Source organism: Ochrobactrum teleogrylli, assembly GCF_006376685.1.
In the GTDB taxonomy this organism is placed as follows: Bacteria; Pseudomonadota; Alphaproteobacteria; order Rhizobiales; family Rhizobiaceae; genus Brucella; species Brucella teleogrylli.
On the sequence record NZ_VEWL01000004.1, the window covers coordinates 55766 to 113436 of the forward strand.

The window sequence follows — 57671 nt, forward strand, 5'->3', positions numbered from 1 at the left end:
GCTGGTCTGCCTGTCACTAGCGGCTTTCCTCATCCAGCGCTGGATTTTGACCCGCCGCTCCTATGTGACCACGGGTGGCAAGCCGCAATCGAAGGACAAGCGCCCGCTGGGCGCCATGACCGCGCCGGTGGTGGCGCTGTTTGCGCTGGTCGCTTTTGCGGCCACCGGCATTCCATTGCTGGCGATCCTCGCCACGGCTTTGTCCAAAACCGTCTCCGGCGGAATGACGCCCGCCAATCTCGGCTTCGACAATTTCGCAGCCATCGCCGAAAACAGTGCTGGCGGCATGCGCGCACTGTTCAACAGCCTGTCGCTCGGCCTCGGCAGCGCGCTGTTGACCGGGTTCCTTGGTGCCGTCGCCGCCTATGCGGTGGTGAAAATGCGGTTTCGCGGGCGCTTCTGGCTTGATGTGCTGACCGTCCTGCCCAACGCCCTGCCCGGCGTCGTGGTGGCGGTTGGTCTCATTCTGGCATGGAACCAGCCATCGCTGCCGGTCTCGCCCTACAACACGCCGCTCATATTGCTACTCGCTTATTGTTGCATCCTGCTGCCGCAGCCGATCCGCTATGCCACCGCCGCCTTTCACCAGATCGGCGATAATCTGGAAGCCGCCGCCCGCGTTTGCGGTGCCAACAGTTTTATGGCTTTCCGCCGCATCATGCTGCCGCTGATCGCACCAAGCCTGATTACCGCCATGCTGCTGGTGTTTGCGGTCGCAACGCGTGAACTGGTCGCCTCGGTTCTGGTCGCGCCTGTCGGCATGCAGACCATATCGATCTTCATCTGGCGTCAGTTCGAACAGGGTTCGGTCGGCCTTGGCATGGCGATGGCCTTCATCGCCATCGTGATTACGACATTCGTGCCGTTGTTGCTGCTGGGTGTGCTTAAGCGCTTCGAGCGATAGCAGCAACGTCGCCAAGTCCGCCGCGCACGCGCTTGATCACTGTCACGGCCAGCAGCAGGCACAGCAGCGGTTGAACCCAGAACGCCCAGCCCGGCAATCCGCCGTCAACGGCGATCCACGCGCCAAGAACCCCGAAGACCACCGCGCGGTCGCTCTTGCCCATCGGGCCGTCATAACGGCGGCTTGCGCCCAACGATGCGCCGGTAACGCCGACGAACTCCGTCAGAACCGCAAGCAGGACGATGGCGAACATCCATGCGCCGGAAAAGGGTGCGACAATGGCGAATGGCGCATAAAGCGCGGCATCGGAAACGACGTCGCCAACCTCGTTCAGATAAGCGCCGAGTGTACTCTTCTGGTTGTGCTCCCGCGCCAGCATGCCGTCCACCGCATTGAGCGCCATGCGCAGGAAAAGCCAGACCGGCACCAGCGCGAACCAAAGCGCACCGCCGCTGCAGAAAAGCAGCGCACCAAGTATGACCGACCCGAGTGCTGCGCCTATTGTGACCTGATTGGCCGTTATGCCCGCACGGGCAAGTCGCACCACCAAAGGCCGCAGTAAATTCTGGAATTGTGACTTTAGCTGATAGACGGACATCGAGAATCTCTTGGGAAATGAACAATATCGGACAAACAGCTATTTGCGGTTCGCATTTGCTCGTTTATTCAAACATTCTACTGCACTCAATACTAATTGGGGTTAATTGATTGCGGGCAGCTTGAATTAAGCAATTGGGAGGGACCGGATGAGCCAGCATGCAGAAATGCCGACACACAAGACGGCGCATCGCGAAGCGACGGAAGCCCGGTTTACAACCCATGACGGTACATCGCTGTTCTACCGTGTCTGGCCCGCTGCCTCCGCCAAGCCAAAGGGTGTGATCGTCCTATTGCATCGCGGCCACGAACATAGCGGGCGCGTTGCGCATCTGGTCGATGAACTGGGCCTCGATGATTTCGCCTTCTATGCATGGGATGCACGCGGCCACGGAAAGTCCCCCGGCGAGCGCGGTTTCTCGCCGTCCTTCGGCGCATCGATCCGCGATCTCGACAGCTTTGTCGCGCATATACGTGAAGAAACCGGCGTGGCCATTGAAGACGTCGCCATCATCGCGCAGAGCGTGGGCGCAGTGCTTGCCGCAGCATGGGTGCACGACTATGCGCCGAATATCCGGGCGCTGGTGCTGGCGTCGCCCGCCTTCGACATCAAGCTCTATGTGCCTTTCGCCAAGGAAGGCATTGCACTGTGGCAGAAGCTGAAGGGCACGTTCTACGTCAATTCCTACGTCAAGCCGCAGTTTTTGACCCATGATCCCGAACGGATCGAATCCTATCGCACCGACCCGCTGATCACCCGCCCCATCGCCTCGCATATTCTGCTGCAACTTTATGAAGCGGCAAAGCGCGTGGTGGATGATGCACGCGCCATCACCGTGCCGACACAGCTTCTGATTTCCGGCAGCGATTTTGTGGTGCGCCCCACGCCCCAGCATCGCTTTTTCGAAAATCTCGGCAGCCGCATCAAGGAACGGCACGTGCTGAAGGGTTTCTATCACGATACGCTGGGCGAGAAGGATCGCAAGCAGGCTATCGACAAGATCAAGACCTTCATCGACCAGCGCTTTGCCGAAGCGCCGCAGCGCGCCGACCTGACCGAAGCACATATTGCGGGCTATACACGCGACGAAGCCGACAGGCTTTCCAGTCCGTTGCCGCAGTTGTCGCCGCGCGGGCTTTACTGGGCCTCGACCCGCTCGTCCATCGCCTTTGGCGCGCTTTTTTCCGAAGGGCTGAAAGTGGGGCGGCGCACCGGTTTCGATTCCGGCTCGACACTCGATTATGTCTATGAAAACGAAACGCGCGGGTTTGGCCCTGGCGGCAAGCTGATCGACCGGCAGTTTCTCGACGCCATTGGCTGGCGTGGCATCCGTCAGCGCAAGGTGCATCTGGAAGAGCTGATCGGCAAGGCGCTGGCCCGCCTGAAAAGCGAAGGCCGCCCCACCAATATCCTCGATATTGCCTGCGGCCATGGCCGCTATGTGATCGATGCGGTGGCGCGCGCGGGCATCATGCCCGACAGCATATATTTGCGCGATTATTCGCCGATCAATGTGGTTGCCGGGCGCAAGCTGATCGCCGATCGCGGGCTGGAAGCCATTGCCCGCATGGAAGAAGGCGACGCCTTCGATGCGGATAGCCTCGCCGCCATCGAACCACGGCCAAATCTGGCAATCGTATCCGGCCTCTATGAGCTTTTTACCGACAATGCGCTGATCGAGCGCTCGCTGTCGGGGCTGGCGCGGGCGCAAAAGCCTGGCTCGCTCCTGATTTATACCAACCAGCCATGGCATCCGCAGCTTGAAATGATCGCCCGCGCGCTGACCTCGCATCGCGGCGGCGAAGCCTGGGTCATGCGCCGCCGCACGCAAGCGGAAATGGATCAGTTGGTGGAAAAGGCCGGTTATCGCAAGCTGGAACAGCGCGTTGACCAATGGGGCATTTTCACCGTTTCCATCGCCGAGCGCATCGGAGAGCCGGAAGCGTGACAGCAGCATTGGGCGGGATCGACGGTTCACCACGGCGGCCGGTCACCCGGCGCGCCATTCTATGGCTGTTGTTTCTCGGTCCCTTTTTCTACCTGACCTATGGCACCGCCAATTGGCTCGCTTCGCTGCGCGTCGAAGTTCCCAATCTGGCGTTTGGCTGGGAAAGCCGCGTCCCGTTCATCGCGTGGAGCATCGTGCCCTACTGGTCGGTAAACCTGTTCTATGCCATTGCGCTTTTCGTCAATGAAAGCCCCGAACAGGTGGACCGTCTGGCAAAGCGCTATCTGACGGCGCAGATCATCGCCGTTATCTGCTTCGTCGCCTTTCCGCTGACCGCAACTTTTGTGAAGCCCGAGACCTCCGGCCTGCCGGGCTTCATGTTCGATGTGCTGGGCGGTTTCGACAAGCCGTTCAATCAGGCGCCTTCGCTGCATATCGCGCTGTTGATCGTCATCTGGGACCAGATGCGCCGCATCATGCGCGGCGGCACCCGCATCGTCTGGCATATCTGGTGCCTGCTGATCGGACTGTCCGTGCTAACAACCTATCAGCACCATGCAGTCGATATTCCGGCAGGGGCACTGCTTGGCTTTTTCGTGCTCTGGCTGTTTCCGCGTACCGGCCCATCGCCACTTGCCGGGTTTCGTCTGACGGATAATGCAAAAGCATGGCGTCTCGGCAGTTATTATCTGGCGGGTGCGCTATTGTTGCTGGCACTTGGCATTCATGGCCTGACGCTGACCGGCTATGCGATTTTCTGGTTCTGGCCAGCCCTTGCTCTCGCCATCGTGGCGGCGGGCTATTTCGGGGCCGGTCCCGACGTTTTCCAGAAACGGACAGACGGCACAGTCAGCCTTGCAAGCCGGTGGCTGCTCGCACCCTACCGGCTGTTTGCGCGCCTCAATATCCTTTTCTGGACACGGAAATTACCGCCTTACATTGCTCTGACCGACACTGTGTTTCTCGGTCGCTTCCCGTCGAAAAGCGAAGCCCGCACCTTCTCAACCGTCATCGACTTGACTGCCGAACTGGTCGCGCCGCGCGGTGCGGAAGACTGGAAAAGCTTCTGCTGCATGGACCTGCTGCCGCCATCGCCGGAGAAGGTTCGGCTCGCCGCCGATACGGTGGAAGCGGCCTGCCATGCAGGCCCGGTCCTGATCTGCTGTGCGCTTGGCTTCCAGCGAAGCGCAACCGTCGCTATCGACTGGCTGGTGCAAGCTGGACAGGCGACCAGCGCCCGCGAAGCCGAAAACCTCATCCGCGCCAAAGGCTGGCCGCTCCGGCTGCACGCCCATGAGGTGCCCGAATGATCTCTCCAGCCGCACATAGTGCCAAAGCCTTGCGCCGCCGCGCCTTTATCGGGCTTGGTATTGCGATTGTGCTGGTCGGTGTCGCGCCGTTTGCGCGCGCGCAGCACGACCTCGCCTTCTGGCTGATATGGCCGGTGCTACTGGCAAGCACCCTGATTGGGCTGGGCATTGCCGCGCATCTCCTGTTCGACGCCGCCTTGTTTCGGATGATCGCCGCTGGCGACGACGAAAAAGCAACCCTTGCCGAAGTCGATTCCGTTCTGGAACGGATGGGCCTGCGGGCAAAACAACCGGCCGTGCGTCCGCTCTCCGACCGTATTGCGGGAACGCGCCGCATTGCCCGCCGTCTTAATCTTTCTCTCGGACTGGCTATCATCTTGTTCAGCCTGCTGGCGCTTCTGCCACCGGGCGCGGAGTTCTGACATGCGCACCATCATTCGTCATCAGGTGCAATCTTTGTTCGGCTCGTTGCTCGCCATCCTGTCACGCGGCATTACCGGCGTGCGACCGATCTGGAGCGGCACGGGGCCATCGCGCAACCAGCGCATCTATTATGCCAACCACACCAGTCATGGCGATTTCATCCTGCTCGCCTCCTGTCTCAATCAGGAAGAACGGGCGCGCACCCGCGCCGTGGCGGGCGCAGACTACTGGCGCGCCAATCGCGTGCGACAATTCATGGCCGAAGTGCTGCTGCGCACCGTGCTGGTTGAACGCAACTGGGTGGAGCGAACGCAGGACCCGATGGAAGTGATGCTGACCGCGTTGGCCGATGGGCATTCGCTGATCATCTTCCCGGAAGGCACACGCAACATGACGGATGAGCCGCTGCTGCGTTTTCGCTCCGGTCTCTACAATCTCGCGCTGGCGCGGCCCGATGTCGAACTCGTCCCCTGCTGGATCGAGAACATGTCGCGCGTGCTGCCGAAAGGCGCTGCCCTGCCGGTGCCATTGCTGTGCCGCGTCGTGTTCGGTGCGCCGGTGCAACTTGGCGACGGCGAGGACCGCAAGGAATTTCTGACGCGAGCGCGCCAACAACTTCTCGATATTCAGCCCAGAAACGGGAACCGCCCATGAGCGAAACCACCCAATTATTCATCGGCCTCATGGGCGTTCTGGGGACAGCAAGCCTTGTCGCCGCCATACTGTCCTGGCGCGCGCCAAAACCGCTTTCATCCACACTGGTCAACCTCAATGCCCGCATCAAGGCATGGTGGATCATGGTCGCGGCCATGTGCATCGCCTTCCTGTTCGGCAAAGGCGGCGTGATCGTGCTGTTCGCGCTCGTATCCTTCGCATCGCTGCGCGAATATGTAACGCTGACCCAGACCCGCCGCAGCGATCACCGTATCCTGCTCGGCATGTTTCTGCTGGTCATTCCGGTGCAGTATTATCTGATCTGGATCGAATGGTATGGGCTCTATTCGATCTTCATTCCGGTCTATTGCTTCCTCGCAATGCCGGTGCTGACCGCCCTTTCCGGCGATACATCGCGCTTTCTCGAACGTATCAGCGAACAACAATGGGGCATCATGCTGTCGGTCTATTGCATCAGCCATGTTCCGGCGCTGATGACGCTGGACATCCCCGGCTATGACAGTGAAAAACTGCTGCTGATCGCCTTTCTGGTCGCGACCGTTCAGGGCAGCGACGTGCTGCAATATGTGTTCGGCAAACTGTTCGGCAAGCATCGCATCGCGCCGAATATCTCGCCTTCCAAGACCTGGGAAGGCTTTGTCGGCGGCGTGGCCAGCGCATCCTTGCTGGGTGCGGGACTTGCCTGGCTCACGCCTTTCTCACCGCTTCAGGCGGGCGCGCTGGCGGCGGTCTCTTGCGTCATGGGCTTTTTCGGCGGGCTAGTGGCTTCGGCCATCAAGCGCGACCGGGGCGTCAAGGATTGGGGCCACATGATCGAAGGCCATGGCGGCATGCTCGACCGCGCCGACAGCCTCGTCTTTTCAGCGCCGGTGTTCTTTCACTTCGTGCGTTATTTCTGGACGTAATCGGCGCTAAGCGGATTGCCGGCTCAACCATTCGTTGAGTTCGGCTTCTGCGCGCTCCAGTGCGCTGTAATTCAACAATTTGCGCAACAGCGCCACGGTCACGGCGCGGGCGCGAAAATTGAACCGTCCCTCGTCGCTATCGCTTTTTTCCTGATAGACGCCGAGCTTTTCATAAAGCTGCTGCAAGCGGTTTTGAACACTGCGCAGCGACAGATTGCGTCGGCGCGCAATCGTCTTGTCCGTCAGGCCGAGCGCGATATCAATCAGGATTTCATATTCGCTCTCGGTAAAGCCGCTGGCATGGCTGAGGCTCTTCTGCTGCAAGCCGCGCACTTCCCGGTCGACGACGCATTGCGCCTCGACGAAAATGCTGCGCAGCGCCAGCCGCAGTTTGTCGTCGGAGGCCGATTTCAGCACATAGCCATAGGCCGCACCTTCCGGCACAATGCGCGACACGCCGCGCACATAGGCCTCATCGGCATAGTTCGACCAGAACAGGATGCGGGTTTCGGGATTTTCCTTCCAGATGGTACGCGCCGCCTCGATGCCGTTGCGACCATTCATCTGCAAGTCCATCACGATATGCGCATCGCGATGCTGGCGCGCCAGTTTCTCGCCCGCCGACCCGTTTCCGGCCTCGAATATATCGCTGCATTCCGGCAGTGCTGCGCGCACCGCCTCGCTGAGATAAGTGCGATGCAGCGGGTCATCCTCAACGATCAGAACCTGCATCACTCTCTCCATTCATCGGTTTGCACATTTCCGGCGGCAAAAGCACAGTTACGCTTGTCCCCGGGCCTGTCGGATTTTTTCGGATGGCGAAACCTGCCGAAATCAGCCGCGCGCGCGTGCGCATATTGTCGATGCCATGGCCCAATGTGAGTTCGGGCGTTAATTCGGCAGCCGAACCGGGGCGCTGGACCGGGCGGTCGGTCCCGATACCATTATCGATCACTTCCACCAGAAGCCGCCCGCCCCGGTCGCTCAGCTTCACGCGCAATTCGCTGGCATGGGCATGGCGGATGACATTGTTGATCGCTTCCTGAACGATGCGAAACAGCGAGGTCGCGACCGTTTCTTCCAGCCTGTCGGCCATGCCGTCGCTCTGGTCATCCAGCGTCCACTCAATCGCCGCATCACCATCGCGCACCGACCGGTCGAGATGGTTTTCCGTTGCCTGCACGAAACCGAACAGCTGTAGAATGGAGGGCTTGGCCTCCTCTATGATCTGCCGCAGATCGCGCATGCAATGCTGGAGACCGCGAAACAGCGGCTCCAGCTGTTCACCGGAAAGATCGGGCGCACGGGTGAGCCGCTCGACGTGGCGGGCAAGCCGGGTGAGATCAGCCAGCGTCTGGTCATGCAAATCCATGCCGATGCGGTGCCGCTCGGTTTCCAGCGCCTCGGTCAGTTTCAGCGCGCCGGACCGCAAGCCCTCCTCGCGGGCACGGGCTTCCGTTTCCACGATGGCCGAACGCTTGGCCTGCTCGGCGGCGCGAATGGCAAAAAAGTAAGGCGCGAGAAGATCGGCAATCGATTGCCCGTTCTCTACGTCGCGCATGGAATAGCAGGCAGGCGTCAGGCTGGAACAGCTCAGCGCGCCGATGATATCGCCCTGCGCCTTGAGTGGAACATGGACCCGGCCCTTGAGATCGTGCTCGATGATGGGGCTGGAAAAAGAGCCTTCGAAATGAAAGCGCGGATCGGTGCGGGCATCGTCGGTCAGGAGATATCCCGCCTCGCCGGACAACAGGGTGCGGATTGGACTGCCAGACAGAAGCGCTGGCGGATTGCGGCTCCAGGCGGTCGCGATACCGGCCTCATAGGCAATGTGGAACTTGCCATCGAGCATCTTGATGCAGACGTCGAGATGGTCATAGGGCAGAATGCAGGCGATCTCCGCCGCCACCGCCTGTATGATGGAATCAAAATCGAGCTGCCCCGCCAGAAGCCGGGAAATATTCAGGTAGTGATCAAGGAGGCGCTCAGCCTGCCCGTGATCGTGCTTGCTATCCTGCCGTCCGGGCGCGAGTTCGGCCAAGCGTTTCTCCTCCAAACGCAAGTTACGCTCATAACCATGAGACTTATAATAAGCTGCGCCCTCCTCGGCGCGTCCTGCGGGAAACCGCAATTTTGCTGCGGGAACCCGCAGCTCAGTTGCTGCATTCGGCCTTCACAGACCGCGCCGCTTCTTTCATCTTCGCTTCACCAGAAAATTGCCCGCAAGACAAGAGTGGAAATCACGTCAATTGCGGTTGGTGCCGTTGAGGAGCGGCGGTGCGGGAGGCTTCGCACCAATTTTGAGTTTAAACGAACCGAAGCGCCGGGGCGCTGCGGTGCGGAATATTTGCAACCGGGAGGAAAAAATGAAGCTTGGGAAAATCCTTTTTGCGTCTGCGGCACTGGCAGGCGTTCTTGCGGCGGGCAGCGCGCTTGCCGACACGTCATCGAAGAAGATTGCATTCTCGAACAATTATGCAGGCAATTCCTGGCGTCAGGCCATGCTGCAAAGCTGGGACAAGATCACCAAGGAAGCCGTGAAGGCGGGTGTGGTGGCTGCCGCCGACCCGTTCACGACCGCTGAAAATCAGGCGACGGAACAGGCCGCCCAGATCCAGAACATGATCTTGCAGGGTTATGACGCCATCGTCATCAACGCCGCTTCGCCGACCGCCCTGAACGGCGCTGTGAAGGAAGCCTGCGATGCGGGCATCACCGTCGTTTCCTTCGACGGCATTGTCACCGAGCCTTGCGCCTGGCGCATCGCGGTTGATTTCAAGGCCATGGGCGAAGGCCAGATCGACTATCTGGCAAAGCGTTTCCCCGATGGCGGCAACCTGCTTGAAATCCGCGGCCTCGCTGGTGTTTCGGTCGATGACAACATCCATGCCGGTATCGAAGAAGGCGTGAAGAAACATCCGAAGTTCAAGATCGTCGGTTCCGTCAACGGTGACTGGGCTGCCGACGTTGCGCAGCGCGCCGTGGCGGGTATCCTGCCGAGCCTGCCGAAAATCGACGCTGTCGTGACGCAAGGCGGCGACGGTTATGGCGCCGCACAGGCCTTTGCGGCTGCCAAGCGCGAAACGCCGACCATCATCATGGGCAACCGTGAAGACGAACTGCAGTGGTGGAAGCAGCAGAAAGACGCCAATGGCTATGAAACCATGTCGGTTTCGATTGCACCGGGCGTGTCCACGCTGGCTTTCTGGGTCGCCCAGCAGATTCTCGACGGCAAGGACGTGAAGAAGGACCTCGTGGTTCCGTTCCTCAGCGTCAGCCAGGAATCACTCGACAAGGATCTGGCCAACACCCAGAAGGGTGGCGTCGCCAATGTCGAATATTCGCTGGAAGACGCGCAGAAGGTCATCGACGCCGCGAAATAAGCGGATCGTCCTGCAACGTGAGGGGCGAGTTCATCCTCGCCCCTTCTTTGTCCCTTTTCTTTGACACCTATCCGATAGCCCGCGCCCTTTGCTGGCTTCGCCGGAAAACGTCCAATCGTTAGTTGAGTGTATGACAGAAACAGCAGAGAAACAGGTGGTCGTCGCCGCGCGCAATATTCGCGTGCAGTTCGGTGCGGTAAAAGCACTGGATGGCGCCGAACTCGTGATCCGCGAAGGCGAATGCGTGGGGCTCGTCGGCCATAATGGCGCGGGCAAATCCACCATCGTCAATGTCATCAATGGCGGGCTCTCCCCGCATGAGGGCAGCATTTCCTATCACGGTGAAAGCGCGCACGGTGTGGCTACAGCGCGCAGGCACGGCGTGCGCTGCGTGTTTCAGGAATTGTCGCTGTTTCCAAACCTCACCATTGCGGAAAATGTCCGCATCATGCAGCGCGACCTGACCGGCGCGAACTGGCGCGGTAAGGCCGTTGAACTGATCACCAAGAAGCTCGACGAGATTTTCCCCGGCCACAAGATCGACTGCACTTCCACCATCGATGAGCTTTCCATCGCCGAGCGGCAGATGGTCGAAATCGCCATCAACTTCACCGCGCCCGGCACCGCACCGAAGCTCGTCATTCTGGACGAACCGACCTCCTCGCTCGACGCAGGCATTGCCGCGCAGCTGATGGCCTATGTGCGCCGTTTTGTCGGCACGGGCGGCTCCGTTATCCTGATTTCGCACATGCTGGGCGAAATTCTCTCCACCTCCGACCGCATCGTGGTGATGAAGGACGGCAAGGTGGTCGCCAACCGCGCGGCAAAAGATTTCACCAATCGCAGCCTCGTTGAAGCCATGGGCAGCGTCGAGCGCGAAAAGGCAGCGCGGCGCGTTGCGAAAGCGGATGCGAGCGGCACGCCCGTTCTGTCCTTTGCCAAGCGCGCCAGCGACATCAAGCCGTTTCAGGCTTTCAAGGGCGAAGTCATAGGCCTCGCCGGTCTGGCCGGACACGGGCAGACCAAGATGCTGCTCGACCTTTACTATGCGCGGCGACCGAACTGGGTTCCGGCCCGCACATGCGAAATCGCATTCGTGGCGGGCGACCGCAGCCTGAACGGCACTTTCCCGCTGTGGAGCATTCTGCACAATCTCACCATCGGCTCGCTGGACCGGCTGTCGTCGGCAAAGCTCGTTGACCAGAAGCGCGAAGACACGCTGGGCGGCCAGTGGAAAGACCGTATCCAGATCCGCACGCCGGATATGGGCAACCGCATCCTGTCGCTTTCGGGCGGCAACCAGCAGAAGGTGCTTTTTGCCCGCGCGCTGGCAACCAGCGCCAACGCCATTTTGATGGACGATCCGATGCGCGGCGTCGATGTGGGCACCAAGCAGGAGGTCTATGAAATCCTGCGCCATGAGGCCGAGAACGGGCGCACCTTCGTCTGGTATTCCACCGAAATGGACGAAATCGAACTTTGTGACCGCGTCTATGTTTTCCGCGACGGCGCTATCGTCGCGGAACTGACTGGCGAAGACATTACGGAAAAGAACGTGCTAGCCGCATCCTTCGAGGGAGGGCACGAATAATGCGCCTTTCCTCTTCCTCCATCCGCCTGCTGACGCCGGTGTTCTCGCTGGTCCTGCTGCTGGCCGCCGTCTTCTACATGCAGCCACGCGCCATGAGCTATACGGGGCTGAACCTTCTGTTCAACCTTGCGGTTCCCATCGCATTGGCCACCATCGCACAGATGCTGATCATGGCGGTCAACGACCTCGATCTGTCGATGGGGACGTTTGTGAGCTTCGTCGTCTGCGTCGCTGCGACCTGGCTCAACACGGCTCCCCTCATCGGTGTGCTGATCCTCGCAGCCGCAATCGCCGCTTATGCGGCGCTGGGCGCAATCATCCATCTGCGCAATCTGCCTTCCATCGTCGTCACGCTCGGCATGAGCTTCGTCTGGGGCGGCCTCGCCGTGCTTCTCTTGCCCTCGCCCGGCGGACAGGCACCGGACTGGGCGCGCTGGATCATGACAGCCAAGCCGCCATTCATCCCGATGGCCATCGTCGCCAGCACCGTGATTGCCGTCGTCACGCATTTCATCGTCATGCGCTCGACCTTCGGCGTGCTGATGCGTGGCGCGGGCGGCAATACCCGCTCCATCGAGCGCGCAGGCTGGTCGGTCACGGCCATCCGCGCTGCGACCTATGCGCTGGCCGCCTTTTTTGCCGTGCTGGCCGGGATCGCGCTGGTTGGCCTCACCACCTCGGCGGATGCCAATATCGCGTTACGTTATACGCTGCTTTCCATCGCGGGCGTCATTCTGGGCGGCGGTGAGTTCGTTGGCGGCCGCGTCTCGCCCATTGGCGCCGTGATCGGCGCGCTGACGCTGACACTCGCCGGCTCGTTCCTCTCCTTCATGCGCATCTCGCCGGACTGGCAGATCGGCGCGCAGGGCGGCATTCTCATCGTGGTGCTGGCACTGCGCCTCTTCCTCAATCGCCTCGAAAAGAGGGAGAAAAAGCAATGAACGGCCTTGCCATTCTCACCAGTCGTCCGTGGATATGGTCGTTTATCGCGACCGCTGCGGTGTGGATTATCACCATTCTCTTCACCGGCGGTGCGGGCGCACAAGGCCTGTCGCATGCGGCCTTCACCTTTGCCTCCTTCTCGGTGATCGTTGGTCTCGGGCAGATGTTCGTCATCACGCTCGGCCCCGGCAATATCGACCTGTCGGTACCTGCCAACATGACGCTTGCCGCCACGCTGGCGCTGAAACTCATGGATACGCAGGACGGCATGATTCTGGCAGGCCTTGCCGTGGCGCTGCTGATCGGACTTGCCATCGGCATCTGCAACTATGCGCTGATCAAGCTCCTGCGCATTCCGCCCATTATTGCCACCCTGTCGATGAGCTTCCTGATCCAGTCCACCGCCATCTGGAGCAATCGCGGACTGCGCGTGAAGCCGCCGGAAAGCCTTGCGCAGTTCACCACCGCCTCCACGCTCGGCATTCCCAATGTCGCCATCGTGGCGCTGATCCTGTCGCTGATCGGCTGGGTGCTTTTGAAGAAGAGCATCTATGGACGCTGGATTTCGGCAATCGGCCAGAACCCCTTCGCAGCCCGCATGGCAGGCGTTCCGGTCGATGGCACACGCTTCGTCACCTATCTGCTCTGCGCGGTGCTGGCCTCGCTCTGCGGCTTCCTGCTCGCCTGTTTTTCGGGCGGCGCGGCGCTAAACATGGGCGCGGAATATCTGCTGATGTCGATTGCCGTGGTCATCATCGGCGGTACGGCGGTTGCGGGCGGCGATTCCAACATCCCTGGTATTTGGGGTGCCGCGCTCTTCATGTTCCTCATAGTCTCGATGCTCAACACCTACGGCTTTGGCGCCGGTGTTCGCCTCGTGCTGACTGGCCTCACCATCATCGCGGTGATCTTCCTTGCCAGCAGTCGCCGGGCAGAGCGTTAAAATTTCTCGGAGTACCTCCCTTGTCTCAGACTGTTTCGATCTACGAAATCCACGACGAACGTTTCAAGCAGATGATCGTGCCGAGCGCCGATCTGGACGAACTCTATAGCGGCTGCCGCTGGGCGGAAGGCCCGGTCTGGTTCAACGACCTGAACTGCCTCTTGTGGAGCGATATCCCGAACCAGCGCATCCTGCGCTGGGTGTCGGGCAGCGAAGTTGGCGGTGGCGTTTCGGTGTTCCGCAACCCGTCCAATTTCTCCAACGGCAATACGCGCGACCGCGAGGGACGCCTCGTCACCTGCGAGCATGGTGGTCGTCGCGTCACGCGCACGGAGCCGGATGGCAGCATCACTGTGCTGGCCGATAGCTATCAGGGCAAAAAGCTAAATGCGCCAAACGATGTCATCGTGCGCTCGGATGGAACGGTGTGGTTCACCGATCCGACCTACGGCATTCTGGCGGATTATGAAGGCTACAAGGCCGACCCGGAACAGCCGACACGCAATGTCTATCGCCTCGACCCGAAGACCGGCGAAATCAACGCCGTCGTCACCGATTTCCACCAGCCGAATGGCCTTGCTTTCTCGCCGGACGAGACGAAGCTTTATGTTGCCGACAGCGCCTACAGCCACGACGAGAATGCGCCGCGCCATATCCGCGTTTTCGACGTTGTGGATGGCGGCAAGCGCGTGACGGGCGGCGGCATATTCTGCACCATCGACAACGGCCTGCCGGACGGCTTCCGCTTCGATACGGATGGCAATCTGTGGACCAGCGCGGGGGACGGCGTGCATTGCTTCTCGCCGGAAGGCACGCTGCTCGGCAAGATCAAGACGCCGCAGACGGTCGCCAATGTGACCTTCGGCGGTCCGCGCCGCAACCGCCTGTTCATCACGGCCACGAAGTCGCTTTATGCGGTCTATCTCACCGTGACCGGCGCGCAATATCCCTGAACAGTTTTTGCTTGAGCAAATCTTATCCGAAAATCGCTGACACTTTTCGGAGTGTGCTCTATGCCCATCAAAACAAAACCGCCGGAATTTTGAACTCCGGCGGTTTTGTTTTTAAACTATTGCGGGATCATTCCCACTCGATGGTGCCGGGCGGCTTCGAGGTCACGTCGTAGACGACGCGATTGATGCCGCGGACTTCATTGATGATGCGGGTGGCCGCATTGCCAAGGAAGTTCATGTCATAGTGGTAGAAATCCGCAGTCATGCCGTCCACCGAAGTGACTGCGCGGAGTGCGCAGACGAATTCATAAGTGCGGCCATCGCCCATCACGCCGACGGTCTGCACAGGCAGCAGAACGGCGAAAGCCTGCCAGATGGCATCATAGAGGCCAGCCTTGCGGATTTCATCGAGATAGATCGCATCGGCTTCGCGCAGGATTTCCAGCTTGTCGCGAGTAATGCCGCCCGGGCAACGGATGGCAAGGCCCGGACCCGGGAACGGGTGGCGACCGATGAAGCTGTCCGGCAGGCCGAGTTCCTTGCCGAGCAGGCGAACTTCATCCTTGAACAATTCGCGCAGCGGCTCAACGAGCTGCATCTTCATGCGCTCGGGCAGGCCACCCACATTGTGGTGCGACTTGATCGTGACCGAAGGACCGCCGGTGAACGAAACGCTTTCGATGACGTCCGGATAAAGCGTGCCCTGCACGAGGAAATCCGCGCCGCCGAGCTTCTTGGCTTCTTCCTCGAACACTTCAATAAAGAGACGGCCAATCGTCTTGCGCTTCTTTTCCGGATCGCTTTCGCCTTCCAGCGCGCCGATGAAGCGGTCGGATGCGTCCACGAGGATCAGCGGAAGGTTATAATGTTCGCGGAACATTTCCACGACTTGGCTCGCCTCGTTTTTGCGCATCAGACCGTGATCAACGAGGATACAGGTGAGCTGATCGCCAATGGCTTCATGCGCCAGAAGGGCTGCGACAGACGAATCCACGCCGCCGGAAAGCGCGCAGATAACCTTGCCGCTGCCAACCTGCTTGCGGATCGCCTCGACGGCCTGCTCGCGATAGGCGCCCATCGTCCAGCCCGGCTTCACGCCGACAATACGATGAACGAAATTTTGCAACAGCTTGGCGCCATCAGGCGTATGCACGACTTCCGGGTGGAACTGCACGCCGTAATATTTGCGCTTTTCATCGGCGATGGCCGCGAAAGGTGCATTCGGCGAGGTGCCGATGATGGTGAAACCGTCCGGGAGTGCGGTGACGCGGTCGCCGTGGCTCATCCAGACCTGATGGCGGGTGCCCTTGGCCCAGATACCGGCGAAAAGCGGGCTGTCTTCCTGCACGTCGAGGAAGGCGCGACCGAATTCGCGGTCATGGCCGCTTTCGACATTGCCGCCCAGCTGGGCGCACATGGTCTGTTCGCCGTAGCATATGCCGAGAACCGGAATGCCTTGGTCGAAGACCGCCTGCGGCGCGCGCGGCGAGCCAATGTCGGTCGTCGAATGCGGGCTGCCCGAGAGGATGACGCCTTTCGGCTTCAACCGCTGGAATGCCTCTTCCGCAGACTGGAACGGGACGATTTCGCAATAGACATTGGCTTCGCGTACACGTCGCGCAATCAGCTGCGTGACCTGGCTGCCAAAGTCGATGATCAGGATTGTGTCGGGATGTGCCGTGGTGCTCATGTGCAGCATCTATTTAAAAAGTGGTGAGGATGCAATGTTTATGTGGTGGGCATATACGGATTATATGCACTTCCCTCAACAGCGCAGTGACAGGAATGGGGCCTATCCTGACACACCATTGTCAGGAGGTGGCAAAAGTCCACCGGCAATAGCCGCTTCCAGTTCTTCCACTGCGACAGCCATTTTCTCGTCGATGATATGCAGATATTGCGTCCAGTCACCGACATGATGCAGCTCGTCCGCGCCGTCCGAAATGCCGCGCAGACCGTATAAGGGCACGCCATGAATCTGGCAGGCGCGCAGGCAGGCGAATGTTTCCATGTCCACCATATCCGCGTCGATGGTCTCATAGACATTGCCGGAAACGATATTGGCGCCGGTCGATAGCGTGGCGCTGGCAACACCTTCCACCTGAAACGGCAGCTTGATCATCTTCGGCAGATCGAGAAATGGCGTCAGCCCCTTTTCGAAGCCGAGCGGCGAGGCGTCCATATCGCGATAGGAGACGGCGGAGACCTGAAACACTTCCGCCTGCGGTAGTTTGGCCGACCCCGCCGAGCCGAGCGAAATCACCAGATCGGGCTGCTCACCGTCGATTTCCATGCGGAACAGCGCGCGGGACAGATTGATCGCCGCCTCGACCGGCCCGACGCCGATCATCAGCGGATCGAAGAGCTTGGCCAGATGACGCCCATATTCGGCGTCGGCAGCCATCACATAAAGCAGGCGTCGTCCGGCAACAGTCTTCAGCATCCCTGTGGACCTATCCTTGCAAACCTTTGCGATCCTGCACGACCATCATCGTACCGGTCATCGTGGCGATAAGACGAACTTCCGTATCGGTTACGGCAAACGCCTGCCCGTCGCTGACCATGATCGTGCGGCCCGGCTTTGTGACCTCGCCACGAAACAGAAAACGTTCACCCTTGCCGGGCGCCAGCAGATTGACTTTGAATTCAATCGTCAGCACCGCCGCGTCGGCGGGCATCAGGGTCAGCGCCGCATAGCCGCAGGCAGAATCGAGCGCCGCGGAAATCATGCCCGCGTGCAGAATGCCGTGCTGCTGGGTGAGTTCCTCACGAAACGGCATTTCCACTTCAACAATACCGGGTTCGCATCGCGTCAGCTCTGCGCCGATCAGTTTCATGGCGGCCTGCCGCCCGAAACTTTCCTCGACGCGTTCCTTGAAATCCGGTTCGGCTATGCGATGCGCTGACATTTGTTCCCCGATTTATGAAGCTTTCTTCATCACACTTACATAAAACCCGTCCGTGCCGGTGGACAATGGCGAAAACACACTGCCATGCGACGGAAACACCGGTTCCGCGCCATTCGCATCCGTCACGACCGACTGCCACAGCGCTTGCGCGGGCATTTCGGTAAAATCAGGATTGTCGGCCAGAAAGCGCGCAACCTGCCGCGTGTTTTCTTCTGCAAACAGCGAACAGGTGACATAGGCCAGACGACCGCCCGGTTTCACATAATGCCTGGCCGCTTCCAGCACTTCCTGTTGATCCTGAACCCGACGCTCAAGCTGCTGGTCATTCAGCCGCCATTTTGCATCCGGCCTGCGCCGCCAGGTGCCGGAGCCGGTGCAAGGCGCATCGGTCAGAACGAGGTCCATATGGCCGGTGAGGGGGTCCAGCGCATCCAGATTGCCATGCACCTGCGTATTGCGCACGCCAGCCCGCTGCAAGCGTTCATGCATCGGCGAAAGCCGCGCCCGCTCCGCATCATAGGCGTGCACCTGCCCCTTGTTTTGCATGGCTGCTGCCAAGGCCAGCGTCTTGCCACCAGCGCCCGCGCAATAATCGAGAACCTGTTCGCCGGGTTTGGCTCCGGCAAAAAGTGCGGCGAGCTGTGAACCCAGATCCTGCACTTCGAACCAGCCATCGAGAAAGGCCTGTTCGCCCTGCACATTCGGGTGACGGCCCAGCGCTTCGATGGGCGGAATGCGCAATGCCTGCGCCAGAAATGGCGCGGGAGCAGCACCTGCTTTTTCCAGCGCTGCGAGTGTCTGTTCCGGCTTTGCCTTCAGGCTGTTGACGCGCAGATCGACCGGCGGGCGGGTGGCAAGCGCCTTGCCTTCTTCCACCCAGCGTTCGCCGAAAAGCTCTTGAAGCGAGGCGGCACACCATTCCGGCACATCGGCCTGAACATAATCGGGTGCGGCAGCGCTATCGCGGCTTTCCCAGGCGATACGGCGTGCCTGTTCCAGCGTTTCAGGTGCGAACTTGTCGCCATCCAGCGCTGCGTCGATGGCAGCAATATCCATGCCACCATCGGCCAGCAAAGCGCCAAAGGCCAGAGCGCGCGCATCGTCGGCATCCATGCGCCATGCGATGGAGAGTTTGCGGCGCAGTGCGTCATAGACAATGTTGCCAATCACCGCGCGGTCGCCCGCGCCTGCGAAACGATGAGCGGAACCCCAGTCCTTCAGCACATCAGAAGCCGGGCGTTTGCCCGCTTCGATATCGCCCAGAACCTCGATTGCCGCCTGCAGGCGTCCACCAAGCCGCATTGCTTCTCCTTACTAACTAACTGTCACGGCATAGCCTTCCTTGCAGGCAAAAGGCAATCGCCAAATCAAAACAAAAGCCGGAGCGCGAGGCTCCGGCTTTCATGCGCTTCAATACGAAGCGAGTTTGCCTTACATGCCGCCCGGATAGTTCGGGCTTTCACGGGTGATGGCGACGCCGTGCGAATGGCTTTCACGCAGGCCCGCATTGGAAATGCGCACGAAGGTCGCCTTTTCGCGGAACTCTTCCAGTGTTTTCGCGCCGACATAGCCCATCGAGGCGCGCAGGCCACCGGCAAGCTGGTGCAACACAGCCGAGATCGGCCCCTTGTAAGCGACCTGACCTTCGATGCCTTCCGGCACGAGCTTCAGCTCGTCACGCACTTCCGCCTGGAAGTAACGGTCTGCCGAACCGCGGGCCATAGCGCCGACCGAGCCCATGCCGCGATAGGATTTGAACGAACGGCCCTGATGCAGATAGACCTCGCCCGGGCTTTCTTCCGTACCGGCCAGAAGCGAACCGGCCATGGCGGCGACAGCACCGGCAGCAAGTGCCTTGGCGAAATCGCCCGAGAACTTGATGCCGCCATCGGCGATGACCGGAATGTTCTGCTTATGCGCTGCTTCCACCGCCGACATGATGGCCGAAAGCTGCGGCACGCCGACACCGGCAACGATACGCGTCGTGCAGATCGAGCCCGGTCCGATACCGACCTTGACGGCATCCGCACCGGCATCGATCAATGCCTGCGTACCGCCCGCGGTGGCGACATTGCCAGCCAGAATGGCGACATTGGGATAGGCCTTCTTGATGCGTGCGACAGCATCGAGAACGCGCTGCGAATGACCATGCGCTGTATCGACCACCAGAAGATCGACGCCTGCTTCGATCAGACGTTCTGCGCGTTCATAACCGTCTTCGCCAACGCTGGTTGCAGCGGCTGCACGCAGACGGCCCTGCGCATCCTTGGCGGCATTCGGGTTGAGCTGCGACTTTTCGATGTCCTTGACGGTGATCAAACCAACGCAACGGCCCTTGTCGTCAACGACGAGCAGCTTTTCGATGCGGTGCGCATGCAGAAGACGCTTGGCTTCTTCCTGATTGACGTTTTCGCGCACCGTGATGAGGTTTTCGCGGGTCATCAATTCATAGATCTTCTGAGCCGGATCGGAGGCAAAACGCACGTCACGGTTGGTCAGGATGCCGACGAGACGGCCCGGACCCTTGGTGGCGTTTTCAACGACCGGAATGCCGGAAATGCCATGCGCCTTCATCAGCGCCTGCGCATCGGCCAGTGTCGCATCCGGGCCGATGGTGACCGGGTTGACGACCATGCCGGATTCGAATTTTTTCACCTGACGGACTTCTTCGGCCTGACGTTCCGGCGTGAGATTGCGGTGAATGACGCCGATGCCGCCTGCCTGCGCCATGGCGATGGCGAGACGCGATTCCGTCACCGTGTCCATGGCGGCGGAGAGAAGCGGCAGATTGAGTTCGATATCCTTGGCGATGCGGGTGCGCAGGTCCACCTGACCCGGCATGACTTCGGAATGGCCCGGCTGCAGGAGCACATCGTCGAATGTGAGAGCGAGAGCGCCGGTGGGCGATTCCACGATTTTTGCCATTGCCAATTCCTTTGAATAAGAAAAGCCGCCTCTCCGGGAAATGTCCGGGAGCAGCGACAATCAGGGTTTACTTGGTTGAATTGGCACCGGCTGGTAACACGGTTATGACCAAATGGAAAGCCTTTTGCTTACAAGTTTCAGTTACCGCTAAGAATTAGCGTGATAGACCGCATAGGACATGTACCCGTCCCGAGGGGAGATAATGCGAAAGTCGTATAAGCGCGTTCCGTTGATCCGCCGTTCCAGAGCGATGTGGATGTCGCCACGGCTTTGGAAACCAAGGCTCGTTTTCTGGTGCGGCGCGCTCGCCATCGGCATCATCAGCGTCGGTTTTGCAGAAGCCGCCGATATCGCGCAGGATTGGTTCAAGGCGTTGACGGACGGCACCGGCGGCAATGTCTGGCGCGCATGGCTGCCGCTTGTGATCACGCCGCTCGGCTTCATGGCTTGCTCATGGATCGCCATTGCCTGGTTTCCGAATTCCGGCGGCAGCGGTATTCCCCAAGCCATCGCGGCGCGGCATCTCGACGATCATCAGGACCGGTCCCTGCTTCTCTCCATTCGCGTTGCAGTCGGCAAAATACTGCTGACCGTCGCCGGTCTTTTCTGCGGCGCATCCATCGGGCGCGAAGGCCCGACGGTACAGATCGGCGCATCGATCATGCTGCAATCGGCGCGGATCGGCGGCATGGAACAGGCGCGCGGGCTTATCCTTGCCGGATCGGCCGCCGGTATCGCCGCCGCCTTCAACACGCCGCTGGCCGGGATTGTCTTCGCGATTGAGGAAATGGGCCGCGCCTATGCGGCGCGCACCAACGGGCTGGTGCTGTCCGCCGTCATTCTGGCTGGTCTCGCCTCGCTGGGCCTCGTCGGCAACTACAATTATTTCGGCATGACGACTGTTACGGCAACGACCGCCCCCGACTGGGTTCTGGTCGTCGCCTGCGGCGTGATCGGCGGCGCTTTCGGCGCGGTTTTCAGCGCGCTTGCGCTCAATATGGGGCGGCGTGTGCGCCGCCATGTGCAGAAGGTGCCGCTGCGCAACGCGGTGTTGTTTGCCGGTATTTGCGGACTTCTGGTCGCGATTATCGGCATCGCTTCCGGCGGCGCGACGTTCGGCACCGGCTATGATCAGGCGCGCGGCGCGGTCGAGGGCGCGGCCTTGCCGCCATTCTATTTCGTTGAAAAATTCGCAGCCGGTTTGCTTTCGATGATTTCGGGCATTCCGGGCGGCATTTTCGCGCCGTCGCTTTCGGTCGGCGCAGGTCTCGGCAGCACCATCGGCCTCCTGCTCGGCACCAGCGCGAGCCTTGCCGCCGTGCTGGGCATGGCGGGTTATTTTGCCGGCGTCGTGCAGGCCCCGATGACGGCTTTCGTCATCATTCTCGAAATGACCGGCAATCATAACAATGTCATTCCGCTGATGTGCGCCTCAATGCTCGGTTACGGTACGGCGCGGCTCATTTCCAACGAGCCGCTCTATCATGCCCTGTCGCGCACCTTCGTGGCGGATGTGCTGCGCCAACGTCGCGCACGCGAAAAGAATGCGCTTTCGGAGTAAAGCGTTCAATGGAGGAGAAAACTGTTTATGGATCGCAGAACATTCGGCAAATCGCTTGCGGGGCTGGGAGCAATGCCCTTTGTCGTCAGCGCGGCATCGGCAGCGAGCACGGGAGGAAAGAGCATGCTTGAACTTATGGGCGGAAGCATTTCGGATGTACCAGGGATCAAGCTTGGCCATCACACGCTGACCAAGCGCCCGACCGGCTGCACCGTTCTCTTATGTGAAGAAGGCGCTTCGGCTGGCGTCGATGTGCGCGGCTCCGCGCCCGGCACACGCGAAACGGACCTGCTCGATCCGATCAATTATGTGCAGGAGGTGCAGGCCATTCTCCTGTCCGGCGGCAGCGCCTACGGTCTGAGTGCGGCGACCGGCGTCATGCGCTATCTGGAAGAAAACAAGCTCGGTTTCAAGATCGGCAGCGGCGTGGTGCCGATTGTGCCAGCCGCCATCCTGATGGATCTCGGCGTCGGCGATTTTTCGATCCGCCCCGATGAGGAAGCCGGCTATCTCGCCTGCAAGGCGGCCAAGGCGGAAGCTTCCGGTGAAGGCAATATCGGCGCTGGAGCCGGTGCGACTGTCGGCAAGATGTTCGGCAAGGATTTCGCGATGAAGGGCGGCCTTGGCACGGCAAGCTACACGGTGCCGGGCACGGAAATCGTGGTTGGGGCAATCGTTGCCGTCAACGCGGTCGGCGATGTCTATGCGCCCAATTCGCGCCAGATTCTGGCCGGTGCGCGCACCGAGGACGGCAAGGGTTTCCGCAATACGATGCAGGCTATCATGCAAGGCCATGGCGTCGTCAAATCCGGCGGGGCCAACACGACCATCGGGGCGATTGCCACCAATGTGCCGTTCAACAAGGCGGAACTGAAGAAGATCGCTGGCATGGCCCATGACGGCTTTGCGCGCACGATTAATCCGATCCATACCATGTGGGACGGCGACACGATTTTCGCGCTCTCAACCGGCAAGGCCAAGGATGTGGAAGCGGACGTGACCGCCATCGGCGCCATCGCTGCAACGGTCATGGCGGATGCGGTGGCGCGGGCGATCGTTAACGCTGAAAGCCTTAACGATTTGAATTTACCCGCCTATAAGGATTATCACCCGCAATAGGGTAGATAACTTTGCACCATTGAGGGGATCGGTCCTGTATCGAAATAAGGTTATAAGATATCTGGCCATGCTTGATGGTGCAGTTTCGCAAGAAGGCAGAGTGAAGGCATGAGTGGCAGTTCCCTTAAATTCGGCACCAGCGGTCTCAGGGGATTGGCGGATGAGCTGAACGGCTTGCCCGCCTATGCCTATTCGCTCGCCTTCGTGTGCATGCTCGCCGAAAGCGGCAAGCTAAAAAAAGGTGCGGAGGTTTTCGTCGGACGTGACCTTCGCCCGTCCAGCCCCGACATTGCCGCGCTTTGCATGGCAGCCATTGAAGACGCTGGCTTTACGCCGGTGAATTGCGGTGTGCTGCCCACCCCGGCACTCAGCTTTTACGCCATTGCGAAACAGGCACCCTCCATCATGGTGACGGGAAGCCATATTCCCGACGACCGCAATGGCCTGAAATTCTATCGCGCCGATGGCGAAATCGACAAGACCGACGAACAGGGGATCAGCGCGGCCTATGCCGCCCTGCCCGCAGACCTGACCGCCCGTCATTTCAGCAATGATGCACAAAGTGATGCCGCGACCAGCGCCTACGAGAAACGTTATATCGATTATCTGGGCCGCGGCGCGCTCAAGGGCCTGCGCGTCGGCGTCTACCAGCACTCGTCGGTCGCCCGCGATGTTATAACGGATATTCTAACCGCGCTTGGCGCGGAAACCATTGCCCTTGGGCGCTCCAACACTTTTGTGCCCGTCGATACCGAGGCATTGCGCCCGGAAGATATCCGGCTTCTCGACCAGTGGGCCAAGGAAAACCGCCTTGACGCCATCGTTTCCACGGATGGCGATGCGGACAGGCCGCTGATTGCCGATGCAAGCGGCCAGTTCGTGCGCGGCGATCTCGTCGGCGCGATCACCGCAAGCTGGATCGGTGCGGATATAATCGTCACGCCGGTCACGTCCAATGCGGCGCTGGAAGAATGCGGGCGTTTCGCCCGCGTTGTCAGAACCCGCGTCGGCTCGCCCTATGTCATCGAAGGCATGCAACGTGCCAAGTCCGAGGGTGCAAAGATCACCGTCGGTTTCGAAGCCAATGGCGGCGTGCTTTTGGGCAGCGACAGTACCCGCAAAAGCCACACGCTGTCAGCGCTGCCAACCCGCGACGCACTTTTGCCGATCCTCGCCTGCCTAAGCGCGATCAAGGAGCAGGGCAAGCCGCTTGCGGAAATCGGCGCGGCTTTCAACTTTCGCATTGCGCTTAGCGACCGCCTGCAAAATGTTCCGCAGGAAAAGAGCGGCGCGTTTCTCGCCATCCTCAAGGATGAAGCGGGGCGCAAGGCGCTGTTTCCGTCCAATGATGCGATCATCCGGTCTGAAGCCATTGATGGCGTCAAACTGTTCTTCCATTCCGGCAATGCCGTCCATTATCGCGCTTCCGGCAATGCGCCGGAACTGCGCTGCTATGTGGAAGCGGCCAATGAAAATCAGGCCGCCGAACTTCTGGCCATGGGCCTCGATATCGCCCGCAACGCAACAAAGGATGCCTGAGCAATGAGCTTTATTCCTGTCATCATCAGCGGCGGTTCCGGTTCAAGGCTCTGGCCGCTTTCGCGCGATGCCCACCCCAAGCCCTTCATCGAATTGCCCGACGGCAGCACGCTGATCGGCAAGACCTATAACCGGGCGGCACGGCTTGAAGGCGTCGATCACATCCTGACCGTCACCAATCGCGATTTTCTGTTTTTGACGCTCGACGCCTATGCGGACGCCAAGGCACCCAAGACCGATAATGCCTTTCTGCTAGAGCCGCTGGGCCGCGATACCGCGCCTGCCGTGGCGCTCGCCGCAATGCACGCCGCCGCCACCTACGGCCCGGACGCCACGCTTCTGGTGATGCCTGCCGATCACCTGATCGAAAACGAACCCGCCTTTGCAGAAGCGGTTCAAAAGGCGCGGCAGCTTGCCGAAACCGGTCGCATCGTGACATTCGGCATTGTGCCCGATCACCCGGAAACCGGCTTTGGCTATATCGAGGCGGATGGCGTGGACGTGCTGCGCTTTGTCGAAAAGCCCGATGCGCAAACCGCGCAGGCCTATGTCGAGAGCGGACGCTATTTCTGGAATTCGGGCATGTTCTGCTTTACCGCGAGAACCATGCTGGAAGCGATGCGCGCCCACGCGCCGGAGATTTTCAACGGCGTGCAGGCCTCGCTTGAAAATGCGCGACGCGGCGTCAATGGCGACACCAAGACAATCGAAATTCCAAAGGACGAGTTTGCCGCGACCCCGGCCATTTCCATCGATTATGCCATCATGGAGAAGGCCGACAACATCGCCTGCATTCCGGTTTCCTGCGGCTGGTCGGATATCGGCTCCTGGGCGGCCATGGCCGACCTGGTAAATCCGGACGCGGACGGAAACCGCCTGCGCGGCGAAACCGTTCTGGAAGACACGACCAACAGTTTCGTGCTGTCGGAGACCCGGCTGGTCAGCCTTGTCGGCGTGCACGACCTTTTAGTCGTCGATACGCCGGACGCGCTGCTCGTCGCCCATCGCGACAAGGCGCAGGATGTGCGCAAGGTTTTCAACCGTCTGCGCGCCGATGGCCACGAAGCCGCCAAGCTGCACCGCACCGCCCATCGCCCATGGGGCACCTACACCGTGCTGGAAGAGGGCGACGGCTTCAAGATCAAGCGCATCGAGGTGAAGCCCGGACGGCGTCTCAGCCTTCAGGCGCATCATCACCGTTCTGAACACTGGATCGTCGTGTCCGGCACCGCCAAGGTGACCAATGGCGACCGGGAAATTCTGCTGACCAACAACCAGTCGACCTATATTCCCTGCGGCTTCAAGCACCGTCTGGAAAATCCTGGCATTCTGCCTCTGGTGTTGATTGAAGTGCAGAGCGGCGAATATCTCGGCGAAGACGATATCGTGCGGTTCGACGATATTTACGGTCGGGTATAAAAGACCAGCGCCGACGAAGTTTTCTCCGTCGGCGCTTGTTTGAATTCAATCAGTTGAAAGCGCCGCTGTCGCTTTTGCTTTCCGGGCGTTCCGCCGCGACCTTCTGGCGATAACCGCTGGCGCGATAGGCGGCAATCGGTTCGATCGCCCCGCCGGTGCGGCGGCGCGCTTCGGCCAAAATCGGCTCGACATCGGTGCGATAGGCACGTTTCAGCGTATCAGACGCCATCAGCGCATCGTTTTCCTGCTGGTAGGTTTCCAGCGCCTTACGGTCCACCAGCAGAGCCTGCGCATAGGCGCGGCGAATTTCATTTGCCGACGAAATGAGGCTCTCCAGCGGGTCGGTCACATTGTGCGACTGATCGATCATATGCGCCGGGTGGAAATCCTTCACGCCGCGATAATCGGCATCGACCAACTCGTTGAACACCAGAAACAGGCGATAGGGATCGATGGAACCGGCGTCGAGATCGTCATCGCCATATTTGCTGTCGTTGAAATGGAAACCGCCGAGCTTGCCGAACTGCATCAGCCGCGCGACGATCATCTCGATATTGGTGTTGGGCGCATGGTGGCCGAGATCGACCAGACATTGCGCTTTGGGACCAAGCGTCGAGGCGATGAGATAGTTTGTGCCCCAGTCCTGAACCACCGTCGAATAGAAGGCCGGTTCATACATCTTGTGTTCGGAAAACAGCCGCCAGTCGTCGGGCAACGACTTGTAGATTTCGCGCATGGAATCGAGATAACGCTCGAAAGCGCGCGTAAAATTCTGCTGGCCGGGGAAATTGGACCCGTCGCCGAGCCACACCGTCAGCGCCTTGGAGCCGATGGCATTGCCGATTTCGATACATTCGAGATTATGCTCGACGGCCTGTGCACGCACAGCCGCATCCACATGGGTGAGCGATCCAAACTTGTAGGACAGTTTCTGATCGGCAGCGTCCGAAAACGTGTTGGAATTCATCGCATCGAAGCCGAGACCCAGCGCTGCGGCGTGGGCTTTCAGCTTCTTTGGGTCTGCCTTGTCCCACGGAATATGCAGCGAAACATTCGGCGTTGCGCGGGAAAGCTCGTTGATGACTGCGCAATCGTCCAGCTTGTCGAAAATGCCACGCGGCTCGCCGCCGCCCGGAAAGCGACCGAAGCGGGTGCCGCCCGTGCCGGTGCCCCAGGAAGGCACGGCGACGAAATAGCTTGCAACCTTGTCGGTGATGGCCTCGATCTCAATGCCGCGACGCGAAAGCTGTTCGCCCAGCGCCTGATAATCGCTATTCAGCGCATTTTCGAAACCGGAATTATGCTCGGCGATAAAATCTGCCGAAATACGTTGCTCGGACATGGTTCCTCCCAGAATGTCCTCGTTATACGGTCAGCGCGGAAAGCTCTGCTGGTTCCCGGCATCGACATTGATGATGTTGCCGGTGGATTTAGCCGAAGCATCGCTGGCGAGGAAATAGATCGCCTCGGCAATATCTTCCGGCAGGACATTGAGCTTCAACAGCGACCGCTTGCGATAATGCTCCTCCAGCTCCGAAACGTCGATCTTGGAGGACGCCGCGCGCTGTTCGCGCCACTCGCCATCCCAGATCTTGGAACCGCGCAGAACTGCATCCGGATTGACCACATTGACGCGGATACCGGCATCGGCACCTTCCAGCGCCAGACAGCGGGCCAGATGGATTTCAGCAGCCTTGGCCGTGCAATAGGCGGACGCATTGGGCGAAGCGGCAAGACCGTTCTTGGAGGCGACGAACACCACATTGCCGCCGATCTTCTGACGACGGAACAGGCGGAACGCCTCCCGCGACACGAGGAAATAGCCGGTCGCCAGAATGTCGATATTGCGGTTCCACATCGACAATTCGGTCGCTTCGACAGGAGCCGATGACGCAATGCCTGCATTGGAGACCAGAATGTCGATGCCGCCGAGTTCAACGCTGGCCTCGACAAAGGCGTTTGCGACGCCCTTTTCGTCGGTTACGTTCAGTTCGACGCTGCGCACCTGATCAGCGCCAAAACGCTTCGATAGATTGGCGTGAGCGGATTTGAGCGATTCTGCGTCAATATCCGCCAGAACCACGCAAGCGCCCTCGCCCGCCAGCCGCTCGGCGGTGGCATAGCCGATGCCGCCAGCGCCACCCGTGATAAGCGCAATGCGCCCGGCAAGGCTTTTCGGCTTCGGCATGCGTTGCAGCTTGGCTTCCTCAAGCAGCCAATATTCGATGTCGAAGGCTTCCTGTTCCGGCAGTCCCTGATATTCGGACACGGCAGATGCGCCGCGCATGACGTTGATCGCATTGACATAGAATTCGCCGGCGATACGCGCTGTCGCCTTGTCGCGGGCAAAGGACAGCATGCCGACGCCGGGGATCAGGAAAATCACCGGATTGGGATCGCGCATTTTGGGCGAATTGTCGTGTTTGCAGGTCTCATAATAGCGCTTGTAATCGGCGCGATAGGCTTCGAGTGCATCCTCAAGCCCGGCAACGATGGCGTCCACATCCGGCTTGGCCGGATCGAAATTGACGACCAGCGGGCGGATTTTGGTGCGCAAAAAATGATCCGGGCAGGATGTGCCCAAAGCGGCCAGCGGGCGCAGTTCCTTCGCATTCACGAATTCCAGCACCGCATCCTGATCGTCGAAGTGACCGAGCTTACGCTCTTCCTTGCCGATAAGACCGCGAATTTCCGGCATCAGTCGCGCTGCAATGGCGCGGCGCTCGGAGGCCGCGAGACTTTGTGTGACAGCACCGCCGAAAGCGGGTTTGCCTGCCGTCTTCTGGTCCAGCCATTCAATGGCTTTGTTGATGATGGCGAGCGTGGTTTCGTAACAGGTCTTCGCATCGTTGGCCCAGGTGAAAAGCCCATGACTTTCAAGGACAACGCCCTTGGCCTTTGGATGCGCCTTGACGAAAGCCTCAAGATCGAGACCGAGCTGGAAGCCCGGGCGACGCCACGGCAGCCAGCCAATATCGTCACCGAAAATCTCGGCCGTCAGCTCGCGGGAATTTTTCGACGCAGCAATCGCAATGATCGCGTCTGGATGCATGTGATCGACATGGCTGAAAGCGACAAAACCATGCAGCGGCGTATCGATGGATGCGGCGCGCGGATTAAGGTTGAAGGTGCAATGCGGCAGGAAGCCGACCATGCGGTCCTCATCCTCGACGCCCTTATAGATGCCTTTCAGCGCATCGAGCTTGTCCTGATAAAGCGTGGCGAAACCGTCGAGCTTGATGGTGCCCACATCGCCGCCCGAACCCTTGACCCAGAGAACTTGAACCTTTTCGCCGGTCAACGGATCGATTTCCTCGACCTTGGCAGAGGTGTTGCCGCCGCCATAATTGGTGATGCGCTTGTCTGACCCGAGCAGATTGGAGCGGTAAAGCAGCTTTCCCGGCTCATCCAGCGTTGCCGCCTTGGCGTCGTCCCAGCGATTATCGAGCAGCCGATTGCTGTCCACCATGTCATCCTCCCAAGTCTGTATGGCCAATCGCGTCGCGCACCTTCCCATGCGCGAGCGATCATGTTGGCGGCAGATATGACGCATGAAACGAAATACTGTCAATCACAAACAATCATAACCGATCAAATATTTCACGCATGTGCGAATTATTGATTGTTTGTGATTGACATGCGCCACCAATTTGAGAATAGATGGAAGCAGGAGGAGCCATGCACGAAAGAGAGCGCCACCGCATCATCCTGAGCGCTGTTCAGGAAAAGCCGGTGATCACCATTCAGGATCTGGTGGAATTGACGGAGGCGTCGGAAGCGACCCTTCGGCGCGATATCGCATCGTTGCATATGCAGGGCCGCATCAAGCGTGTGCGCGGTGGAGCGGAAGCCATACATCCGCCGCAGTTCGGCAGTCTGGCCGGGCGTCCCTTCAAGGTTTCGGAATCCGAAAACGGTGATCGCAAGCGCGCCATCGCCCGTGAAGCCGTGGCGCTTTGCGATGAAGGCGACAGCATCATTATCAATGGCGGCTCCACGACATTCCAGATGGTGCATTATCTGACGGCGCGCCGCCTTCAGGTGCTGACGAATTCCTTCGCCATTGCCGAACATCTGTTGCGGCAGTCGAAAAGCACGGTGATCGTGCCCGGTGGCGCGATCTATCGCGACCAGAGCCTGATCCTTTCGCCTTTCGACAATGACGTCATCCGTAATTTTTACGGTCGGCGCATGTTCATGGGCTGTCAGGGTGTCAGCCCGCTTGGCGTGATGGAATCCGACGCGCTGATCATCCAGAGCGAACAGAAACTGATGGGCCAGGCGGACGAGCTAGTCCTGATGGTCGATTCATCGAAATTCACCCGCCGTTCCAGCCTCATCCTTTGCCCGCTCGACCGTGTCAGCACGCTGATCACCGATGACGGCATTTCCGATGAGGCGCGGCGGATGGTGGAAAATGCGGGTATCCGGCTGATTGTGGCGCAGGCTTCCGCAAATGCCGGCAAGGGTGGCGAACAGGGGGATTCCGCCGAGGTTGCCTGAGCCAACTCTATTATCATCCCGGCCAATGCCGGGATCGTTGTGAAAATATGTCTTTATACTGGGAGGAATGAGACATGAAACTTTTCAAGAAACTCGCACTCGGTACTGCGCTGGCCGTCGCCTTCATGGCCGCCCAAGCACAGGCCGCCGACATCAAGATCGCGCTCGTCGCGAAGTCGCTCGGCAACGGCTTCTTTGAGGCCGCCAACAAGGGTGCGCAGGAAGCCGCCAAGGAACTGGGCGGCGTTGAGGTCATCTATACCGGCCCGACCACCACGACCGCCGAAGGCCAGATTGAAGTCATCAATTCGCTGATCGCCCAGGGCGTCAACGCCATCGCCATTTCCGCCAACGACCCGGATGCGGTCGTACCGGCGCTGAAAAAGGCCGCCCAGCGCGGCATCAAGGTGATTTCGTGGGATTCCGGCGTCGCTCCGGCTGGCCGTATCGTGCACCTCAACCCATCGTCCAACGAGCTGATTGGCAAGATGTGCCTGAAGCTTGCTGCCGACCACCTGCCGGACGGCAAGGGTGATTTTGCGATCCTGTCGGCCACCACCACCTCGACCAACCAGAACATCTGGATCGGCGAGATGAAGAAGCAGCTGAAGGACTTCCCCGGCCTTAATCTGGTCACGACCGTCTATGGCGACGACCTTGCCGACAAGAGCTATCGTGAAGCACAAGGCCTCCTGAAGTCGAACCCGAACGTCAAGGTCATCGTGGCGCCGACCACCGTGGGCGTTCTGGCCGCTTCGCAGGCCGTGAAGGATGCGGGCAAGATCGGTGATGTCTATGTGACGGGCCTCGGCCTGCCGTCTGAAATGGCTGGCGCCATCAAGTCGGGCGCGACCAAGGAATTCGCCATCTGGAATCCGATCGATCTCGGCTATTCCGCAACCCAGATCGCCTATCACCTCGTCAAGGGTGATGCCGACGGCAAACCGGGCTCGGAAATCGATGCCGGTCGCATGGGCAAGATCAAGATTGGCGAAAACGGCGAAGCCGCGATGAGCGATCCTTTTGTCTATGACGAGAAGAACATCGACCAGTTCTCCAAGGTCTTCTGACGGGAAAGCGCATCCCGAAAGGATGCGCATTCATGAAAAGAGGCGGCATTCGCTGAACGGATGCCGCCTCCCATTCCCCGGATTCGATTTCAGGTGTCTGCAATGAATGCAGCTTTTCTCTCAAGCGGTGATTCCAGCGGTGAGCAGACGGTGCTTGCCCCGACGGATCAGCCCATTCTGGAAATGCGCGGCATTGCCAAGACATTTCCCGGTGTGCGTGCGCTCGATGATGTCAATATCGCGCTCTACCCCGGTAAGGTGACGGCATTGATCGGCGAGAACGGCGCGGGCAAGTCCACGCTCGTGAAAATCCTCACCGGCATTTATCAGCCCGATGAAGGCGAAATCCTCATCGACGGCAAGCCGGTACATCTGGCGACCGCACAGGATGCGACCGATCACGGCGTAACGGCCATTCATCAGGAAACCGTGCTCTTTGACGAATTGTCGGTGGGCGAAAACATCTATCTCGGCCATGCGCCGCGCACGAAACTCGGCTTCGTCAACTGGAAGGCCGTCTATGCCCGTTCGCAGGCGCTGCTTTCCTCGCTGGAAACGACGGTCGATGCCCGGATAAAGCTCAAGGAACTTTCCATCGCCCAGCGCCATCTGGTCGCCATTGCTCGCGCGCTGTCGGTGGATTCGCGCATCGTCATCATGGACGAGCCGACCGCAGCCTTGTCGCGCAAGGAAGTGGACGACCTGTTTCGCATCGTGGCGCGGCTGAAAGCGCAGGGCAAAGCCATCCTGTTCATCAGCCACAAATTCGATGAAGTCTACGAAATCGCCGATAATTATGCGGTGTTCCGCGACGGGCACGCCGTCGGCCACGGTACGCTTGCCGATACGCGGCAGAACGATATCGTGCGTATGATGGTCGGGCGGTCTGTCGATCAGGCCTTCCCCAAGCAGAATGTCACCATCGGCAAGCCGGTGTTGAAGGTTGAAAACTATTCGCACCCGACCGAGTTTCGCGACATCTCCTTTGAGCTGCGCAAGGGGGAAATTCTCGGCGTTTACGGCCTTGTCGGCGCGGGACGCTCGGAATTCGCACAATCGCTGTTCGGTATCACCAAGCCATCGCGTGGCCGTGTGACGCTTGAAGATCGCGAGATCAGCATCCGCCGCCCCGGCGACGCGGTGGCGCATGGCATTGTCTATGTGCCGGAAGAGCGCGGACGCCACGGCGCGGTGCTGCAACTACCGATCTTTCAGAATGTTTCGCTGCCGTCGCTCGCCCGCACCTCGCGCAATGGTTTTTTGCGCATGGCGGAAGAACTGGCGCTGGCGCGTAAATATGCCGAGCGCTTCGACCTGCGCGCCGCCGCCCTTTCCGTCCCGGTCGGAACGCTGTCTGGCGGCAATCAGCAGAAGGTCGTCATCGGCAAGTGGCTCGCCACAAATCCGAAGGTCATCATTCTCGACGAACCGACCAAGGGCATCGATATCGGTTCCAAAGCCGCGGTTCACGCCTTCATCAGCGAACTCGCCGCCGAGGGTCTCAGCATCATCATGATCTCGTCGGAACTGCCGGAAATCATCGGCATGTCGGACCGCGTGATGGTCATGCGCGAGGGCCTCATGGAAGGCGTCTTCGAACGCGCAAGCCTTGATGCGGAAGTGCTGGTGCGCGCCGCCACGGGCAATGCCGAGCAGGCTGCGGAGTAGATCATGAAACAATTGCTGAAACAGCGGGAACTCCTGCTCCTCGTCATCATCGCGCTTCTGGTGGGCCTGTTCGCCAGCCGCGCGCCGGGCTTTGCCAGCGTCGGCAATCTGGCGGGTATTTTCAACGACACGTCGATCCTGATTATCATCGCGCTCGGCCAGATGGCGGTTATCCTGACCAAATCCATCGATCTGTCGGTCGCGGCCAATCTGGCGTTCACTGGCATGGCCGTGGCGATGCTGAACGCGACCTATCCCGGCCTGCCGCTGGTGCTGCTGATCGTGCTCGCCATCGGCATTGGCGCTGTTCTGGGCGCGATCAACGGCATTCTCGTCTGGAAGCTCAACATTCCGGCGATTGTCGTCACGCTTGGCACGCTCACCATCTATCGCGGCATGGCCTTTGTGCTGTCCGGCGGCGCATGGGTGAATGCGCACCAGATGACAGCGCCCTTTCTCAACACGCCACGCACGCCTTTTCTCGGCCTGCCGCTCCTCGGCTGGACGGCAATCCTGATCGTCGCGCTCGTCTATGTGCTGCTGACGCGGACATTTTTCGGACGCGCCCTTTATGCGTCCGGCGGCAATCCGACCGCGGCCGTCTATACCGGCATCGATGTGGGTCGCACGCGCTTCTTCGCCTTCGTGCTTTCGGGCGCGCTCGCCGGGCTTTGCGGCTATCTCTGGGTGTCGCGCTATGCCGTCGCCTATGTGGATGTCGCCGCCGGTTTCGAACTCGACAGCGTTGCGGCCTGCGTCATCGGCGGCATCTCGACGCTTGGCGGCATCGGCACGGTGGCCGGTGCGGTGCTGGGCGCGCTGTTTCTTGGCGTCATCAAGAACGCTTTGCCGGTCATCGACATTTCGCCCTTCTGGCAGATGGCGATCTCCGGTTCCGTGATCATTCTGGCAGTGATTTTCAATGCGCGGCAGGAAAAGCGGCGCGGGCGGATCATCTTGCGCGATAAGGCCGCGAAGACTTATGAGGAGGTAGCGGTATGAGCGAGACTGGTACGAACGACAAGCGCCGTCACATTCCAGACCGCCTAGGCACGCCCTTCTCGCGCATCTTCGCCAGCTGGGAAATGCTGCTGCTTGGCGTAGCGATTGCGATCTTCATTGCGAATTCCTTCGCCTCGCCCTATTTCCTCGATGCGTGGAACCTCTCCGACGCCACGTTCAACTTCACCGAAAAGGCGTTGATCGCCTTTGCGATGACGCTGCTCATCATTTCCGGTGAAATCGACCTTTCGGTCGCCGCGATCATTGCACTGTCCTCGACCGCAATGGGCGCGGCTGCGCAGGCGGGCGTCGGCACGCCGGGTCTGGTCGCCATCGGCATCGGCACCGGCCTTGTCTGCGGTGCCATCAATGGCGGGCTGGTGGCCGGATTGAAGCTGCCATCTATCGTCGTGACCATCGGCACGATGAGCCTTTTCCGCGGTATTTCCTATATCGTGCTCGGCGATCAGGCCTTTGGCGGCTATCCGGAAAGCTTTGCCTATTTCGGACAGGGCTATGTGTTCTGGGTAATCTCGTTCGAATTTGCGCTGTTCGTTCTGTTCGCTGTGCTGTTTGGCGTTCTGCTGCATGCCACCAGCTTCGGACGCCGTGTCTATGCCATCGGCAACAATGAATTCGCGGCGCGCTTTTCTGGTATTCCGGTTGAAAAAACCAAATTCGTGCTTTTCCTGATGACCGGCGTGATGAGCGGCATCGCTGCCGTCTGCCTGACCTCGCGCCTCGGCTCCACGCGCCCCTCGATTGCACAAGGCTGGGAGCTCGAAATCGTCACCATGGTCGTACTGGGCGGCGTATCGATCCTCGGCGGATCAGGCACCATTGTCGGCGTGGTGATTGCCGCTATCGTGATGGGCCTCGTGACCTTCGGCCTCGGCCTTCTCAATGTGCCGGGCATCGTCATGTCGATCTTCATCGGCCTTCTGCTGATTATCACCATTTCGCTGCCAATCCTGATCCGACAGTTCAGAGCGAGGCGCACGGCATGACGACGGAACGCTATGCATTTCGCATGACGCTCAATCCCGGCATGGAGGCGGAATATCGCCGCCGCCATGACGAAATCTGGCCGGAGCTGGTCGAACTTCTGCACACGGCAGGCGTGTCGGACTATGCCATCTATCTCGATGAAGAAACCAATAGCCTGTTTGGCGTGCTGACGCGCAGCGCCGGTCACGGCATGGCCGCCCTGCCCGACCATCCAGTGATGAAAAAATGGTGGGCGCACATGGCCGATATCATGGCTACATACCCCGATAATTCGCCGGTTTCTATCGATCTCAAGCCAGTGTTTCACATGTCATGAAGCGCATCGCCATTCTCGATATCGGCAAGACCAATGCCAAAGTCGTCATACTCGATGCGGCAGGCGGCGAGGAAATTGCCGCGCGCCGCATGCCGAACACTGTACTTCGCGACGGCCCCTATCCGCATTATGATATCGAGGCGCTGTGGCGCTTCTTTCTGGCAAGTCTCACGGAATTTGCGCGGGAGCCGGGTTTCGATGCCATTTCCATCACCACGCATGGCGCATCAGCGGCCCTTGTCGATAGAGACGGCACGCTGGCAATGCCGGTACTCGACTATGAGCTTGAATATCCAGCCGAGATTCGTGCCGCCTATGCAGCCATAAAACCGGACTTTCGCGATACTTTTTCGCCGACCTTGTCGCTTGGCCTCAATCTCGGTGCGCAGCTTCACTATCTGAAAACGGCCTTCCCCGCCGATTTTGCGCGCACACATTTCATATTCACGTATCCGCAATACTGGGCCTGGCGTCTGACCGGCATTGCCGCGTCAGAAGTCACGTCGCTTGGCTGTCACACGGATTTGTGGCTACCGAAGCAATCTGCTTTTTCGGCGCTTGTCGACCGTCTGGACATTCGCGAAAAATTCCCGCCGCTGCGCTCCGCCTTCGACGCGCTTGGGCCTCTGTTGCCAGCGATCGCGATGGAAATAGGACTGCCCTTGCCCGTTACGGTACATTGCGGCATTCATGATTCCAATGCTTCGCTGCTCGCCCATCTGATGGATCGCAAAGGCGCGTTTTCGGTGGTTTCGACAGGCACTTGGGTGGTGAGCTTTGCCGTGAGCGGCAATCTCGACCAGCTGGACCCGACGCGCGATACGCTCGCCAATGTCGATGCCTATGGCCGCGCCGTCCCTTCGGCGCGTTATATGGGCGGACGTGAATTCGATCTGATGACCGAAGGGCTGCAAAGACCCTCCCCCGCCGAATATGACGCGCTTACCGGGCAGGTGCTGCATCGCGGGATCATGGCCCTGCCTTCCGCCGTTCCGAACTGTGGCCCTTTCCCCAACACGCATCTGCGTTGGCGCAATGCGGATCAGGCGAGCGATGCCGAACGTTATGCTGCCGCGTGCGTCTATGCCGCGCTGATGACGGAAAGCTGCCTTGGCCTGCTGGGTGCTAGGGGGCCTATTGTGGTCGAAGGCCCTTTTTCCGATAATGCTATTTATCTGAAAGCATTGGCGAATTTCTCGGGACGCGAGGTTGAAGCCATTGCCGGATCGACGGGAACGGCCACCGGTGCCGGGCTTCTGGCGGGTGCGACGCCGAAGGAAAAGCACGGCAGAACCTATCAGCCGGATAATGACGCTTCCGGCAATGTCTATGCCGCTTATCGCGCGCAATGGCTGGAAGCCGTCACGCCGCAACCAGCGCACTGACCGGCAACGCCCACTCCCAAAAAGTTGTCACGTGATTGTGAAATCGCGGGCCGCTATAGCCGAGCTAGGCGGCAATGCGGACCAGCCGGTGGAGCAAAACCCGCTTTTTCTACAGGCCAAGGCCAAGCTCGATGAAGCCCAGCGCCAGCTTGATGACGCGACTGTTCGTGCGCCCTTCGACGGCATCGTCACCAATGTGAACAGCTTGCAGGTCGGCTCCTATCTGCAAGCCGCGCAACAGGCATTTTCGCTGGTTTCGTCCGATCATCTCTGGATCACCGCCAATCCGAAGGAAACCGAACTGACCGGGATCGAACCCGGCCAGCCTGTGACGATCTCGGTCGATACCTATCCCGATGCCCTCTGGGAGGGCAAAGTCGCCAGCATCAGCCCGGCTTCGGGTTCCAGCTTCTCGCTGCTACCGGCGCAAAACACGTCTGGCAACTGGGTCAAGGTCGTGCAGCGCATCCCCATGCGCGTCAGCATCGACAATAAGAATGGCCAACCGCCGCTGCGTGTCGGCATGAGCGTGAATGTGGAAGTCGATACCGGTCATCCGCGCGGTCTGCCGCGCTTCATTACCAATCTCTTCGGTGGTGGAAACCATGTCTAACGTCGCCATTTCCGGCGCGTCCATCGTCGCACATCGCGGCGCGATCACTGCTTGCGTCATTCTCGCGGTCATCATGCAGGCGCTGGATACGACGATTGCCAATGTCGCTCTGCCCTATATTCAGGGCAGCGTTTCGGCAAGCGCCGACCAGATCAACTGGGTGTTGACCTCCTATATTGTGGCGGCTGCGATCATGACGCCACCGTCCGGCTTTCTGGCCGCCAAATTCGGTCGCAAGCGCGTGTTGCTGGCGGCTATTGCGGGCTTCGTGCTGGCCTCCGTCCTGTGCGGGCTTGCACAATCCCTGCCGCAGATTGTCGGTTTCCGGCTGTTGCAGGGCCTGTTCGGCGCTTCGCTGGTACCGCTGTCGCAAGGCATTCTGCTCGATATCTATACGCTGGAAGAACGTGGCTCCGCCATGGCACTTTTCGGCGTTTCGGTGATGGTCGGCCCGGTTTTGGGGCCTGTCATTGGCGGCTGGCTGACTGACAATATGAGCTGGCGCTGGGTTTTCTACATCAATGTGCCGATTGGTGCGCTGGCTTTTGGTGGCATCATGGTCTTTGTGTCTGAAACCCGGATAGACCGGACGGCGCGTCTCGACTGGACCGGCTTCGGCCTGCTCAGTCTTGCCATTGCCTCACTGCAATTGTTTCTCGACCGCGGCGAGCAGATGGACTGGTTTTCATCGAGCGAAATCGTCATCGAATCGCTGGTTTGCGCGGCAGCCCTTTACTTGCTTGTGGTGCACACATTCACGGCAGAAAATTCTTTCGTCAAACCGCAGCTGTTTCTCGACCGCAATTTTGCGGTGAGTATGCTCTTCATCTTCATCATCGGCGTGACCTATCTGGCATCGCTGGCGCTGATGACGCCATATCTCCAGACCTTGATGGGCTATCCGGTGACGACAGCCGGCATCGTGATGGGACCGCGCGGCATGGGCACCATGGCTTGCATGTTTCTGGTCGGCAAGCTGATTGGCCGTATGGATTCACGTTATCTACTTTTGACCGGTCTCGGACTGACGGCCTGGGCCATGTATGAAATGACGGGCTGGACGCCCGATGTTTCGCAGTGGACCATTGTGCGGGTTGGTTTCATTCAGGGCGCAGGTCTGGGCTTCCTGTTCGTGCCCCTGACCACGATTGCCTTTTCCACCCTCCCCGCGCATCTGCGCGGCGACGGCACCGGCCTGTATAATCTGTCCCGCAACATCGGATCGAGCGTCGGCATATCGATTGTTGCAGCGCTGCTGACGGAAAATGTGCAGGCCAACCACGCCGCTATCAGCGCCTATGTCACGCCGTTCAATCATAATTTCGATGGCGCTGTCGTTTCGCAATATCTCAATCCGACAACAGCTGCCGGACGGGCGCTTCTGGACAATATCGTCACCGAACAGGCGACAATCATTTCTTATATCGATGATTTCAAGCTTTTGATGCTCATGTCGCTTCTGGCGATGCCGCTCGTTCTTCTGCTTCGCAAGCCAAAGGTTGCACAGGAAGTCGATCACAGCATCGCCATGGAATGAGACGAACGCTTACAGCTTGGCGAACTCGATATAGAAATCGTGGACGCCGGAGGCCAGAAACTGCACGGCAATGCAGGTCAGGAGAAAGCCCATGATCTTGGTGATCGCCTGCATGCCGTGATCGCCGAGCATTCTTTCGAGGAACGTTGCCGATGACAGCGCCGCATAAGCGATGCTGACCGTCAGCAGAATGGCCACGATCACGATAATATGGCCGATGATGGTGTGTTCGGCGGGAATTTGCGAACCAAAACTCATCACCACGGCAATCGACCCCGGACCCGCAAGGCTGGGCATGGCAAGTGGCGAAAACGAATAATCGATTTCCGCCTTCTTGATCTCGGAAGGCTCGACATTGACCTCCGACGAGGTGTCTTCACCAGAGAAGATCATTCGCAGCGCCAGGATCATGATGATGATGCCGCCTGCGACTCGGATGCCCGGAAGCGATATATTGAACAGCGCGATGATCCCCTGCCCCAGCAGCAGAAATGCCGTCAGGATCGAGAACGCGTAGATGCAGGCTTTGACAGCCTGTCTGCGCTTGCTTTCCACGCTCATCCGCTTGGTCAAAGCCATATAGAGCGGAATTGTCGTGAGCGGGTTCATGATCGGCAGAAGACCGATGAAAACGATGGAAACATATTTGATGAAATCGATAGTCAAATTCACTGCACGGATACTCCGTTCTGAAATATTACGGTTGTCGGATGAGAGCCCTTACTTGGCTATTTGACCTACTCGTCAGTGGCCAGTCTTGGAATAAAGCGCGGCGTCTTCTGGTTTTGTAACGCGAAAGTCAGGACCTGAAACAGAACCGCCGTGGACCAGCCGAAGAGCAAGACGCCATTCATTGCGGTCATCGGACCCATGAGATGCCAGCGCGCGAGCGGAACTATATCTCCATAGCCGAGTGAGGTAAAATTCACGAACGCAAAATAGAGCGCGTCTGCCCCGGCGGGTATGGCGAGAACCATAGTATAGGACGCCGACCATATAATGATTTCGATGACCTGTGTTGCCAGCAAAACCGACGCGGCAACCGACATTGTGGATATCAGCGCCAACATAGCGTATTTCCGCAGGGATTTATGGATAAGTCGCGTCGTCCTGATAACCAGGATCGTTGCTAAAGCATGCAGAACAACATTGATCAGACCTATGGAGCTTCCAAACGCAAGTTGTTGAAATATTAGGAACATATAATATCTTCCTTTGTTTCCTTGTCTTGCGTAGCACTACGCACTTTCGGTATCGATTACTCTCCTTTTTCGCCTCTTAGAAACGCTATATTTGATAAATTTGCTGTTACTGCCTATTGGGCGCGGCGTTGTGCATTCAGCGCGGCCAGCATCATCGGCTTGATCGAGAAACCACTGTCCGCAGCCTTTTCCGTCAATATGCGCAGATAACCGCCTGCCGATCGAATCTGATCATAACGCTGAAGAATATAGGCAATTGCGATAGCCGTATTATAATTTCCAAGCGTCTTTTTAGCCAGCTCATAGAGCTTGGCGTCAATCCCGATGAAACTGCGTACGGTCTCTGCTGCATCGATCAATCCATGCCATTGGCGGATCGGGCTCGATGAATAGGCTTCGATCTCTGGACAGGCGCGCAAAACCATATCGAGCGAGACCGTCGGTTCTGGCTGTGCCTTGTCAGTTATCATCTGGTGCTGGTCGAATTGCGAAACGCTGTCCTTTTCAAAATAGGAATCTGGATTCGATTCAATTTGCTGCCGCTCATTGTGAGACTCATTGCCGCTCAAATTTTCGGTATTTTGATGAATATTCAACAGCTTATCGATTTCGACCGAAAGTGTCTCCATTGCGGCGACCAAAAGAGCCAGCTCATCGCGTTCCGCACGACGCGGAATCGTATCGACAATGGCCCGAAAGCGCTGGTTGATCGCTGACCAATCCCCGGAAAGGTTTTCGGTCATGGCAAACTCAATCAGCTTGGCGATGTCGCGACGCATTAAGGTCAAGCGTTCACGTTGCTCGCGCAATGCAGCCTTCTCGGACCTCACCTGTTCAGCGGAGGTTTCGAGTTCTTCGGCGCGCAACAGCAAAGGAGCGAGCGAAAAGCCGAATGCAATCTGCAACTCGCCGCCTTTAGCCCGACGCGCATAACGCTTGCCGTTCGGGCTGTCCTGACGCGTGATGAAACCGGCATCGACCAGCGCGCCGAGATGACGCCGCAATGTAGCGTCCGCCATGCCATGGGCACGCAACGCCAATTGCTTGTTGGATGGAAAGACGATCAGGCCTTCATTGGCTTTGAGATGATTGTCCGGATGAAAGGACAGCAATGCTGACAGAACCGCCAGTGAGCGATCATTCAACCCATAAATCGTCTTTGCTTCGCACAGCCAGCGATGCAGCTGCCACTTATCGACGGCAAGGTCTTGCGGCATTTGTCGTGCATTGCGTTGCGCTGCCAACAAGGCAGCCGTCATCGGTCGACTGCCAAACGGCGTCGAAGCCAAATGCATCTCCATTTTCTTCCACCTTCCACAAGGCAAAAGAAATCCACCCGCCGAAAAGACGCTTAAGACACTTGACAGTGATTCGTGGATTTGCGATTCTCTAGCTGCTAAACCAATGAGAAGGGCTTCCACGCGGCGACGTTTGGGGGCCTTTTTCTTTTGCTATCTCGTTCCTTTTCGCTTGAGCGATTTTCCAACCGGATTGTTGGCTATCACTCATCTCTTCAATTTAACGCCTGCATAACCCGCAAAACCGTTTCGGAGTTTCGCTGGAAATGCCCTTGATCGTTTCGATACAGATACGCAGATAATCGTACTCAGACACTGGACCGGGCTGCGGAAACCGCTTTCCAATCCGAAAGCTTGTTACTTCTCTTCGTTCTGGAAGGACGCATAAAGCGTATCCAGATTACGCGAGAGCCATTCGGCAAAGCGAGGCCCATTGGCTGCACCAAGAGCCAGCGTTGCCGATTTGCCGTTCTGTTTGATTGTGGCGCTGACGGACTTGTCCGAAGCGGTCCATGTCGCACCGGGGCGCAAAGCGGCCTTGGTGACGGACTTCTTCTGACGGGCGCCCTTCAGATAACCGTAAAGCTGTTCGAAGCGATCAGCCGACGTTGCTGCCTTGAATGCAGCGGTCGCCATCAGTTCTTCTGCAGCGTCTTGTTTGCCGGGAATTTCGATCAGCTTACGCAGTTCAAGCCAGCGATCACGACCAATGCCCTTGGCAGGACCGATGGCCAGAAGAATGGCTTCTGGTATGGCCTTCGGAATGGTCAGCATCTTCGACAGGGTTTGATAGTCGATGGTCAAAGCGGCCTGAATAGCCTCACGCTCAAAGCCAAGCGCTTCTAGACGTGCCGCAAACAAAACCCGTTCGATGAAGCTGAGATTGGCGCGCGCCGAGTTTTCTTGGCCCTGGCTCAGAATATGTTCCAGATCGGCAAGCGGCTTGATAACGGCTTTGACCTTGAGGCCCAGCTCGCGCGCAACACGGGCACGGCGATGGCCAAAGACGATCATATAACGGTCGCTGGTCTCAGGATGCGGACGCACCAGAATAGGGCTGTCCTGGCCACGCTCGCGAATGGCTTCGAGAAGCTCCTGATATTCCTGATCGTCGGCTTCAGGCAGACGGTCGGCAACAAAGGACGCATCAAGATTGTTGGGATCAAGCTCAACGACAGTTTCGCCATCCAGCCTTTGTGAAGCCTGCTTGGCGAGTTCATCAATCGAAGCGGAAAGCGATTTGGCAGCGCCGAACCGGCGCGATATGGCATCGACCGGCTGGGAAGGCTGTTCCGCCGCCGGTTCGTTCCGCATCACGCTGTCAAATATGTTCTTCCGTGCCATTCTCTATTCCTCAAACCGGTCAGAGACCTGATTTTATTGCGTATTTGCCGTTTTAGACGGCAGTCTAACGCCCCCATGCTTCGTGGATAAGCCCGCGGATCTCCGAATTGACCGCTTCCATGGCTTCCATCGCGCGGTCATAAGTGCCGCGGTTCATGGATGAACGTTCGACTTCGTAAAGCGTTTGCTTTGTCAGGCCGGCATCCGAAATCGCCGTCGATTTCAGCATCTGATGCTTGAGCATATGCGGCGCCAACATGCTCTGCATGAAACCGACCATCTGGGCCTGCGGTATGTCGGTCGGTTCATAACGAGTAATCAGATAGCGGAACCAGTCGAGTTGCACCGCCCCGCCCGCCTGCCGCACAGTCTTGAGAATATCGCCGAGCATCAGAAGAAACTGCGACATCGACATAAGGTCGAGCATCTGCGGATGAACCGTGATCAATACCGATGTTGCAGCGGACAGCGCCGTCAGCGTCAGATAGCCAAGCTGGGGAGGGCAGTCGATAACGACCACATCGTAGGAATCATCGACTTCGGCCAGAGCCGTCGCGATGCGGTTCCAGAACATCTTGCCCTCGCCGCCATTCTGCATGGCCAAAGGCGTGTCATATTCATATTCCTGCAACTCCAGCATGGCCGGAATAATATCGAGACCGGGAAAGTTCGTCCGGCGAATGACATCGCGGATGGGCTTCTTTTCGGAATCGTAACGAATGGCTTCGTAAAGCGACGGGAATTCATCCAGCTCTGGCTGGATACCGTGCAGTGCCGATAAAGAGGCCTGCGGATCGAGATCGATGGCAAGCACACGATGACCGGTCAAGGCGAGATGCTGCGCCAGATGCGCGGCAGTCGTGGTCTTGCCGGAGCCGCCCTTGAAATTCACAACGCCGATGACCTGAAGCTTTTCATGGCCACGGCGATGCGGAACATAACGCTTCACTTCGGCGCGACCATTCTGGTCAAGCCACAAACGCAGTTCATGCAGTTGGTCCACGCTATAGGCGCGGCGTCCACCTGTCAGTATAGTCGGCTCGACGCCTTTGCCCTCAAGGTGTAGCTTCTTCAGATTGCTGGGGGAGACGCCAAGGAAATATGCAGCTTCGGCCATAGAAAACTGACGCAGATTCTTCCGCGCATCCGGTGGGAAGTTTTCATGGCGCAGCAGATTGAGCTTGCGAGAGATTTCTCTCCCCTGCGTCAATATCATGTCGTCAAACGACACTGCTGCTGTTGAATTTGCGATATTCATTGACTTGGGATCCCTAGTGACGGCATCGGAACTAATACCGCCTAAATACCGTCATTATGTCCGATTCTTCTTGTATCGCAAGGGCTGCCCGAATTAACAAAGGGTTAGCAGGCAATTAAAAATTACGAAGAATTTTATCCTTTCGAATCAAATTGCTTTATCGAATTGTTTTTAAAGACTTTTATTGGAATTAGACGGCAGTCTATCATTGCATGCGGCATGCTGGCGACCGCAGGTGGAGTCATTTATTGCCATCGTCCACGCTTTTAGGCGGGGATGGATGACCGAATCGTCATGTGCGCCTTGGCGTCCGGTTGTCCGGTTCATATCCGGCAGGACGCGCCCCGCACAACGGTGTGGAAATGAAGTGACCAGCGCCAAAAGGGCAGGGCGCCTCAACCAAATTGCTCCTGCAACGGGAACTGGATTTTTCTCGGAAAAGCTGTTCAACTGTTCCGATGCACGATTCGAGTTTTCAGTCGAGTTTCACTCGCCCTTTCGCAAGGAACGATGATTTTTGTGCTTTTTGGTTGTGAGCTGTAGATTTTTTAACTTCTTCACGCTACCATCCAAAGCATCGCCAGAGAGATTCCTTTTTAGAGCGCCTAGCTCGTCTCAGCGGTAAATTCCCCCCTTTAGATCGGGTTTTGAACTAGTCGCGCTAGGAAAACCTAACGCGAAATTAGCTTTCATATGCGATAAAATCTTGTTTATTCTCATTGCATTGAAATTTTCCATTCCGCGGACGAAACGACCGGTTTTTTAACCGCTTTTGCCACGCCGTCGAAGCGGGCCTTTGTGGGCCTCCGATCACAAATGCAAAACCGTTATATGCGCGTCATCTAGCTTGCTTATGGAAACCTGACACTTTGTAGGAAGGGATTTCCAACATGCGCAAGCTTTTGCTCGCTCTCGCGTCCGCAACAATTTTGAGCGGCGCCGCCAATGCCGCCGATATCTATCCGCTCGACAGGGCCACGATTCTGGTCGGCTCGCCATTCGATTTCAAAGTGGAACTCGACAAGGTGGTGAAGCCGGAAGAGGTCAAGGTAACCGTCAACGGCAAGGATTACGAAACGGTATTTGGCGCCAAGGCCGAATTCGTTGCGGAAGAAAAAGGGAGCGAGGACAAGGTTCTCGGCTCAGCGCTCATCCTGCGCGATCTGAAAATCGCGGAGCCGGGCGCCTATAAGGTTGAAATCTCGGCTGGCGACGAGACGAAGGCCGTCACCTGGGATGTGTACCCGACCGCGACAGAAGCGAAAGCCAAGAACATCATCTTCCTGGTGGCCGATGGTCTTTCGGTCGCGCATCGCACCGGCGCGCGCATCATGTCCAAGGGCATGGCGGGTGGCAAGGCCAATGGCCGTCTCAATATGGATGATGTTCCGCCGGTTGCCTTTATCGGCACGTCATCGACCCATTCGATTGCGACCGACAGCGCCAACACCATGTCGGCTTACATGACCGGCCACAAAGCGCGGGTGAACGCACTTGGCGTTTATGCTGACCGCACTCCGGCGAGTCAGGATGACCCGCAGGTCGAAACAATCGGCGAAGCGCTACGCCGCCAGACGAAAAAATCCATCGGCATCGTTTCCACGTCAGAAGTCGAAGATGCAACGCCTGCCGCGCTGGTTTCCCACACGCGCAAGCGTTCCGACAAGGCAGACATTGTCGGCATGTTCTACGATGTGAAGCCCGATGTGCTTCTGGGCGGCGGTGCGGCCTATTTCCTGAGCAAGGATGTGCCGGGTTCCAAGCGCAAGGACGACAAGGATTATATCCAGCTGTTCCGTGACGCAGGTTATGCCATCGTTACCGACAAGAACGAGCTGGCCGCTTCCGGGCAGTCCAACCAGCAGAACCTGCTTGGCCTGTTTCACACCGGCAATATGGATGTGACGCTGGATCGCGACTTTCTGAAGAAGGGCACTGTCGACAAGTTCCCGAACCAGCCGGGCCTGGTCGACATGACCAAGGCGGCACTCGACAAGCTCTCCAAGAACCCGGAAGGCTTCTTCCTGATGGTGGAAGGCGCTTCGATCGACAAGATGAGCCATCCGCTCGATTGGGAGCGGGCGCTGGTCGATACGATCGAGTTCGACAAGGCTGTCGGTGTGGCGCAGGAATTCGCCAAGAATAACCCGGATACGCTGATCGTCGTGACCGGCGACCACACTCATGGCGTGGCGATTATCGGTACGGTCGATGATGACAAGCCGGGCGATGAAATGCGCGCCAAGGTTGGCACCTATGATGCGGCTGGTTTCCCGAACTATGAGGACAAGGACGGAGACGGCTATCCGGATCGCGTGGACGTTTCGCGCCGCCTGTTCATGGCTGCGAATAACGGCCCGGATCATTATGAAACCTTCCGGCCGAAGCTGGATGATCCGTTCGTTCCGGCCATCAAAAACGAAAAGGGCGAGTATGTCGCCAATGAAGCCTATAAGGATGTGCCGGGCGCGGTCTTCGTGCAGGGCAACATCCCGAAAGACGAGGATACCGGCGTTCACGCGGTAGATGATATCGTGCTTCAGGCGACGGGCCCCGGCTCCGAAGGGCTGCGCGGCTATATGGAACAGAGCGATGTGTATCGCGTCCTTGCCGATGCTTTTGCTCTTGGCAAGCCGAAGTCCGAATAGGAAGACTTATCCTGAAACAGGGCAGGCGGCTCGCGCCGCTTGTCCGCAATTGATGGAGCGTCCGATGTTCAACCGGAACCATCTTAGCCGCCGACAAGTGATGCTTGGCGCACTGGCCATGCCGCTGGCGACAGCTATCCCGCAGGCGCGGGCTGCCGAGCAACTCGGCTTCAACAATCTCTATAAGAGCTTCGGCGTGCTGGGCCTTGAGTTTTCTGATCAGGTCAAACAGTCCGCTGGAAAGCAGGTTGCCATCAGCGGCTTCATGGCACCGCCCTTGAAGGCGGAAGCCAATTTCTTCGTGCTGACCGAGATACCAATGTCGATCTGCCCGTTCTGCTCGTCGGATTCCGACTGGCCGGACAATATCGTCGTGGTCTATCTCGCGGCGAAGCAGACTTTCGTGCAGTTCAACGCGCCGATCCTCACGCGCGGCACGCTGGAATATGGGTCGTGGACCGATCCTGAAACGGGATTTGTTAGCCAGCTACGCATGCGCGATGCTTCCTTCACAACGGTCTGACATGCCGGCTGACCATGGCTCCGGCCTTTCGCTGGATATTTCCGCGCTGGAAGTGCGTTTTCCCGGCCTCCGGGAACCTGCACTTGCCATTGAGAATTTCCATTTGCCGCAAGGCGAGCATCTTTCAATCGCAGGCGCGTCGGGGTCTGGCAAAAGCACGCTGATCAACGCGATCACCGGGCTTGAGGCCGTCAAAACGGGGCAGGTGTTGTGGGACGGCGCGGCATTCAGCAGCCTGTCGGCTTTTCACCGTGACGCGTTCCGGGCTCGCAATATCGGGCTCGTCATGCAGGATTTTCATCTCTTTCCGGGCTTGTCGGCCATTGCCAATGTCCTGCTGCCCGCGAAACTGAGCCGGGCAGTCAAGCCGGTGCGGCGCGAACGGGCGCTGGAGCTTCTGGAAACGGTCGGCATTAAACGTCCCGACCAGCATATCGAAACGCTTTCCCGTGGCGAGATGCAGCGTGTCGCCATTGCACGTGCGCTGTTTCCCGCGCCGCGGGTCATCATTGCCGACGAGCCGACCGCCAGTCTCGATCAGAAGACCGGCGCGGAAATCGCCGAACTTCTGGTGCAGCTTGCGAGCGCCCAGGGGGCCACGCTGATTGCCGTCACGCATGATCCGCAATTGATGAAGCGCCTGCGGCGGCAGGTTTTTCTGGAGGGTGGCCGCATAACGAAAGACGCTGCGGGGCAGGGCACGACATGATCGCTTTCATCCTTGCCGATCTGCGCCGGTTCTGGAGCGGAGCCATTGCGGTGATTATCCTGCTGGCGCTGTCCGTTGCCCTGAGCACGGTGGTCACATTGCAGGAGCGCGCTGTGCGTCTCGGCACGGCGCGCGCGTCGGAGAAATTCGATCTGGTCGTGGGGGCGGCTGGAAGCGACACCCAGCTGACCTTGTCATCGGTGTTCCTGCAACCATCGCCCTTGCCGCTGATGTCGGGCGCGATGCTTGGCAAGCTTACTGCTGATCCGCGTGTCGCTTTCGCTGCGCCGATTGGCTTTGGCGATAGCGCGATGGGCTTTCCCATTGTCGGGACAACGACGCAACTGATTGCAGCCCTGTCGCCCGTACTGGCGGAAGGCGCTATTTTTGCCCGGCTGGGTGAGGCGGTTATCGGGTCTGCGGTGGATTTGCCGATCGGCGGTCGGGTTAATCCGATGCACGGCACGGTGGAAACGGGCGGTCACGCCCATGCGGAATTGAGCTATCACGTCAGCGGAAAGATGGCTCCGACGGGAACCGCGTGGGATCGCGCGATCCTCGTTCCCATTCGTGCGGTGTGGCAATTGCACGGCATGGGCGGTCATGATGACGACCACGAAGATGCGGCTGTGAAGAACGCGCAAGGCTCGCTCGCGGTGATCGGGCCGAACGATACCCATATTCACGATGCCCGGATCGATGTCGATGCGCCGCTCGATGAACAGTTCGATGCCAGCAGTCCGGGCATTCCAGCGGTTCTGGTCAAGCCGAAGACGATTGCCGATGCCTATCGCCTTCGGCAGGAATATAGGTCCGATACCACATTGTCGATCTTCCCGGCGGAAGTGCTGACGCGGCTCTATTCCACGCTGGGCGATGCGCGCAAACTTTTGCTCGGAATTGCCATCGGCACGCAGGTGATTGTCGTTTTCGCGCTGCTGCTGGTTGCGGTCATGCATATCGGTGCGCGCAAGCGCCAGATCGGTGCCTTGCGGGCATTTGGTGCACCGGTCAGTGCGGTGATGGCGATTGTCTGGGGTGAGCTGTTCTTCCTGCTGGTGCTCGGCATCCTGCTGGGCCTCTCTATCGGCTACGCTGCCGCGCATGTCATCACAGCATGGCTGACGGCGGCAACGGCTGTGAGAATGCCTGTCGAATTTTCAGTGGATGACCTTTACGGCGCTGGTGGCTTTATTCTCGTTGCAGCCATCGTGTCTCTGGTTCCGGCACTTCTCACACTGCGCATGAGCCCGGCCTCGGCGCTGCGTTCGTGATTATCAAATAGAAAAGCCCCCATCCGGATCATCGGATGGGGGCTTTTTCAGTCAACGCTCGCTGATGATCTTACGAGCGGGGAGGAAGGATCGGCAGAGGCTCTGCACGACCGACGATGAATGCATAGGAGCATGCACCGACAACGGCCATGATGGCGGCCATAAGGAAGGACGGCGTATAGCTGCCGTTGAACTGATCCAGCAGGAAGCCGAACAGGAACGGGCTGATGATGCCCGCGATGTTCGAAGCAAAGTTCTGGATGCCGCCGATGGAAGCCACATGGCGCGAGCTTGGTGCAACGTCGGCTGGCAGGGACCAGATCGCGGTCGCTGCAATGGCGAGGCTACTATAGGAAATCGCCAGGAAGAACAAAGCTGCATAAAGCGATTCAACCAGCGCTGCCGGAAGAATGGCGGCACCGCCCAGCATGCCGCCGACCATGACGATCTTGCGAACCGTGGTGACATTGGCGCCGTTGCGGATGGCGCGGTCGGCCAGAAGGCCGGCGATCCAGGCAGTGACGACGGCGGCAAGGCCGGGGATCATGCCATAGAGGCCAAGTTCAGCGAGGTTCAGGCCGCGTGCGGTCTTCAGATAGGTCGGGAACCAGGTCAGGAAGAAGTAGATGACGAAGTTCAGGCAGAAGAAGCCGAGCATCATGCCCCAGACGGTGCGATAGCGGAACAGATCGGCCCAACGGATCTTCTGTGCTTCTGCGCTGTCATTATCATCGGTGCGGGCACCGTTCTGGATGATGTACTGGCGCTCCAGATCATTGGCGCGCGGATGTTCAGAAGGATCGCGATAGGTGACGTACCAGAAGAACGCCCACACGATACCGACAGCACCCAGAATGACGAAGGAATAATGCCAGGTCGCAAAAGCGATGATCGAGGTCACGATCGGCAGGGCGAGAACCGTGCCGACGCGCGAACCGGAATCGATCACAGCGGTTGCGAAAGCGCGTTCGCTTCTCGGGAACCAGCGCGAAGCCGCCTTGGTCGCTGCCGGATAGGCAGGGGCTTCACCCGCGCCGAGGAAGAAACGGACGGTGAAGAAGGTCCAGAAGCTGTTGGCAAGCGGCGTGACGGCGGTGAAGACCGACCACCAGACGGCGGCGAGCGAAAAGCTCTTGCGCGCGCCCAGCTTGTCGGTGATCCAGCCTGCAAACAGCATCATGCCGTCATAGGCCCAGAAGAAGGCACCAAGGATGAGGCCCTTCTGCGTGTTGGTCAGGTTGAGGCCCAATTCGGAATCGATGAAGGGCAGCGCCACGCTCATATTGGCGCGATCGAGATAGTTGATCGCGATGCCGATAAAGCACATGAAAAGTATGAAATACCGGAAGCGGCTGGCGCCGAATGGCGCCTTGTTTGATGTGTTCATTCCCAATATCCTCCCGGGATACGTCTTCGCAGTTCGAATGATGGTCAGAGCGTTTGCAGTGCTGTAACCGCCCTGACGGTTTGGTTTTGCGCTTATGACCGGCTGGGTCAGGCGGGCAAGGTCACGCCGTATCTTTCAGCCATTTCACCGAATGACTGCCATGTCACCGGATCGATGGTTACACCGCTTTTTTCGCGCTCTTCGGCAACGCGCCATTCGCGGTCGCCGGGAGCCATGACGGTGCAGCCTTCGCGGGCTGGTGAATTCCGCAATGTTTCGAGATAACGGGTCATGCCCGCATCGAAGACATCGCGTTCGATAAAGGCTTCCGGCTTGATCGCCAGAACGAAAGCCCCCATGCCGCGCGGCTTGGAGAAATCGGGGCCGCCCATAGGGGCAATATCGAAGCTGAGTTTCATGCCGGTCAGAACGGCACTGAGAATTTCCGCAAAACCGGCCAATGCTGCGCCCTTGAAGCCGAATTCGCCGCCAAGGGGCGCCAGCATTTCAACCGCTTCCGCATCGCGCGTATCCACACCGTTGAGATCGGAGGCGGTGCCCTGCGGCAGCTCAACACCGAGGCTGCGATAGAGCAACACGCGGTTATAGGGGATCGAGCTTGTGGCCATATCCAGAAGCCACGGATTTTCGTCGGTGGTGGGTACGCCGACCGAAATCGGGTTGGTGCCGTGGAACCGCATTGCACCATCATGAAGGCGCACGAAACTGTCGGAATTGCAGACGGCGACACCAATGCGGCCCTGTCGCGCCGCTTCCAGCGCATAGGCTCCGGCGGCAGCGAAATGCGAGCTGTTGCGAATGGCAACCGCGCCGATGCCGAACTGATCGGAGAGCGCGATGGCGCGATCCATGGCGGTATAGGCTGCCAGCGCGCCATGGGCATCGTCGGCGTCGAGCGTTTCAATGGCGCCGAAACTGCGCACGGCCTTGAGATTGGGCGTCTTGTTGACGCGACCGCCCACGAGAGCGGTCACATAATGCGCGAGCAGGCGAACGCCGTGGCTATCCACGCCGTAGCGCGTGCCGTGCATCATCGCGCGCGTCGCCGCGTCAGCGGTTGCATCATTGGCACCGCATGCGGAAAAAACCTCGCGGCAGAACCGTTCAAGTGAGGCGAGCGAGAACGCCGCCTGGTCAACTGCCTGTTGCACTATGAAACTCCTCCGGCCATAATGTATTGTGCATGCACTATACGAATTTTTTGGGAGACGCAATCCGAGATATATTAGGGAGGAAAACCGGCATTTATGGGCGCGTCCACGGGACGTTCAGGGGGATAAACATCAGTCCGCAAATCATATTGGACTCAATGGGTTGCATGTGGGCTTATCGATCCCGACATAGGAGGCACCATGCCTGTGGGTATCGGGATAAACCGGACAAAATAACAAGAAGCCGGACGCATTCAGGGGAGGAAAAATGACATGATGCGTAACATCGCACCTAAACTTTACCAGCGCGCGCGTGACAGTCTCGCGGCGGACATCGCCAATGGCGCCATTCCAACGACCAAGCGACTGACGGAAAGCTGGGTCGCGGAATTGTTCGGCATCAGCCGGGTTCCAGCGCGTCAGGCGCTGGCGGAACTGGAACAGCGCGGCCTCATTCGCAAGGCGGAGGGGCGCGGTTATGCCATTGCCGAAGAAGCGGCAAACAGATCGCGCCAGTCTGGCAGTTCGAACGGCGATCCGCATGTCAGGAAAAGCGCCGACAGCCGCATGCAGTTCATGCCCAGCTGGCAGCTCATCTATACCGAAATCGAAAGCGAGATTTTCGCCCGCACATCGCTGGCCGACTGGCGCGTCAACGCGCTGGCCCTGGCAAAGCATTATGGCGTCAGCCGTACTGTGGCGCAGGACGTCATGGCCCGGTTACAGCAGCGCGGCGTCATCCAGAAGGACGAGCGCGGGCGCTGGTTCGCACCGGCGCTCACCGACAAGCACATCCACGATCTGTTCGAACTGCGATGGGTGCTGGAGCCGCTGGCGCTCGAAAAGGCGCTGCCGCGTCTGCCCGAGGGATTTCTGGCGCGGGTTCGCCGCAATCTGGACGAAGCGGTCACCGCTCCGCTGGTCGCGGGCGAAACGCTGGACCGGCTGGAACAGGAACTGCATGTCGAGCTTCTCGGCCATTGCGACAGCGTGTCCTTGCTAGAGGCGGTCCGGCTGCCACAGACGCTGCTCGTCGCGCATCATTTCCTGTATCAGTGGACATCGGGGCTTTTTGCGTCCGAGCCGTTTCTGCCGGAACATCTTGAAATCGTGACGTGTCTACAGTCCGACAATCTGGCGGGGGCACAGCGCGCGCTGGTGCATCATCTGCAAATCTCGCACGAACGCGCCATGCTGCGCATCAATACGCTGGCCAGCACGATCCGGCCGCGTGAACTGCCCTATCTCGAACGGCAGTCTTAAGCTTTGGAGCGGTTCCTGTTTCAACCGAAACATCGGAACCGCTCTCTTATTCATTGCTTGCTGGAAGCTTTAGCCCTGAACAAGCGCCAATGCGCGCACGGGCGATCCCGTACCAGCGACGAATTTCAAAGGCGCGGCGATCAGGATCGCACCCTTTGCCGGCAGCTGGTCGAGATTGCTGAGGCTTGCAAGGCCGTAGCGATTGGCTTCATGCAGCAGATGATGCGCCGGGAAGGGCGGGGTCATGCCGCCTGCCGAACCGGCATCGGTGCCGATGGTTTCCTGACCCCAGCCGATGATCCCCTTGGAGAGCAGATAGCGGATCGCTTCCGCAGTCGGGCCGGGCGAATGCGGGCCATTCTCGTCGGCATTCAGGAATGTCTCGCTGGAGCCGTTGCGCTTGTACCAGTCGGTGCGCAGGATCACCCATGAGCCGGCTTCAATCTCGCCATGCTCGGCTTCCCACTCCTGGATGCTTTCCACCGTCAGGAGATAATCCGGGTTGGCCGTTGCTTCTGCAGAGCGGTCGATCACATTGACCGGCGCGACGAAGTTCTGCGGCGGGATGGTGTCGGTCGTGTTGTTCGCGTGGTCCTTGCCCGTGACCCAATGGCAGGGAGCATCAAAATGCGTTCCCGTATGTTCGCCAAGTTCGATCCAGTTCCACGCCCAGAACGGACCGTCCTGATTGTATTTGCTGATCTCGTGGATCTTCACATTCGGAGTGTTTTTGCCGAATTGCGGCGGGAGATAAAGCACTGGCGTATCGGGCCCGAGCGGCGCGGTAATATCCACGACCTTGATCGATTGCGATACCAATGCGGATGCAAGTCCGGTGAGAACGGATGTCTCTTTCATAGTTTCCCTCGTCTTTGCCGCTCTCGACCCAGTGTGGGTGGAGCTACGGATTTGTGCAATGGCTTCTTTGAGCCTTGAGGAGAAAGCTATGCAATATCATATGACTTTGCAAGTATTTAAGTGGTTCTCATGCGCCGATAAACATCACAAATTGCCGTGAAATCTTTTTTTATCGGGCTTTCCTTGCGGCGCCGGAATGGGGCGCCACAACAAGAAATATATGCATTTAGAAATAATGTGGCGGTGAGGTCGTTTTCCGCGCGGAAAAAAGGGTGTTTCGCGGTCTTTCGCAGGGCTTTTGGACAATTTATTTAAGGCTTGAAATATTTTCCGGCAAACGCGATTCTTAAAGCACGGATTATGGCTCGATTCCTGAGCCTGACCAGCGTGCTTTGAATAAAGGAAATGGGCGTGTCGGTGGATTTCGAGATCATAGTCAGCGACGATCATGAAAGCGAAAAGCCGGAATTGCGTCTCTGGCTGCGCATGCTGTCCACCACCAAGCTGGTCTCGCAGGAAATCCGGCGGCGTCTGCGCAATGAATTCGGCGCGACACTGCCGCAATTCGATTTGCTGGCGCAGCTCTATCGCGAGCCGGAAGGCTTGCGGCTGGGAGAACTGTCACGCCGCACGATGGTAACCAATGGCAATGTCACCGGTCTGGTGGAACGGCTGGAAACCGAAGGTCTGGTGAAACGTGAGACGCCGGGCGCCGATCGTCGCGTCACGGTGGCCCGTCTGACGGATCAGGGCATTTCGGTGTTCAGCCAGATGGCCAAAGCCCATGAAGGCTGGCTGCGGGAAATGATGGCCGATGTCGATCACGATATCATCCAGACCCTGCTGGCCGATCTCGATCCGCTGAAGAAGTCGGTGCGAAACCATCTTTCCGGGGCGGAAGACGAATAAGCCGTCTCCCGCCTGCCGGTTTTTATTTTGCCTGATCACTTGTTGCAAACATGGGGCCGCCCTTGATCGACGGGAAGCCATAGCCGTTGACCAGAACCAGATCGATATCGTCGGAATGGCGCGCAATGCCTTCTTCAAGCAGGGCTTGCCCTTCATGCGCCATGGCGGCGAGCAGACGCTGCATGATCGCTTCATCGCTGAAACTACGCGGAACAATGGCGTTTCGCGCACGGTAATCATCGATCAATGCGTGGACGTCCGGATCGTTTGTGCGAACACCATCCGCATAGCGATACCAGCCGAGGCCAGCCTTGCGGCCAAAACGCCCGGCTTCGCATAATTTGTCGGCAACATCGAAATAGGGAAGGTTTGGGTCGCGGCTTGCTGCCGCTCTCTTGCGCCGCGCCCAGGCAATTTCCAGCCCGGCCATGTCGTAAACCGCGAAAAGCCCCATCGGAAAGCCATAGGCTTCCATGGCGCGATCGATATCTTCGGGATAGGCGCCTTCGGCCAGCATTTTCTCGGCTTCCGTGCGATAGGCCGAAAACATCCGGTTGCCGATGAAGCCTTCGCAGACACCGGTGACGATGGGCAGCTTCTTGATCTTGCGGGCAAAAGCGATGCCGGTTGCAAGCGTCTCATCGGACGTTTCCGCGCAGCGCACCACTTCCAGAAGCCGCATGATATTGGCTGGCGAGAAGAAATGGAGCCCCAGCACCTGGTCGGTGCGGTTGGTGACGGCGGCCAGCTCATCCGGATTGAGATAGCTCGTATTGGTCGCCAGAATGGTTGCCGCAGGCAGCAACGCGTCAAGCTCGCGGAACAGCGAGGCCTTGACGTTGAAATCATCGAAGACGGCTTCGATGACGAGATCGGCATCGGCCAGTGCGGACATGTCGGCGCTGACGGACAGCTTCGCGCGTTGGGCGTCAGCGGCCTCAGCGGAAAGCCTGCCGGTATCGACAGCCTTCTGAATCATATCGCTGATCCGCGCATGGCCCTTGGCGGCGGCTTCTGCAGTCGTTTCATAGCCGATGACCTTGTAGCCAGCAGCAAGGCAGGCGACGGCGATGCCTGATCCCATCAGGCCGGTTCCGGCGATGCCGATAGTGGAAAGAACACGAGGCTTTGCCTCCATGCCTTCCACTTTTCCAGCGGCGCGTTCGGCAAAGAATAGGTGCCGCAAGGCGGCAGCCTCTTCGCTGTCGCGCAGGCGGATGAAGGTTGCGCGTTCTTCGGCCAGACCGTCGGCAATCGCGGTCGTTGTCGAGAGCTGCACCAGCCGCGCGGCTTCGCCGGGGGCGGTCGCGCCGCGTGCCTTTTTCAGGATTTTGGCCTTGGCTTGTTCAAAGGCTGTAGCATCCGGCGCGGTAACCGGCAGATCGCCGGTCCGACGCAACGGCTTGCCGACCAGCGCATTGGCGAGCGCGATGGCGTCGGCCACAAGGTCGCCGACCGATATCTGGTCAATGAGGCCCAATTGCTGCGCTTCGTCCGGGGCGATCTGGCGTCCGGTGGCGATCATGTCGAGCGCTGCCAGCGGTCCGATCAATCGGGGCAGGCGCTGCGTGCCGCCAGCGCCGGGCACGATCCCGAGCTTGACCTCCGGCAGGGCAAAGGATGCGCTGGTCGATGCGATCCGCGCGTGAGCGGCAAGTGCAACCTCCAGTCCGCCGCCCAAAGCGGGACCGTTGATTGCGGCCACCACGGGCTTGTCAGCGCTTTCGATGAGCGTGATGACATCCGGCAATGTCGGTTCGACCGGCGGCTTGCCGAATTCGCGAATATCCGCCCCGCCGATGAAGATTTTGCCAGCGCCGCTCAGCACGGTAGCGCGGATCGCCGCGTCTTCTGACGCATGGCGAATGGCTGCGGCAAAACCTTTGCGCACCTCGGCGGAGGTGGCATTGACCGGCGGGTTATCGACCGTGACGACAAGAATGCCATCGACAACCGTGCCTGTCATAGCGGCGGAGAATTCGCTTCTATCGGCCATGGCGGTCTCAGTCCGGTATAACGGCAAAAGCCTGTATTTCGATCTTGGCCCGGTCTTCGACCAGCGCGACAACCTGCACCGCCGCCATGGCGGGGAAGTGCTTGCCGATCACATCACGATAGGCGCGACCGATGCCTTTCAGATTGGCGGTATATTCAGCCTTGTCGGTGAAATACCAGGTCATGGAGGCGATATGCTCCGGCCTGCCGCCAGCTTCCGCCAGAATGGCGACAATGTTTTTCAATGTCTGCTCGGTCTGCTCGACGAAATCGTCGGTCTCGAACTGTTGCTGTTCGTTCCAGCCGATCTGGCCGCCGATATAGACGGTGCGCCCACGCGCTTCAACGCCATTGGCATATCCGATGGGGCGGGCCCAGCCTTGCGGCTGCAGTGTCCTATGCATGTTGTGTCTCCAGAAAATACGTGCGGGGCAGGCGTTAATTCGCCTTCAGCAGTTCGCGCGCGATAATGAGTTTCTGCACTTCCGTTGCGCCCTCATAGATGCGAAGTGCGCGTATCTCGCGATAAAGCCGCTCGACGATTTCGCCGCTTTTCACACCGCGACCGCCAAACATCTGCACGGCCTTGTCGATGGTTTGCTGGGCGTTTTCCGTCGCAACCATCTTGGCCATGGCGGCTTCCTTGGTGGTGTTCAGCTTCTGAACGTCGCGCCGCCATGCT

At 58.9% G+C, this 57671-nt stretch carries 50 protein-coding genes and 1 pseudogene (2 of these 51 running past the window's edge); 30 read left to right on the forward strand and 21 right to left on the reverse strand.

The window, feature by feature from the left end:
• Positions 1–904: the 3' portion of an ABC transporter permease gene (locus FIC94_RS08760; protein ID WP_140024594.1), read on the forward strand. The gene continues 767 nt to the left of window position 1, outside the view; 904 of the gene's 1671 nt are visible here — the last part of the coding sequence; its start codon lies beyond the left edge, outside the window; the stop codon is at positions 902–904.
• On the opposite strand, the gene FIC94_RS08765 is transcribed toward FIC94_RS08760, so the two are convergent.
• Entirely contained in the window at positions 885–1502 is a 618-nt protein-coding gene (locus tag FIC94_RS08765) for a CDP-alcohol phosphatidyltransferase family protein (protein WP_140024595.1), read from the reverse strand. The two genes, FIC94_RS08760 and FIC94_RS08765, sit on opposite strands and share 20 nt — an antisense overlap.
• Positions 1503–1668: 166 nt before the next feature.
• On the opposite strand from FIC94_RS08765, the gene FIC94_RS08770 reads away from it, so the two are divergent.
• Genes FIC94_RS08770 through FIC94_RS08790 form a run of 5 tightly spaced genes read left to right on the forward strand, consistent with a single transcriptional unit; the run spans position 1669 to position 6763 of the window.
• The gene (locus FIC94_RS08770; RefSeq protein WP_371830901.1) at positions 1669–3450 is read left to right on the forward strand and encodes a bifunctional alpha/beta hydrolase/class I SAM-dependent methyltransferase; all 1782 of its coding nucleotides are present in this window, start codon (positions 1669–1671) and stop codon (positions 3448–3450) included.
• The gene (locus FIC94_RS08775; RefSeq protein WP_235891977.1) at positions 3447–4760 is read left to right on the forward strand and encodes a phosphatase PAP2/dual specificity phosphatase family protein; all 1314 of its coding nucleotides are present in this window, start codon (positions 3447–3449) and stop codon (positions 4758–4760) included. The genes FIC94_RS08770 and FIC94_RS08775 overlap by 4 nt, the downstream gene beginning before the upstream one ends.
• Complete coding sequence (locus FIC94_RS08780; RefSeq protein ID WP_140024598.1) at positions 4757–5182, forward strand: hypothetical protein; 426 nt, start codon at positions 4757–4759, stop codon at positions 5180–5182. The genes FIC94_RS08775 and FIC94_RS08780 overlap by 4 nt, the downstream gene beginning before the upstream one ends.
• A 1-nt stretch (position 5183) precedes the next feature.
• The gene (locus tag FIC94_RS08785; RefSeq protein ID WP_109367920.1) at positions 5184–5837 is read left to right on the forward strand and encodes a lysophospholipid acyltransferase family protein; all 654 of its coding nucleotides are present in this window, start codon (positions 5184–5186) and stop codon (positions 5835–5837) included.
• Positions 5834–6763 carry a phosphatidate cytidylyltransferase gene (locus FIC94_RS08790; protein WP_109367921.1) on the forward strand — a complete coding sequence of 310 codons (930 nt, stop codon included), beginning with the start codon at positions 5834–5836 and terminating at the stop codon, positions 6761–6763. The genes FIC94_RS08785 and FIC94_RS08790 overlap by 4 nt, the downstream gene beginning before the upstream one ends.
• Before the next feature lie 6 nt (positions 6764–6769).
• Here FIC94_RS08790 and FIC94_RS08795 read toward each other — a convergent pair whose 3' ends face one another.
• Both FIC94_RS08795 and FIC94_RS08800 read right to left on the reverse strand, forming a co-directional pair.
• Positions 6770–7495, reverse strand: a complete 726-nt coding sequence (locus FIC94_RS08795; RefSeq protein WP_109367922.1) for a response regulator transcription factor — start codon at positions 7493–7495, stop codon at positions 6770–6772.
• Positions 7476–8804: a GAF domain-containing sensor histidine kinase gene (locus FIC94_RS08800; protein ID WP_140024599.1), complete on the reverse strand. Its 1329-nt coding sequence runs from the start codon at positions 8802–8804 to the stop codon at positions 7476–7478. Before FIC94_RS08800 ends, FIC94_RS08795 begins: the two co-directional genes overlap by 20 nt.
• A gap of 325 nt (positions 8805–9129) precedes the next feature.
• On the opposite strand from FIC94_RS08800, the gene FIC94_RS08805 reads away from it, so the two are divergent.
• The 5 genes from FIC94_RS08805 to FIC94_RS08825 all read left to right on the forward strand — a co-directional run bounded on the left by FIC94_RS08805 (position 9130) and on the right by FIC94_RS08825 (position 14575).
• Positions 9130–10146 (forward strand): ABC transporter substrate-binding protein, encoded by a 1017-nt coding sequence (locus FIC94_RS08805; RefSeq protein ID WP_109367924.1) that lies wholly within the window; start codon positions 9130–9132, stop codon positions 10144–10146.
• A gap of 130 nt (positions 10147–10276) precedes the next feature.
• Entirely contained in the window at positions 10277–11737 is a 1461-nt protein-coding gene (locus tag FIC94_RS08810) for a sugar ABC transporter ATP-binding protein (RefSeq protein WP_140024600.1), read from the forward strand.
• Entirely contained in the window at positions 11737–12678 is a 942-nt protein-coding gene (locus FIC94_RS08815; protein ID WP_140024601.1) for an ABC transporter permease, read from the forward strand. The genes FIC94_RS08810 and FIC94_RS08815 overlap by 1 nt, the downstream gene beginning before the upstream one ends.
• Positions 12675–13622, forward strand: a complete 948-nt coding sequence (locus FIC94_RS08820; protein WP_140024602.1) for an ABC transporter permease — start codon at positions 12675–12677, stop codon at positions 13620–13622. The genes FIC94_RS08815 and FIC94_RS08820 overlap by 4 nt, the downstream gene beginning before the upstream one ends.
• A gap of 71 nt (positions 13623–13693) precedes the next feature.
• Positions 13694–14575 carry an SMP-30/gluconolactonase/LRE family protein gene (locus tag FIC94_RS08825; RefSeq protein WP_140024753.1) on the forward strand — a complete coding sequence of 294 codons (882 nt, stop codon included), beginning with the start codon at positions 13694–13696 and terminating at the stop codon, positions 14573–14575.
• Positions 14576–14702: 127 nt separating this feature from the next.
• On the opposite strand, the gene guaA is transcribed toward FIC94_RS08825, so the two are convergent.
• The 5 genes from guaA to guaB form a co-directional block, all read right to left on the reverse strand.
• Positions 14703–16265, reverse strand: coding sequence for a glutamine-hydrolyzing GMP synthase (gene guaA, locus FIC94_RS08830; RefSeq protein WP_140024603.1), 1563 nt, complete (start codon positions 16263–16265; stop codon positions 14703–14705).
• Positions 16266–16367: 102 nt separating this feature from the next.
• Positions 16368–17018 (reverse strand): 5'-methylthioadenosine/S-adenosylhomocysteine nucleosidase, encoded by a 651-nt coding sequence (locus tag FIC94_RS08835; RefSeq protein WP_109368052.1) that lies wholly within the window; start codon positions 17016–17018, stop codon positions 16368–16370.
• Between the two features lie 10 nt (positions 17019–17028).
• Complete coding sequence (locus tag FIC94_RS08840) at positions 17029–17484, reverse strand: PaaI family thioesterase (protein ID WP_109367928.1); 456 nt, start codon at positions 17482–17484, stop codon at positions 17029–17031.
• A 12-nt stretch (positions 17485–17496) separates the two neighbouring features.
• Positions 17497–18786 carry an RsmB/NOP family class I SAM-dependent RNA methyltransferase gene (locus FIC94_RS08845; RefSeq protein WP_140024604.1) on the reverse strand — a complete coding sequence of 430 codons (1290 nt, stop codon included), beginning with the start codon at positions 18784–18786 and terminating at the stop codon, positions 17497–17499.
• Positions 18787–18915: 129 nt separating this feature from the next.
• Positions 18916–20409 carry an IMP dehydrogenase gene (guaB, locus tag FIC94_RS08850; RefSeq protein ID WP_109367930.1) on the reverse strand — a complete coding sequence of 498 codons (1494 nt, stop codon included), beginning with the start codon at positions 20407–20409 and terminating at the stop codon, positions 18916–18918.
• A 202-nt stretch (positions 20410–20611) separates the two neighbouring features.
• Here guaB and FIC94_RS08860 point away from each other — a divergent pair, with 202 nt between their 5' ends.
• The 4 genes from FIC94_RS08860 to FIC94_RS08875 all read left to right on the forward strand — a co-directional run bounded on the left by FIC94_RS08860 (position 20612) and on the right by FIC94_RS08875 (position 26047).
• Positions 20612–21970, forward strand: a complete 1359-nt coding sequence (locus FIC94_RS08860) for a chloride channel protein (protein WP_140024605.1) — start codon at positions 20612–20614, stop codon at positions 21968–21970.
• Positions 21971–21997: 27 nt separating this feature from the next.
• The gene (locus FIC94_RS08865) at positions 21998–23089 is read left to right on the forward strand and encodes a P1 family peptidase (RefSeq protein ID WP_140024606.1); all 1092 of its coding nucleotides are present in this window, start codon (positions 21998–22000) and stop codon (positions 23087–23089) included.
• Positions 23090–23197: 108 nt separating this feature from the next.
• Positions 23198–24628, forward strand: coding sequence for a phosphomannomutase (locus FIC94_RS08870; protein WP_140024607.1), 1431 nt, complete (start codon positions 23198–23200; stop codon positions 24626–24628).
• Positions 24629–24631: 3 nt separating this feature from the next.
• Positions 24632–26047: a mannose-1-phosphate guanylyltransferase/mannose-6-phosphate isomerase gene (locus FIC94_RS08875; RefSeq protein WP_140024608.1), complete on the forward strand. Its 1416-nt coding sequence runs from the start codon at positions 24632–24634 to the stop codon at positions 26045–26047.
• 49 nt (positions 26048–26096) lie between these two features.
• Here the strand turns inward: FIC94_RS08875 and rhaI are convergent, their stop codons facing one another.
• Positions 26097–27389 (reverse strand): L-rhamnose catabolism isomerase, encoded by a 1293-nt coding sequence (gene rhaI / locus FIC94_RS08880; RefSeq protein ID WP_140024609.1) that lies wholly within the window; start codon positions 27387–27389, stop codon positions 26097–26099.
• Positions 27390–27419: 30 nt separating this feature from the next.
• Entirely contained in the window at positions 27420–29516 is a 2097-nt protein-coding gene (locus tag FIC94_RS08885) for a bifunctional rhamnulose-1-phosphate aldolase/short-chain dehydrogenase (RefSeq protein ID WP_140024610.1), read from the reverse strand.
• A 209-nt stretch (positions 29517–29725) separates the two neighbouring features.
• Between FIC94_RS08885 and FIC94_RS08890 the strand changes: the two genes are divergently transcribed.
• The 9 genes and pseudogenes from FIC94_RS08890 (at position 29726) to FIC94_RS08930 (ending at position 39149) form a co-directional block, all read left to right on the forward strand.
• Entirely contained in the window at positions 29726–30550 is an 825-nt protein-coding gene (locus FIC94_RS08890) for a DeoR/GlpR family DNA-binding transcription regulator (RefSeq protein WP_140024611.1), read from the forward strand.
• A gap of 74 nt (positions 30551–30624) precedes the next feature.
• On the forward strand, positions 30625–31620 hold the full coding sequence (gene rhaS / locus FIC94_RS08895) for a rhamnose ABC transporter substrate-binding protein (protein WP_140024612.1): 996 nt from the start codon (positions 30625–30627) through the stop codon (positions 31618–31620).
• A 102-nt stretch (positions 31621–31722) separates the two neighbouring features.
• Positions 31723–33288 (forward strand): sugar ABC transporter ATP-binding protein, encoded by a 1566-nt coding sequence (locus FIC94_RS08900; RefSeq protein WP_180917939.1) that lies wholly within the window; start codon positions 31723–31725, stop codon positions 33286–33288.
• 3 nt (positions 33289–33291) lie between these two features.
• The gene (locus tag FIC94_RS08905; RefSeq protein ID WP_140024613.1) at positions 33292–34290 is read left to right on the forward strand and encodes an ABC transporter permease; all 999 of its coding nucleotides are present in this window, start codon (positions 33292–33294) and stop codon (positions 34288–34290) included.
• Positions 34287–35297, forward strand: coding sequence for an ABC transporter permease (locus tag FIC94_RS08910; RefSeq protein WP_140024614.1), 1011 nt, complete (start codon positions 34287–34289; stop codon positions 35295–35297). Before FIC94_RS08905 ends, FIC94_RS08910 begins: the two co-directional genes overlap by 4 nt.
• Positions 35294–35614 carry an L-rhamnose mutarotase gene (gene rhaM / locus FIC94_RS08915; RefSeq protein ID WP_140024615.1) on the forward strand — a complete coding sequence of 107 codons (321 nt, stop codon included), beginning with the start codon at positions 35294–35296 and terminating at the stop codon, positions 35612–35614. The genes FIC94_RS08910 and rhaM overlap by 4 nt, the downstream gene beginning before the upstream one ends.
• A complete protein-coding gene (locus FIC94_RS08920) occupies positions 35611–36999 on the forward strand; it encodes an FGGY-family carbohydrate kinase (protein WP_140024616.1) in 1389 nt (462 codons plus the stop codon). Before rhaM ends, FIC94_RS08920 begins: the two co-directional genes overlap by 4 nt.
• Positions 37000–37033: 34 nt before the next feature.
• A pseudogene (locus FIC94_RS08925) lies at positions 37034–37612 on the forward strand (HlyD family secretion protein); the annotation flags it as partial.
• A complete protein-coding gene (locus tag FIC94_RS08930; protein WP_121538402.1) occupies positions 37605–39149 on the forward strand; it encodes a DHA2 family efflux MFS transporter permease subunit in 1545 nt (514 codons plus the stop codon). The pseudogene FIC94_RS08925 and the gene FIC94_RS08930, both read left to right, overlap by 8 nt.
• 9 nt (positions 39150–39158) lie before the next feature.
• Here the strand turns inward: FIC94_RS08930 and FIC94_RS08935 are convergent, their stop codons facing one another.
• From FIC94_RS08935 to repA, 5 genes are all read right to left on the reverse strand, one after another.
• A complete protein-coding gene (locus FIC94_RS08935; protein WP_140024618.1) occupies positions 39159–39821 on the reverse strand; it encodes a MarC family NAAT transporter in 663 nt (220 codons plus the stop codon).
• A 65-nt stretch (positions 39822–39886) separates the two neighbouring features.
• Complete coding sequence (locus FIC94_RS08940; RefSeq protein WP_235858967.1) at positions 39887–40219, reverse strand: potassium channel family protein; 333 nt, start codon at positions 40217–40219, stop codon at positions 39887–39889.
• 245 nt (positions 40220–40464) lie between these two features.
• Positions 40465–41652: a plasmid replication protein RepC gene (repC, locus tag FIC94_RS08945; RefSeq protein WP_140024755.1), complete on the reverse strand. Its 1188-nt coding sequence runs from the start codon at positions 41650–41652 to the stop codon at positions 40465–40467.
• 354 nt (positions 41653–42006) lie between these two features.
• On the reverse strand, positions 42007–42993 hold the full coding sequence (gene repB, locus FIC94_RS08950; protein WP_140024620.1) for a plasmid partitioning protein RepB: 987 nt from the start codon (positions 42991–42993) through the stop codon (positions 42007–42009).
• A gap of 64 nt (positions 42994–43057) precedes the next feature.
• Positions 43058–44251: a plasmid partitioning protein RepA gene (gene repA, locus FIC94_RS08955; RefSeq protein ID WP_140024621.1), complete on the reverse strand. Its 1194-nt coding sequence runs from the start codon at positions 44249–44251 to the stop codon at positions 43058–43060.
• Positions 44252–45141: 890 nt separating this feature from the next.
• Between repA and FIC94_RS08960 the strand changes: the two genes are divergently transcribed.
• From FIC94_RS08960 to FIC94_RS08975, 4 genes are all read left to right on the forward strand, one after another.
• On the forward strand, positions 45142–46899 hold the full coding sequence (locus FIC94_RS08960) for an alkaline phosphatase (protein WP_140024622.1): 1758 nt from the start codon (positions 45142–45144) through the stop codon (positions 46897–46899).
• A 64-nt stretch (positions 46900–46963) separates the two neighbouring features.
• Positions 46964–47422, forward strand: coding sequence for a hypothetical protein (locus FIC94_RS08965; RefSeq protein ID WP_121538412.1), 459 nt, complete (start codon positions 46964–46966; stop codon positions 47420–47422).
• Between the two features lies 1 nt (position 47423).
• The gene (locus FIC94_RS08970) at positions 47424–48131 is read left to right on the forward strand and encodes an ABC transporter ATP-binding protein (protein ID WP_140024623.1); all 708 of its coding nucleotides are present in this window, start codon (positions 47424–47426) and stop codon (positions 48129–48131) included.
• Positions 48128–49405, forward strand: a complete 1278-nt coding sequence (locus FIC94_RS08975; protein WP_140024624.1) for an FtsX-like permease family protein — start codon at positions 48128–48130, stop codon at positions 49403–49405. Before FIC94_RS08970 ends, FIC94_RS08975 begins: the two co-directional genes overlap by 4 nt.
• A 70-nt stretch (positions 49406–49475) precedes the next feature.
• Here FIC94_RS08975 and FIC94_RS08980 read toward each other — a convergent pair whose 3' ends face one another.
• Both FIC94_RS08980 and FIC94_RS08985 read right to left on the reverse strand, forming a co-directional pair.
• Complete coding sequence (locus FIC94_RS08980) at positions 49476–50792, reverse strand: MFS transporter (RefSeq protein WP_109366829.1); 1317 nt, start codon at positions 50790–50792, stop codon at positions 49476–49478.
• 107 nt (positions 50793–50899) lie between these two features.
• On the reverse strand, positions 50900–51964 hold the full coding sequence (locus FIC94_RS08985) for an Ldh family oxidoreductase (protein ID WP_140024625.1): 1065 nt from the start codon (positions 51962–51964) through the stop codon (positions 50900–50902).
• 273 nt (positions 51965–52237) lie between these two features.
• Here FIC94_RS08985 and FIC94_RS08990 point away from each other — a divergent pair, with 273 nt between their 5' ends.
• Positions 52238–53227 (forward strand): GntR family transcriptional regulator, encoded by a 990-nt coding sequence (locus tag FIC94_RS08990; RefSeq protein WP_140024626.1) that lies wholly within the window; start codon positions 52238–52240, stop codon positions 53225–53227.
• Positions 53228–53296: 69 nt separating this feature from the next.
• On the opposite strand, the gene FIC94_RS08995 is transcribed toward FIC94_RS08990, so the two are convergent.
• Complete coding sequence (locus tag FIC94_RS08995; protein WP_140024627.1) at positions 53297–54085, reverse strand: cyclase family protein; 789 nt, start codon at positions 54083–54085, stop codon at positions 53297–53299.
• A 405-nt stretch (positions 54086–54490) separates the two neighbouring features.
• On the opposite strand from FIC94_RS08995, the gene FIC94_RS09000 reads away from it, so the two are divergent.
• Positions 54491–54994 carry a MarR family winged helix-turn-helix transcriptional regulator gene (locus FIC94_RS09000; RefSeq protein WP_371830821.1) on the forward strand — a complete coding sequence of 168 codons (504 nt, stop codon included), beginning with the start codon at positions 54491–54493 and terminating at the stop codon, positions 54992–54994.
• Positions 54995–55016: 22 nt separating this feature from the next.
• Here the strand turns inward: FIC94_RS09000 and FIC94_RS09005 are convergent, their stop codons facing one another.
• The 3 genes in view from FIC94_RS09005 to FIC94_RS09015 are tightly spaced (at most 34 nt apart) and all read right to left on the reverse strand, a layout consistent with a single transcriptional unit that may run on beyond the window.
• The gene (locus FIC94_RS09005) at positions 55017–56990 is read right to left on the reverse strand and encodes a 3-hydroxyacyl-CoA dehydrogenase NAD-binding domain-containing protein (protein ID WP_140024628.1); all 1974 of its coding nucleotides are present in this window, start codon (positions 56988–56990) and stop codon (positions 55017–55019) included.
• Positions 56991–56997: 7 nt separating this feature from the next.
• Positions 56998–57393, reverse strand: a complete 396-nt coding sequence (locus tag FIC94_RS09010) for a RidA family protein (protein WP_140024629.1) — start codon at positions 57391–57393, stop codon at positions 56998–57000.
• A 34-nt stretch (positions 57394–57427) separates the two neighbouring features.
• Positions 57428–57671 carry the 3' end of an acyl-CoA dehydrogenase family protein gene (locus FIC94_RS09015; protein ID WP_140024630.1) on the reverse strand. The gene runs 932 nt beyond the window's last position, so 244 of the gene's 1176 nt are visible here — the last part of the coding sequence; the start codon falls outside the window, past its right edge — the gene reads right to left on this strand; it ends in the stop codon at positions 57428–57430.

What these genes read in the sequence shown, in the direction of transcription:
- FIC94_RS08765 (WP_140024595.1), bottom strand. Translation starts at nt 1,502, where the DNA reads ATGTCCGTCTATCAGCTAAAGTCACAATTCCAGAATTTACTGCGGCCT.
- FIC94_RS08770 (WP_371830901.1), top strand. Translation starts at nt 1,669, where the DNA reads ATGCCGACACACAAGACGGCGCATCGCGAAGCGACGGAAGCCCGGTTT.
- FIC94_RS08780 (WP_140024598.1), top strand. Translation starts at nt 4,757, where the DNA reads ATGATCTCTCCAGCCGCACATAGTGCCAAAGCCTTGCGCCGCCGCGCC.
- FIC94_RS08785 (WP_109367920.1), top strand. Translation starts at nt 5,184, where the DNA reads ATGCGCACCATCATTCGTCATCAGGTGCAATCTTTGTTCGGCTCGTTG.
- FIC94_RS08790 (WP_109367921.1), top strand. Translation starts at nt 5,834, where the DNA reads ATGAGCGAAACCACCCAATTATTCATCGGCCTCATGGGCGTTCTGGGG.
- FIC94_RS08795 (WP_109367922.1), bottom strand. Translation starts at nt 7,495, where the DNA reads ATGCAGGTTCTGATCGTTGAGGATGACCCGCTGCATCGCACTTATCTC.
- FIC94_RS08805 (WP_109367924.1), top strand. Translation starts at nt 9,130, where the DNA reads ATGAAGCTTGGGAAAATCCTTTTTGCGTCTGCGGCACTGGCAGGCGTT.
- FIC94_RS08810 (WP_140024600.1), top strand. Translation starts at nt 10,277, where the DNA reads ATGACAGAAACAGCAGAGAAACAGGTGGTCGTCGCCGCGCGCAATATT.
- FIC94_RS08815 (WP_140024601.1), top strand. Translation starts at nt 11,737, where the DNA reads ATGCGCCTTTCCTCTTCCTCCATCCGCCTGCTGACGCCGGTGTTCTCG.
- FIC94_RS08820 (WP_140024602.1), top strand. Translation starts at nt 12,675, where the DNA reads ATGAACGGCCTTGCCATTCTCACCAGTCGTCCGTGGATATGGTCGTTT.
- FIC94_RS08825 (WP_140024753.1), top strand. Translation starts at nt 13,694, where the DNA reads ATGATCGTGCCGAGCGCCGATCTGGACGAACTCTATAGCGGCTGCCGC.
- guaA (WP_140024603.1), bottom strand. Translation starts at nt 16,265, where the DNA reads ATGAGCACCACGGCACATCCCGACACAATCCTGATCATCGACTTTGGC.
- FIC94_RS08835 (WP_109368052.1), bottom strand. Translation starts at nt 17,018, where the DNA reads ATGCTGAAGACTGTTGCCGGACGACGCCTGCTTTATGTGATGGCTGCC.
- FIC94_RS08840 (WP_109367928.1), bottom strand. Translation starts at nt 17,484, where the DNA reads ATGTCAGCGCATCGCATAGCCGAACCGGATTTCAAGGAACGCGTCGAG.
- FIC94_RS08845 (WP_140024604.1), bottom strand. Translation starts at nt 18,786, where the DNA reads ATGCGGCTTGGTGGACGCCTGCAGGCGGCAATCGAGGTTCTGGGCGAT.
- guaB (WP_109367930.1), bottom strand. Translation starts at nt 20,409, where the DNA reads ATGGCAAAAATCGTGGAATCGCCCACCGGCGCTCTCGCTCTCACATTC.
- FIC94_RS08860 (WP_140024605.1), top strand. Translation starts at nt 20,612, where the DNA reads ATGCGAAAGTCGTATAAGCGCGTTCCGTTGATCCGCCGTTCCAGAGCG.
- FIC94_RS08865 (WP_140024606.1), top strand. Translation starts at nt 21,998, where the DNA reads ATGGATCGCAGAACATTCGGCAAATCGCTTGCGGGGCTGGGAGCAATG.
- FIC94_RS08870 (WP_140024607.1), top strand. Translation starts at nt 23,198, where the DNA reads ATGAGTGGCAGTTCCCTTAAATTCGGCACCAGCGGTCTCAGGGGATTG.
- FIC94_RS08875 (WP_140024608.1), top strand. Translation starts at nt 24,632, where the DNA reads ATGAGCTTTATTCCTGTCATCATCAGCGGCGGTTCCGGTTCAAGGCTC.
- rhaI (WP_140024609.1), bottom strand. Translation starts at nt 27,389, where the DNA reads ATGTCCGAGCAACGTATTTCGGCAGATTTTATCGCCGAGCATAATTCC.
- FIC94_RS08885 (WP_140024610.1), bottom strand. Translation starts at nt 29,516, where the DNA reads ATGGTGGACAGCAATCGGCTGCTCGATAATCGCTGGGACGACGCCAAG.
- FIC94_RS08890 (WP_140024611.1), top strand. Translation starts at nt 29,726, where the DNA reads ATGCACGAAAGAGAGCGCCACCGCATCATCCTGAGCGCTGTTCAGGAA.
- rhaS (WP_140024612.1), top strand. Translation starts at nt 30,625, where the DNA reads ATGAAACTTTTCAAGAAACTCGCACTCGGTACTGCGCTGGCCGTCGCC.
- FIC94_RS08900 (WP_180917939.1), top strand. Translation starts at nt 31,723, where the DNA reads ATGAATGCAGCTTTTCTCTCAAGCGGTGATTCCAGCGGTGAGCAGACG.
- FIC94_RS08905 (WP_140024613.1), top strand. Translation starts at nt 33,292, where the DNA reads ATGAAACAATTGCTGAAACAGCGGGAACTCCTGCTCCTCGTCATCATC.
- FIC94_RS08910 (WP_140024614.1), top strand. Translation starts at nt 34,287, where the DNA reads ATGAGCGAGACTGGTACGAACGACAAGCGCCGTCACATTCCAGACCGC.
- rhaM (WP_140024615.1), top strand. Translation starts at nt 35,294, where the DNA reads ATGACGACGGAACGCTATGCATTTCGCATGACGCTCAATCCCGGCATG.
- FIC94_RS08920 (WP_140024616.1), top strand. Translation starts at nt 35,611, where the DNA reads ATGAAGCGCATCGCCATTCTCGATATCGGCAAGACCAATGCCAAAGTC.
- FIC94_RS08930 (WP_121538402.1), top strand. Translation starts at nt 37,605, where the DNA reads ATGTCTAACGTCGCCATTTCCGGCGCGTCCATCGTCGCACATCGCGGC.
- FIC94_RS08940 (WP_235858967.1), bottom strand. Translation starts at nt 40,219, where the DNA reads ATGTTGGCGCTGATATCCACAATGTCGGTTGCCGCGTCGGTTTTGCTG.
- repC (WP_140024755.1), bottom strand. Translation starts at nt 41,652, where the DNA reads ATGGAGATGCATTTGGCTTCGACGCCGTTTGGCAGTCGACCGATGACG.
- repB (WP_140024620.1), bottom strand. Translation starts at nt 42,993, where the DNA reads ATGGCACGGAAGAACATATTTGACAGCGTGATGCGGAACGAACCGGCG.
- repA (WP_140024621.1), bottom strand. Translation starts at nt 44,251, where the DNA reads ATGAATATCGCAAATTCAACAGCAGCAGTGTCGTTTGACGACATGATA.
- FIC94_RS08960 (WP_140024622.1), top strand. Translation starts at nt 45,142, where the DNA reads ATGCGCAAGCTTTTGCTCGCTCTCGCGTCCGCAACAATTTTGAGCGGC.
- FIC94_RS08965 (WP_121538412.1), top strand. Translation starts at nt 46,964, where the DNA reads ATGTTCAACCGGAACCATCTTAGCCGCCGACAAGTGATGCTTGGCGCA.
- FIC94_RS08970 (WP_140024623.1), top strand. Translation starts at nt 47,424, where the DNA reads ATGCCGGCTGACCATGGCTCCGGCCTTTCGCTGGATATTTCCGCGCTG.
- FIC94_RS08975 (WP_140024624.1), top strand. Translation starts at nt 48,128, where the DNA reads ATGATCGCTTTCATCCTTGCCGATCTGCGCCGGTTCTGGAGCGGAGCC.
- FIC94_RS08980 (WP_109366829.1), bottom strand. Translation starts at nt 50,792, where the DNA reads ATGAACACATCAAACAAGGCGCCATTCGGCGCCAGCCGCTTCCGGTAT.
- FIC94_RS08990 (WP_140024626.1), top strand. Translation starts at nt 52,238, where the DNA reads ATGATGCGTAACATCGCACCTAAACTTTACCAGCGCGCGCGTGACAGT.
- FIC94_RS08995 (WP_140024627.1), bottom strand. Translation starts at nt 54,085, where the DNA reads ATGAAAGAGACATCCGTTCTCACCGGACTTGCATCCGCATTGGTATCG.
- FIC94_RS09000 (WP_371830821.1), top strand. Translation starts at nt 54,491, where the DNA reads ATGGGCGTGTCGGTGGATTTCGAGATCATAGTCAGCGACGATCATGAA.
- FIC94_RS09005 (WP_140024628.1), bottom strand. Translation starts at nt 56,990, where the DNA reads ATGGCCGATAGAAGCGAATTCTCCGCCGCTATGACAGGCACGGTTGTC.
- FIC94_RS09010 (WP_140024629.1), bottom strand. Translation starts at nt 57,393, where the DNA reads ATGCATAGGACACTGCAGCCGCAAGGCTGGGCCCGCCCCATCGGATAT.